This is a genomic window from Caenimonas sedimenti, assembly GCF_007833165.1.
In the GTDB taxonomy this organism is placed as follows: domain Bacteria; phylum Pseudomonadota; class Gammaproteobacteria; order Burkholderiales; family Burkholderiaceae_C; genus Ramlibacter; species Ramlibacter sedimenti.
The window spans coordinates 1-55,073 of sequence record NZ_VOBQ01000027.1 but is presented as its reverse complement, the minus strand read 5'-3'; the positions used below and the strand labels follow the sequence as shown (position 1 = coordinate 55,073).

General features: G+C 67.1%; 57 protein-coding genes (1 of these 57 running past the window's edge). 22 read left to right on the top strand and 35 right to left on the bottom strand.

The genetic code is table 11. The annotated features are described in order from the left end of the window. Positions 1-1,250, bottom strand: the 5' portion of a protein-coding gene (locus tag FN976_RS27140; protein ID WP_222432894.1) for an MFS transporter. Its footprint begins 55 nt before the window's first position; 1,250 of the gene's 1,305 nt are visible here — the first part of the coding sequence; it begins with the start codon at positions 1,248-1,250; the stop codon falls past the left edge of the window. 94 nt (positions 1,251-1,344) lie between these two features. On the opposite strand from FN976_RS27140, the gene FN976_RS27135 reads away from it, so the two are divergent. Then, positions 1,345-3,390 carry a hypothetical protein gene (locus FN976_RS27135; protein WP_145896927.1) on the top strand — a complete coding sequence of 682 codons (2,046 nt, stop codon included), beginning with the start codon at positions 1,345-1,347 and terminating at the stop codon, positions 3,388-3,390. Here FN976_RS27135 and FN976_RS27130 read toward each other — a convergent pair. The 11 genes from FN976_RS27130 to FN976_RS27080 form a co-directional block, all read right to left on the bottom strand. Continuing rightward, entirely contained in the window at positions 3,359-4,561 is a 1,203-nt protein-coding gene (locus FN976_RS27130) for a hypothetical protein (RefSeq protein ID WP_145896925.1), read from the bottom strand. The genes FN976_RS27135 and FN976_RS27130 overlap by 32 nt on opposite strands. Before the next feature lies 1 nt (position 4,562). Beyond that, on the bottom strand, positions 4,563-5,141 hold the full coding sequence (locus tag FN976_RS27125; RefSeq protein WP_145896923.1) for a hypothetical protein: 579 nt from the start codon (positions 5,139-5,141) through the stop codon (positions 4,563-4,565). 58 nt (positions 5,142-5,199) lie between these two features. Next, positions 5,200-6,036 carry a serine hydrolase gene (locus tag FN976_RS27120; RefSeq protein ID WP_145896921.1) on the bottom strand — a complete coding sequence of 279 codons (837 nt, stop codon included), beginning with the start codon at positions 6,034-6,036 and terminating at the stop codon, positions 5,200-5,202. Between the two features lie 124 nt (positions 6,037-6,160). Beyond that, positions 6,161-6,589 carry a GNAT family N-acetyltransferase gene (locus tag FN976_RS27115; protein ID WP_145896919.1) on the bottom strand — a complete coding sequence of 143 codons (429 nt, stop codon included), beginning with the start codon at positions 6,587-6,589 and terminating at the stop codon, positions 6,161-6,163. Between the two features lie 65 nt (positions 6,590-6,654). After that, on the bottom strand, positions 6,655-7,680 hold the full coding sequence (locus FN976_RS27110) for an amidohydrolase family protein (RefSeq protein ID WP_145896917.1): 1,026 nt from the start codon (positions 7,678-7,680) through the stop codon (positions 6,655-6,657). An 86-nt stretch (positions 7,681-7,766) separates the two neighbouring features. Beyond that, on the bottom strand, positions 7,767-8,903 hold the full coding sequence (locus FN976_RS27105) for a mannitol dehydrogenase family protein (protein ID WP_145896915.1): 1,137 nt from the start codon (positions 8,901-8,903) through the stop codon (positions 7,767-7,769). 7 nt (positions 8,904-8,910) lie between these two features. Next, positions 8,911-9,921 carry a zinc-binding alcohol dehydrogenase family protein gene (locus FN976_RS27100; RefSeq protein WP_145896913.1) on the bottom strand — a complete coding sequence of 337 codons (1,011 nt, stop codon included), beginning with the start codon at positions 9,919-9,921 and terminating at the stop codon, positions 8,911-8,913. A 27-nt stretch (positions 9,922-9,948) separates the two neighbouring features. Continuing rightward, positions 9,949-10,713: a transporter substrate-binding domain-containing protein gene (locus FN976_RS27095; RefSeq protein ID WP_145896911.1), complete on the bottom strand. Its 765-nt coding sequence runs from the start codon at positions 10,711-10,713 to the stop codon at positions 9,949-9,951. Positions 10,714-10,755: 42 nt separating this feature from the next. Then, the gene (locus FN976_RS27090) at positions 10,756-11,484 is read right to left on the bottom strand and encodes an amino acid ABC transporter ATP-binding protein (protein WP_145896909.1); all 729 of its coding nucleotides are present in this window, start codon (positions 11,482-11,484) and stop codon (positions 10,756-10,758) included. Then, a complete protein-coding gene (locus FN976_RS27085) occupies positions 11,468-12,118 on the bottom strand; it encodes an amino acid ABC transporter permease (RefSeq protein WP_145896907.1) in 651 nt (216 codons plus the stop codon). Before FN976_RS27085 ends, FN976_RS27090 begins: the two co-directional genes overlap by 17 nt. 10 nt (positions 12,119-12,128) lie before the next feature. Beyond that, the gene (locus tag FN976_RS27080; RefSeq protein WP_145896905.1) at positions 12,129-12,812 is read right to left on the bottom strand and encodes an amino acid ABC transporter permease; all 684 of its coding nucleotides are present in this window, start codon (positions 12,810-12,812) and stop codon (positions 12,129-12,131) included. Positions 12,813-12,929: 117 nt separating this feature from the next. Here FN976_RS27080 and FN976_RS27075 point away from each other — a divergent pair, with 117 nt between their 5' ends. Next, positions 12,930-13,622 (top strand): FadR/GntR family transcriptional regulator, encoded by a 693-nt coding sequence (locus FN976_RS27075; protein ID WP_145896904.1) that lies wholly within the window; start codon positions 12,930-12,932, stop codon positions 13,620-13,622. 33 nt (positions 13,623-13,655) lie between these two features. Here FN976_RS27075 and FN976_RS27070 read toward each other — a convergent pair whose 3' ends face one another. Next, complete coding sequence (locus tag FN976_RS27070) at positions 13,656-14,957, bottom strand: UDP-N-acetylglucosamine 1-carboxyvinyltransferase (protein WP_145896902.1); 1,302 nt, start codon at positions 14,955-14,957, stop codon at positions 13,656-13,658. Between FN976_RS27070 and FN976_RS27065 the strand changes: the two genes are divergently transcribed. Next, positions 14,956-15,372 carry an aspartate/glutamate racemase family protein gene (locus FN976_RS27065; RefSeq protein WP_145896900.1) on the top strand — a complete coding sequence of 139 codons (417 nt, stop codon included), beginning with the start codon at positions 14,956-14,958 and terminating at the stop codon, positions 15,370-15,372. The two genes, FN976_RS27070 and FN976_RS27065, sit on opposite strands and share 2 nt — an antisense overlap. A gap of 34 nt (positions 15,373-15,406) precedes the next feature. Further along, positions 15,407-15,844 (top strand): septal ring lytic transglycosylase RlpA family protein, encoded by a 438-nt coding sequence (locus FN976_RS29825; protein ID WP_145896898.1) that lies wholly within the window; start codon positions 15,407-15,409, stop codon positions 15,842-15,844. A gap of 14 nt (positions 15,845-15,858) precedes the next feature. Here FN976_RS29825 and FN976_RS27055 read toward each other — a convergent pair whose 3' ends face one another. Beyond that, positions 15,859-16,764 carry an alpha/beta fold hydrolase gene (locus FN976_RS27055; RefSeq protein ID WP_145896896.1) on the bottom strand — a complete coding sequence of 302 codons (906 nt, stop codon included), beginning with the start codon at positions 16,762-16,764 and terminating at the stop codon, positions 15,859-15,861. 50 nt (positions 16,765-16,814) lie between these two features. On the opposite strand from FN976_RS27055, the gene FN976_RS27050 reads away from it, so the two are divergent. After that, the gene (locus FN976_RS27050) at positions 16,815-17,267 is read left to right on the top strand and encodes a GNAT family N-acetyltransferase (protein ID WP_186511230.1); all 453 of its coding nucleotides are present in this window, start codon (positions 16,815-16,817) and stop codon (positions 17,265-17,267) included. 10 nt (positions 17,268-17,277) lie between these two features. Here the strand turns inward: FN976_RS27050 and FN976_RS27045 are convergent, their stop codons facing one another. Genes FN976_RS27045 through FN976_RS27035 form a run of 3 tightly spaced genes read right to left on the bottom strand, consistent with a single transcriptional unit; the run spans position 17,278 to position 20,881 of the window. Continuing rightward, positions 17,278-19,107 carry an IlvD/Edd family dehydratase gene (locus FN976_RS27045; RefSeq protein WP_145896891.1) on the bottom strand — a complete coding sequence of 610 codons (1,830 nt, stop codon included), beginning with the start codon at positions 19,105-19,107 and terminating at the stop codon, positions 17,278-17,280. After that, the gene (denD, locus tag FN976_RS27040) at positions 19,104-20,120 is read right to left on the bottom strand and encodes a D-erythronate dehydrogenase (RefSeq protein ID WP_145896889.1); all 1,017 of its coding nucleotides are present in this window, start codon (positions 20,118-20,120) and stop codon (positions 19,104-19,106) included. Before denD ends, FN976_RS27045 begins: the two co-directional genes overlap by 4 nt. Continuing rightward, positions 20,117-20,881: a FadR/GntR family transcriptional regulator gene (locus FN976_RS27035; protein ID WP_145896887.1), complete on the bottom strand. Its 765-nt coding sequence runs from the start codon at positions 20,879-20,881 to the stop codon at positions 20,117-20,119. Before FN976_RS27035 ends, denD begins: the two co-directional genes overlap by 4 nt. Before the next feature lie 143 nt (positions 20,882-21,024). Here FN976_RS27035 and FN976_RS27030 point away from each other — a divergent pair, with 143 nt between their 5' ends. The 4 genes from FN976_RS27030 (at position 21,025) to FN976_RS27015 (ending at position 25,315) form a co-directional block, all read left to right on the top strand. Then, on the top strand, positions 21,025-22,098 hold the full coding sequence (locus tag FN976_RS27030; protein WP_145896885.1) for an ABC transporter ATP-binding protein: 1,074 nt from the start codon (positions 21,025-21,027) through the stop codon (positions 22,096-22,098). 45 nt (positions 22,099-22,143) lie between these two features. Further along, positions 22,144-23,472 carry an ABC transporter substrate-binding protein gene (locus FN976_RS27025; protein WP_145896883.1) on the top strand — a complete coding sequence of 443 codons (1,329 nt, stop codon included), beginning with the start codon at positions 22,144-22,146 and terminating at the stop codon, positions 23,470-23,472. Between the two features lie 116 nt (positions 23,473-23,588). Further along, positions 23,589-24,440, top strand: a complete 852-nt coding sequence (locus tag FN976_RS27020; protein WP_222432895.1) for a carbohydrate ABC transporter permease — start codon at positions 23,589-23,591, stop codon at positions 24,438-24,440. Next, the gene (locus FN976_RS27015; RefSeq protein ID WP_145896879.1) at positions 24,437-25,315 is read left to right on the top strand and encodes a carbohydrate ABC transporter permease; all 879 of its coding nucleotides are present in this window, start codon (positions 24,437-24,439) and stop codon (positions 25,313-25,315) included. The genes FN976_RS27020 and FN976_RS27015 overlap by 4 nt, the downstream gene beginning before the upstream one ends. 13 nt (positions 25,316-25,328) lie before the next feature. On the opposite strand, the gene FN976_RS27010 is transcribed toward FN976_RS27015, so the two are convergent. Both FN976_RS27010 and FN976_RS27005 read right to left on the bottom strand, forming a co-directional pair. Then, positions 25,329-25,709: a VOC family protein gene (locus FN976_RS27010; RefSeq protein ID WP_145896877.1), complete on the bottom strand. Its 381-nt coding sequence runs from the start codon at positions 25,707-25,709 to the stop codon at positions 25,329-25,331. Positions 25,710-25,764: 55 nt separating this feature from the next. Beyond that, complete coding sequence (locus tag FN976_RS27005; RefSeq protein WP_145896875.1) at positions 25,765-26,760, bottom strand: GlxA family transcriptional regulator; 996 nt, start codon at positions 26,758-26,760, stop codon at positions 25,765-25,767. A gap of 109 nt (positions 26,761-26,869) precedes the next feature. Here FN976_RS27005 and FN976_RS27000 point away from each other — a divergent pair, with 109 nt between their 5' ends. Together FN976_RS27000 and FN976_RS26995 are read left to right on the top strand one after the other, a co-directional pair. Continuing rightward, positions 26,870-27,532 (top strand): DJ-1/PfpI family protein, encoded by a 663-nt coding sequence (locus tag FN976_RS27000; protein WP_145896873.1) that lies wholly within the window; start codon positions 26,870-26,872, stop codon positions 27,530-27,532. Beyond that, complete coding sequence (locus tag FN976_RS26995) at positions 27,532-28,164, top strand: glutathione binding-like protein (RefSeq protein ID WP_145896871.1); 633 nt, start codon at positions 27,532-27,534, stop codon at positions 28,162-28,164. Before FN976_RS27000 ends, FN976_RS26995 begins: the two co-directional genes overlap by 1 nt. A gap of 54 nt (positions 28,165-28,218) precedes the next feature. Here the strand turns inward: FN976_RS26995 and FN976_RS26990 are convergent, their stop codons facing one another. Further along, positions 28,219-28,593, bottom strand: coding sequence for a hypothetical protein (locus tag FN976_RS26990; protein WP_145896869.1), 375 nt, complete (start codon positions 28,591-28,593; stop codon positions 28,219-28,221). Between the two features lie 93 nt (positions 28,594-28,686). Beyond that, entirely contained in the window at positions 28,687-29,628 is a 942-nt protein-coding gene (locus FN976_RS26985; RefSeq protein WP_145896867.1) for a LysR family transcriptional regulator, read from the bottom strand. A gap of 68 nt (positions 29,629-29,696) precedes the next feature. Between FN976_RS26985 and FN976_RS26980 the strand changes: the two genes are divergently transcribed. The 3 genes from FN976_RS26980 (at position 29,697) to FN976_RS26970 (ending at position 33,200) form a co-directional block, all read left to right on the top strand. Next, entirely contained in the window at positions 29,697-30,899 is a 1,203-nt protein-coding gene (locus FN976_RS26980; protein ID WP_145896865.1) for a pyridoxal-phosphate dependent enzyme, read from the top strand. Further along, positions 30,896-31,864 (top strand): Bug family tripartite tricarboxylate transporter substrate binding protein, encoded by a 969-nt coding sequence (locus tag FN976_RS26975; protein WP_145896863.1) that lies wholly within the window; start codon positions 30,896-30,898, stop codon positions 31,862-31,864. The genes FN976_RS26980 and FN976_RS26975 overlap by 4 nt, the downstream gene beginning before the upstream one ends. A 61-nt stretch (positions 31,865-31,925) precedes the next feature. After that, positions 31,926-33,200, top strand: coding sequence for an alpha/beta hydrolase family protein (locus FN976_RS26970; protein WP_145896861.1), 1,275 nt, complete (start codon positions 31,926-31,928; stop codon positions 33,198-33,200). Positions 33,201-33,209: 9 nt separating this feature from the next. Here FN976_RS26970 and FN976_RS26965 read toward each other — a convergent pair whose 3' ends face one another. Further along, a complete protein-coding gene (locus tag FN976_RS26965) occupies positions 33,210-34,880 on the bottom strand; it encodes an AMP-binding protein (RefSeq protein WP_145896859.1) in 1,671 nt (556 codons plus the stop codon). 180 nt (positions 34,881-35,060) lie between these two features. Between FN976_RS26965 and FN976_RS26960 the strand changes: the two genes are divergently transcribed. Continuing rightward, positions 35,061-36,140, top strand: coding sequence for an esterase/lipase family protein (locus FN976_RS26960; protein ID WP_145896857.1), 1,080 nt, complete (start codon positions 35,061-35,063; stop codon positions 36,138-36,140). Beyond that, on the top strand, positions 36,137-37,789 hold the full coding sequence (locus FN976_RS26955) for a serine protease (RefSeq protein WP_145896855.1): 1,653 nt from the start codon (positions 36,137-36,139) through the stop codon (positions 37,787-37,789). The genes FN976_RS26960 and FN976_RS26955 overlap by 4 nt, the downstream gene beginning before the upstream one ends. 10 nt (positions 37,790-37,799) lie before the next feature. On the opposite strand, the gene FN976_RS26950 is transcribed toward FN976_RS26955, so the two are convergent. Beyond that, positions 37,800-39,167, bottom strand: a complete 1,368-nt coding sequence (locus FN976_RS26950) for an MmgE/PrpD family protein (protein WP_255440872.1) — start codon at positions 39,165-39,167, stop codon at positions 37,800-37,802. Between the two features lie 66 nt (positions 39,168-39,233). Next, positions 39,234-39,593, bottom strand: coding sequence for a hypothetical protein (locus FN976_RS26945; RefSeq protein WP_145896853.1), 360 nt, complete (start codon positions 39,591-39,593; stop codon positions 39,234-39,236). A 56-nt stretch (positions 39,594-39,649) separates the two neighbouring features. On the opposite strand from FN976_RS26945, the gene arsC reads away from it, so the two are divergent. Then, positions 39,650-40,081, top strand: a complete 432-nt coding sequence (gene arsC, locus FN976_RS26940) for an arsenate reductase (glutaredoxin) (RefSeq protein WP_145896851.1) — start codon at positions 39,650-39,652, stop codon at positions 40,079-40,081. Positions 40,082-40,097: 16 nt separating this feature from the next. After that, positions 40,098-40,439, top strand: coding sequence for an antibiotic biosynthesis monooxygenase family protein (locus tag FN976_RS26935; RefSeq protein ID WP_145896931.1), 342 nt, complete (start codon positions 40,098-40,100; stop codon positions 40,437-40,439). A 27-nt stretch (positions 40,440-40,466) separates the two neighbouring features. On the opposite strand, the gene FN976_RS26930 is transcribed toward FN976_RS26935, so the two are convergent. The 6 genes from FN976_RS26930 to FN976_RS26905 all read right to left on the bottom strand — a co-directional run bounded on the left by FN976_RS26930 (position 40,467) and on the right by FN976_RS26905 (position 46,872). After that, complete coding sequence (locus tag FN976_RS26930) at positions 40,467-40,727, bottom strand: UBP-type zinc finger domain-containing protein (protein ID WP_145896849.1); 261 nt, start codon at positions 40,725-40,727, stop codon at positions 40,467-40,469. Then, the gene (locus tag FN976_RS26925) at positions 40,724-42,388 is read right to left on the bottom strand and encodes an FAD-dependent oxidoreductase (protein ID WP_145896847.1); all 1,665 of its coding nucleotides are present in this window, start codon (positions 42,386-42,388) and stop codon (positions 40,724-40,726) included. Before FN976_RS26925 ends, FN976_RS26930 begins: the two co-directional genes overlap by 4 nt. A 297-nt stretch (positions 42,389-42,685) precedes the next feature. Then, positions 42,686-43,156 (bottom strand): hypothetical protein, encoded by a 471-nt coding sequence (locus tag FN976_RS26920; RefSeq protein ID WP_145896845.1) that lies wholly within the window; start codon positions 43,154-43,156, stop codon positions 42,686-42,688. A 371-nt stretch (positions 43,157-43,527) separates the two neighbouring features. Further along, positions 43,528-44,481, bottom strand: coding sequence for a hypothetical protein (locus FN976_RS26915; RefSeq protein ID WP_145896842.1), 954 nt, complete (start codon positions 44,479-44,481; stop codon positions 43,528-43,530). Between the two features lie 302 nt (positions 44,482-44,783). Further along, positions 44,784-45,143, bottom strand: coding sequence for a hypothetical protein (locus FN976_RS26910; RefSeq protein ID WP_145896840.1), 360 nt, complete (start codon positions 45,141-45,143; stop codon positions 44,784-44,786). A gap of 196 nt (positions 45,144-45,339) precedes the next feature. Continuing rightward, positions 45,340-46,872: a restriction endonuclease gene (locus tag FN976_RS26905; RefSeq protein WP_145896838.1), complete on the bottom strand. Its 1,533-nt coding sequence runs from the start codon at positions 46,870-46,872 to the stop codon at positions 45,340-45,342. 368 nt (positions 46,873-47,240) lie between these two features. Between FN976_RS26905 and FN976_RS26900 the strand changes: the two genes are divergently transcribed. Both FN976_RS26900 and FN976_RS26895 read left to right on the top strand, forming a co-directional pair. Then, positions 47,241-48,227 (top strand): Bug family tripartite tricarboxylate transporter substrate binding protein, encoded by a 987-nt coding sequence (locus tag FN976_RS26900; protein WP_145896836.1) that lies wholly within the window; start codon positions 47,241-47,243, stop codon positions 48,225-48,227. Between the two features lie 55 nt (positions 48,228-48,282). Then, complete coding sequence (locus FN976_RS26895; protein WP_145896833.1) at positions 48,283-49,218, top strand: polysaccharide deacetylase family protein; 936 nt, start codon at positions 48,283-48,285, stop codon at positions 49,216-49,218. Positions 49,219-49,278: 60 nt separating this feature from the next. Here FN976_RS26895 and FN976_RS26890 read toward each other — a convergent pair whose 3' ends face one another. Beyond that, positions 49,279-49,983: a hypothetical protein gene (locus tag FN976_RS26890; protein WP_145896831.1), complete on the bottom strand. Its 705-nt coding sequence runs from the start codon at positions 49,981-49,983 to the stop codon at positions 49,279-49,281. Between the two features lie 81 nt (positions 49,984-50,064). Further along, a complete protein-coding gene (locus tag FN976_RS26885) occupies positions 50,065-50,772 on the bottom strand; it encodes an RNA polymerase sigma factor (RefSeq protein WP_145896829.1) in 708 nt (235 codons plus the stop codon). A gap of 132 nt (positions 50,773-50,904) precedes the next feature. On the opposite strand from FN976_RS26885, the gene FN976_RS26880 reads away from it, so the two are divergent. Further along, the gene (locus FN976_RS26880) at positions 50,905-51,267 is read left to right on the top strand and encodes a hypothetical protein (RefSeq protein WP_145896827.1); all 363 of its coding nucleotides are present in this window, start codon (positions 50,905-50,907) and stop codon (positions 51,265-51,267) included. A gap of 13 nt (positions 51,268-51,280) precedes the next feature. Here the strand turns inward: FN976_RS26880 and FN976_RS26875 are convergent, their stop codons facing one another. The 3 genes from FN976_RS26875 to FN976_RS26865 form a co-directional block, all read right to left on the bottom strand. Next, complete coding sequence (locus tag FN976_RS26875; protein WP_145896825.1) at positions 51,281-51,898, bottom strand: LysE family translocator; 618 nt, start codon at positions 51,896-51,898, stop codon at positions 51,281-51,283. A gap of 18 nt (positions 51,899-51,916) precedes the next feature. Continuing rightward, positions 51,917-52,471, bottom strand: a complete 555-nt coding sequence (locus FN976_RS26870) for a chlorite dismutase family protein (RefSeq protein ID WP_145896823.1) — start codon at positions 52,469-52,471, stop codon at positions 51,917-51,919. Positions 52,472-52,577: 106 nt separating this feature from the next. Beyond that, positions 52,578-53,738: an acyl-CoA dehydrogenase family protein gene (locus FN976_RS26865; RefSeq protein WP_145896820.1), complete on the bottom strand. Its 1,161-nt coding sequence runs from the start codon at positions 53,736-53,738 to the stop codon at positions 52,578-52,580. A 96-nt stretch (positions 53,739-53,834) separates the two neighbouring features. Between FN976_RS26865 and FN976_RS26860 the strand changes: the two genes are divergently transcribed. Beyond that, positions 53,835-55,040 (top strand): acetyl-CoA C-acetyltransferase, encoded by a 1,206-nt coding sequence (locus FN976_RS26860; RefSeq protein ID WP_145896818.1) that lies wholly within the window; start codon positions 53,835-53,837, stop codon positions 55,038-55,040. Positions 55,041-55,073 lie beyond the last annotated feature (33 nt).

The window sequence follows — 55,073 nt, the reverse complement described above, 5'->3', positions numbered from 1 at the left end:
GCCCGCCAGATGGCGAACGCCGAGAGAAGCGAGCAGCCGATCGCGACGCCGAATGCCACCGTGTAGCTGCCCGTGCGATCGTGCACGAAGCCCATGAACCACGGACCCACGGCGCCGCCCGCCAGCGCGCTGAGCATCAATGTCCCGAAGATGGGCCCGTAGTGCTTGCCCTCGAAGATCTCCGCGGGGATGGCCCCGATGACCGACGTGAGGCCGTAGCCGAGGGCTCCCTGGGCAATCACCATCGTGTACAGCAGCGCGACGCTCGGGTACGCCTGCAACGCAAGCAGCGCGGCATAGGCGAGGCAGAAGCCCAGGCTGCCGATCGCCCAGACGATCTCGCGGCCGACGCGATCGGACAGCCAGCCGAGCGCGATCTGTCCGGGCACGCCCGCGAGGCTCACGGCACCAAGCGCCCAGGCCGCCTCCGTCGCGCCGAAGCCGGTCTCCATGAGGTACTTGGTCTGGTGCACTTGCACCGCGTACCAGGAAAAGAGCGCGCCGAAATAGCCCAGCGCGATCCACCAGAACCGTGCGGTGCGCATGGCGCGCGCAAGCGTCCAGTCGACCGCGGCCCACGCGGGGTCGACCACGTTGGTCCGCCGGGCCTGCGCCGCGGCCGGTGTGTCGGCGTCGCCGTCGGGCGCCAGGCCGATGTCCTCGGGGAGCCGCCGCAGCAGCAGGTTCAACGGCACCAGCACGACCAGTGCCAGCACGCCTAGCAACGTGCAGGCGGCACGCCAGCCGTTCCGCTCCACGAACACCTGCAGGGCCGGGAGCATCACGATCGAGCCGAACCCCACGCCGGCAAAGGCGATGCTCATCGCCAACGCCCGGCGCCGCACGAACCAGTTCGGCAGGAACAAGGCCTGGCCGGTGTAGCCGGTGAACGTCGTCCCCGCGCCCACCAGCAGGCCGAGCGTGATGTAGACATGCCAGGGCTCGCCGGCGAAGGTGGCGAGGAGCAGGCCCGCGGCCGTCGCGCCGACGCCGATCTCCATCACGAGGCGCGGCCCATGCCGGTCCATGAGCCGTCCGAGCAAGGGGCTCAGCACGGCGGAGACCAGGAAGCCGAACGAGAACGCCCCGGCGGTCACGCCGCGCTCCCATCCGAACTCGTCCAGGATCGGCGGAAAGAGCAGCGAGAACGCCGTGCGTGCGTTGACGCAGATGGCCATCGTCACGAAGACGACGGCGACGACGATCCAGCCGTAGAAGAACGGCAGGCGCCGTGCGAGCTTTTCGATCAAGGGATGCCTCCTGTTCCGCATTCTGCCGATGGCAAGTCCAGGTTACCCGGCCTTCCCGCTCGGACCGGCATCCCATTCGCTACAGTAGCGCCCGATGCATCGAATCCCGGCCGCCCTGTTGATCGCGCTCGTGCTGGGTCTGCCCGCCCAGGCGCAACCGCAAGACCGTCCGCCGCTGCCGGAGCTGCTGCAGCGGGCAGGCGCCGGCACCAGCCGCGGCGCGCCCGACCTGGCCGGGCTCGACGCTTCTCCGGCACGCGCCCAGCAGCTGCCGTTCTTCCGCGCGGTGATGGCCGCGCCGCTCGACGCGCCGTACCGTGCCGGCGTGTTGGGCGACGACCTCCGGGACGCGGCCGGATCCCCGCGTGACCTGATCGGCTGGGCCGGGGCACTCCTGGGCGTGCGATTGCAGCGCCCGGCCGCCTGGGGCACGGCTGGGGTCGAAGCGCAACTGCGCACCGCCCAGGATCCGCTCGCGGCGAGCCTGGCGTGGATGGCGTCGACCCAAGAGGGCGCCGGCTGGGTGCCGGTGCTGCCCGATCAGGCGCAACTGCCCAACCCCTTGCGCCATGAGGTGGCGCGGGTGCTCGCCGCCATGTCGCGCTCGCACCGCTTCCTGCAACGCGCCTTCGAGCGCTTTCCCCCCGGCGTCACGCCGCAGCTGCTGCGCCGGCAAGGGCTCGACGACCTGCTCACCCAGTTCGAGACACCGGACTTCCGGCAGCTGCTGCCGCTGGTCGAGCGTGAAGCCATCCTTGCAGGCATGCTCGACCTGGTCGGGGCCGTCGAGCGGCTGCAGGGGTTCGTGAAGAACGAAGCAACACTGCCGCCCGTCGCCTGGTCGCTGCAGACGCCGTTCGGCTGGATCGTCGTCGACACCACCGGCGGCAACAACCGCCATCAGCTAAAGGATCCCTTGCTGGTGCTGGATGTCGGCGGCGACGACGACTACGAGTTCCTGGCGCCGGGCGAGACGCACAGGATCAGCGTGCTCCTGGACCATCGTGGCAACGACCGCTATGCCGCGACGGCCCCAGGCGCCGACCCTTCGAGCGCGACGCTCGGCTACGGCATCCTCTGGGACACCGAAGGTGACGACCGCTACGAAGGCACCCAGCAGGCACAGGCGTCCGCCCTCTTCGGCGCAGCGCTGCTCGTCGATGGCGGGGGCAGCAACCGCTTCGTGGCGAGCAGCCGGGCGCAGGCGCACGCGATCGGCGGCGTCGCGGTGCTGGTCAGTGCCGGCGGCGACGACGAGTTCACGGCGCAAACCTACTCGCAGGCCACGGGGGGCCCAGGAGGTGTCGCGCTGCTGGTCGATACCGGCGGCAACGATCGCTACCGCCTGACCGCCTTGCCGCTGGTACGGCCTTCGCCCCAGCTGCCGGACCGGAATACGTCCATGGGACAAGGCGCGGGCTACGGAATGCGCGGGGACTTCTTCGACGGGCGCTCCATTGCCGGGGGCATCGGCATGTTGCTGGACCTGGCGGGGAACGATCACTACGAGGCGCAGGTCTTCGCGCAGGGCGCGGGCTACTACGAGGGCCTGGGCATCCTGCTGGACGACGGCGGCAACGACCGCTTCGAAGCAGCCTGGTACGTCATGGGTGCATCGGCGCACTACGCCGCGGGGATCCTTCTCAAGCGCGGCATCGGGAACGACGTCTACCGTTCGACGCACGAGATCGCGCTGGGCGCCGCGAACGACCTCTCGGTCGGCGTGTTTGTCGATGAGGGGGGCGACGACGATTACACCGTCGGCTTTCTGAGCCTGGGCGCCGCGTACGCGAACAGCACGGGCATCTTTGCGGACGGCGCCGGCAACGATCGCTACGCCGTCGGATCCCCGACCTGCGGCTCGCTCGGGGCCGCGCACCAGCACGCGTGGGGCAACTCGCGCGAGACCTTGCCGAACCTGGGTCTCTTCATGGATCTCGGTGGTGCCGATTCCTACCCGGCGCATTGCGCGCTGGCGGCGAACGACAAGCTGTGGGCTGGCGCGCGCGTCTGGCCGCGGCTCCATCTGCGCAGCGAGGCAGCGGCAGGAATCGACGGCGAATGGGCGCTGCCCTTCCCGCTGCGCCTGCTGACCCGGCCGGCGGCGGCTACCGCTCCCAGTCGTCCAGGTGGGCAATGAGGTCGTCGATCGCGATGACCTCGCGGCGGTCGTCGTCGCCCCGGAACACGATCGCCGACCAGCCGCTCATGCCGATCGGCCGCAGGCGGTGGCCATCGATGCGCAGCTGCTGCCCGGCGACGGCCCGCATCACCACGCGCTCGTAGCGCGAGCGGGCCAGCTGCGCGGACGGCGCCAGCATGTCCCAGGTGCAGAGCTTCCCGACGTCCTCGTACTCCGCCGGCCGGTCCTCCAGATCCAGCAACGACGGACTGCGCCCGCTCAAGACGGCGCCGAGCAGCCGGAAGGTGAAAGGGTCGCACATTCGCCGGATGGGGCGCAGGAACCGGCGGACGATGCGCTCCGCCAGTGCGCGCAGGCTGAGCCCGCCATGCCGCTGCGTCCGCCACAGATCGCTGTCGATGTCGCACGTGAACGGATTCCGGGGGTAGCAGGTGTAGCGGGCCAGCCACCCCTTGCGCGATGTATGGGGCACCGGTTCGAACCCGCTGATCACGGGAATGTTGTGCGCGGCGAGCTGGTCCAGCCCATAGCTGGGCCAGGTCATGACCTCGCGCACGACGCCGGCGATCAGCGCCGCGGTGGCGATCATGAGCGAAGGGTTGGGCGTGAAATCGGACGTGATCTCGATCCGGTCGCCGCGCGGCCGCACGCCGACGCCGGTGGAGCGCCGGTTGGTCGCCAGCAGCATCACCGGCACGGGCAGGACGTAGGTGAGCAGCAGCGCCAGCTGCTCGATGGTGCGCCCGTTCGCCGGCTCCCCCGCCGGCAGCTCGAACGAGACGTTGTAGTGCGCGCTGAAACCCACGAGCCGCGTCACGTGGCCGTTGCGTGCGTCCCAGTCGTCGAGTTCGCCGCGAATGAACTGGAGCGCTTCCCACAACGAGCGCCCCGCTCGCGCCGCGCAGCCGCGTTCGATCTCGACCACCGGCGTCGCCACCTCGATGACTCCGGTGTCGAAGTAGACCGCGCCGCCGGTGGGCAGGTGATACGACGTGCCCTGGCGATGCATCAGGTCGCCACGGATGAAATCGCGTGGACTGCCGAACAGGTCTTCGGGCCGCGTCGGCTGGTCGTCCAGCATCAGGGAGCACTCGGCCTCCAGTCCCATCGCGGCCAGGCGCAGCCGGCCCGGTCCGGTGGCCTGCTCCAGCTTCTTACCGTTCTCCATGTCAGCCCACCGGGTCGAACACCGTGTAGCCGATGTCCAGGTGCAGATGGTCGTCGGCCTCGCCATCCCCCTGGCCGAAGGGACGGATCCACACGCCGGGAATGACGCGCCGCGCGATGGCCGCGTATTGCTCGATCTGTTCGCGGCCGTCGAGCAACGTGTCGCCCACGCGGTAGATGTTGGCCGCGGTGCCCCAGCAGTGCCGCGACGCATGCCGGCTCAGGGCGTGCCCCGGGGAGCGGTAGCCACCGTTCGCGGCGACATGCACGTAAGTCCCCGTCTCCAGGCGGAACAACTCGAGGGCGGCCGCCAGCAGGACCAGCGCACACGGGACGTGGCGCGGAAACCTGCGCGCTTCGGGTGCCTCTCGCACATCGACGCCGATCAGTTCCCACACCTTGAAGTGCGGCGTGAGTGGCGTTTCCATGGCCTGGGCCCAGGACTCCACCCGCAGGAACGACGATGGAAGGACACGCGCAATGTCCGAACGGTCGTGCAGCGCCTCGCCAGGACGGAGGATGCGGCGCAAATCGGCCGGCAGGTCGGCGCCGAGGACAAGAGGCAACGGCAGCGCGCTCATTGGTCTACCCTCCGCGCTACGCGCTGCGGGGCTATGAGCCTTGGGGCGGCCCGGCGGCTCACGCAACGCCCTCCGTCATGGACTCGTACACGGCGCGCGAAATGCGCGCGATCGTTTCCTGCCGGCCATTCACTTCCGGCGCCCACTCGGTGAGGATGACGACGACGTAAGCATCACGGCCGTCGAGGTACACGATGCCAGCGTCGTGGGCCACGGTCGAGATCTCGCCGGTCTTGTGCGCGACGCGCGCATCCTCCGGCAACCCGGCCGGGATGCCGGTGCGGAAGCGCTGCTGGTGCAGGATGTCGAGCATCGCCTTGCAGGCGTCCTTCGAGATGGCCTGGCCCTCGTCGATCATGCGCAGCGCGGCGCACAGGCCAGCCGCCGTGACCCGGTTGTTGAGGCCCGCCTCCCACGCCAGCTCGTCCTCCACACCACGCAGCAGGTCGATGCCCCCCAGCCGCAGGCGGGCGAGCGAGGCCCGAGCGGCCTCGATCCCGACGAGATCGAGCAGCAGGTTCGTGGCGAGGTTGCTGCTGGTCACGATCATGTGTTCGGCCAGCTCATGCACCGTCAGCATGCGGCCGATGGCGGCGTGCACTTCCGCGTTGGCGTCGCGCTCGTCCGCCACGCGAAAGGGGCGTCCGTCGACGACGCTCAGGAAACGGTTGCGCACGTGCACGCGCGAGTGCGGCTCGAACCGGCCTTGCTCGATTGCGTCATACACCGCCACGAGCACCGGCACCTTGATGGTGCTGGCCGCATGGAACCAGCGCTCCGGGTTGAGCGACCAGGCGGTGTGATGCATGAAGTCGTAGGTCGCGACCGCGATCGCGGACGCGTTGGCGTCTTCGCCGATCCGCAGGATGGTGTCGCGCAACGGGGCCTGGGTCATTTTCGGGAACAGTGGGTCTGCCAGGATGGTGGGGCCAGCGGGGAGCCATCCGCGTCAGACTGAATGCCAAAGTGCCCGGCGCCCAGCGCCGAATGTCTCTGCTGAGCTGCGCGGCCGCGCGGGCCTATGGCGCCAACGCCTTCTTCATGTAGGCGGAGTAGAAGCCACTGATGTAGTCGTCGATGCGGCCGAACTCTTCATAGCCCTGCCGGATGTAGAAATCGCGGGCCTGCCATTCGAAGGTGTTCAGCGTGGCGTTGCGCGCCCCCAGGTCGCGGGCCTTCTGTTCCGCCGCTTCCAGCAGCCTGCGCCCGACCCCCTGGTGCCGCGCGGATTCGTCCACGAACAGCAGTTCCACGTTCAGCCACGACAGGAACACGAATCCGCGCAAGCCGCCGACCAGCCCAGCGCCTTCGTCCTTCGCGCTGACCCAGACGGGTTGCACCTGGCCGTACTCGCCGACGAACCGGTAGTTGAACTGCCGCATGCGGCGGCCCAATTCGCCGGAGTGGACCTCTTCCGGCGTGGGCGTGTAGATCTCGAAATCGCTCATGAGTGGCAGTCCACCGGTGGCCGCGGGCCGCCGATGGTACCGCCGCTGCGCGCGAGAAACCGGCGCTACTTCTTGACCCGGCGATAGAACGCGAGCGCGTTCTTGAACATCACCTTGTCGCGCACGCCGGCGCCCATCGGGGCGAGATAAGCCTCGGCGATGGCGATCTGGGCCGCAAATGTCCCGTGCAGCTCGATCACCGGCCAGTTGCTGCCCCAGATCAGGCGGTCCGCTCCGAACGCGGACATCAGCACGTCGAAGTGCGGCTTGTAGGAAGCGAGGTCGGTCGGCGATGCGAAGACCACGTCACCGGGCGCGTACATGTCGTAGAACGACGAGAACTTCATGTACATGTTCGGGCAGGCACTGGCGAGGCGGCGGATGTCGGCTTCCCAGGTGGCGTTGACGGCCTGCCCGCTGGCGCCGCCCAGGTGGTCGATGATGATGCGCAGGTTCGGCACCGCGGTGCACAGCGCCTGCACCTGGCTCTTCGGGTTCTTGGTCCCCCGGCTGATCAGGTCCAGGGTCATGCCGCGGTCCGCCAGGTCGCGCAGGTTGGTGAGCTGCGCCGTGGTGAGCGTGATGCCTTCGGCCGGGCCGGTGAGGTAGCCGCGGATGCCCACGAAGCGCGGGTCGGCCGCGAAACGCGCCAGGTCGGCCGTGAAGGTCGGCGAGCCGATCTCCAGGTTGCCGACGAAGAACGAGTAGAACGGATCGTTCTTCACCAGGTCGAGGATCCACTGGTTGTCGGCGACGATGCCGCTCGCCTCCACGATGCCGGCGGCCACGACCCCCTGCGACTTGGCGAACGCGCTGTATTCCGGCGGCAGCACGTCGCGGAAGATCGGTCCTTCCGCTGCCGTGGGCCACGGCACACCGCCGGGCCGCGACGTCTGCCAGAAGTGGATGTGGGTCTCGACGATCGGCCGCTTGCCAGCGGGCGCCGCGCGTTCCGCCGCCTCGATGGCCGCCTGCAGCGCTGGGTCGTCGTTGTTGTCGCTGCCCCCGCAGGCCGTGGTGATCCATGCCATGCCCAGCAGCGCCGCCGCCGCGGCGCAGAACCTCAGGCCCTTGCTCACTGTCTCCTTCATTCGTGTCTCCTTGTCAGATTGATGGTGTCGTCCGGGTAGCACGGAATCATGGTAAGGCCAATTGTCGATCAAAGTCAATATTGGTCTTACCAGTCACTTGCCAGCGCGGCGTGGATCCGCGGCTGGGCGATCCCGCACCGCAGCTCGGCCGCCAGCGCCACCACCGGCGCCAGTCGCCGCTGCTTCTTCTGGTCATGGTTCTGGGCGATGTCGGCGAGCCGGTGATCCAGGAACGGGTTGAGCAGCCGCTCCCGCACCTGCGCGAGGTAGCTCTCGGCTTGCGCCCGCTGGCCGAGGGCATCGAACACCGGCAACACCTCCTGGGCCCACAGGGACTCCAGCTCACCGCGCGCCGCAGGGTCGTTCATCGCCTCCAGCACGGTCTCGCCCGGCTCGCGCCGGCCGGCCAGCCAGCGCTCGGCCAGGTAGGTGTGGCCCGCGTTCAGCAGGAACAGCTTCAGCCGCTCGTGGCGGGTGAGGTCGTCGGTCAGCTGGATGTCCTCGTGCACGCAAGGCAGCAGCAGACCGGGCTGGCGTTCGATGGCCCACAGCGCGTAGGGCTCGGCCACGGCGCCCACAGGACGCAATGCCTGGGACACGATGCGGTCGACCAGGGAGTTGGCCCACACGCAGTGGTCGCCCAGCCAGGCGATGAAATCCGGCTCCAGCTCCCACCGGGCCGCCAGGCCGCGCACGAGGTCGCGCAGGACGTCGCCATTGCGCTCGATGAGCTCGCAGGGAAAGATCGACAGGTCTTCGGCGGGCAGCTCCCGCCAGCGATGGTGCAGCAGCACCAGGAGCTTGGCCGGGAAACCGCGCGGCGCATTCGCCGCGTCGTGCAGCAACGCCGGGCCGTCCGCATCCACCAGCTGGTAGCCGCGGTCGCCCGTGTTCGAAACGATCACGCGGACATCGGTCGCCATGGCCTCGCGCAACGCGTGCCAGGCGGCATCCGCCTGCCAGGCTCGCACGACGGCGCGGCAGGTCACGTCCTCTTCGACGCGTTGCCCATTCCGCAGCCCGCGGATGCGCACCGGGTAGCCGCCGCCGGCTGCCAGCGCCGCCACGCGCTCCGCGCTTTCCGGGTTGCTGGTCGTCTGAACGACCGCGATGCCGCCGAGCGCTTGGCCCACCGCACCGCGAGCCAGCGCCTGCGAGACGAACAGATCCACATGCGCCTGCAGGAACCGGCTGGTGCCGAACTGGAGGATGGGCGGGCTCATCGGCCTCTCAGCATTCCACGATGGCCTTCACCACGCCGCGTGCGGGATCCAGCAGGTCCTTGAAGCCGTCGGGCACCTCGGCCAGCCGGAGCCGGTGGGTGTTGAGCGCCGCGTCGGGAATGTGGCCGGCCCGCATGGCGGCCAGCACGGTCTCGAAGTCTTCGGTCGTGGCGTTGCGGCTTCCCAGCAAGGTCGTTTCCCGCTTGTGGAACTCCGGGTCGGCAAAGCTGATGGTTCCACCGACGACCGAGATCAGGACATAGGTGCCCCCGTGGGCAACGAACTTGAAGCCGCGTTCCATCGCCTTCGGATTGCCGGTCGCGTCGAACACGATGTCGAAGAATTCGCCATCGGTCAGTGCGGCCAGCCGCTGCTCGTCGTCGTGTCCGACCTCCACGCAGGCCGCCGTTCGCAGATGGGCTGCGCAGAAGTCGAGCCGGTCGCGGCGGGTGTCGAGCGCCGTCACTCGCGCGCCGCGCAGCCCGCAGAAGATCATCGCCGCCATCCCGATGGGTCCCGCGCCCACCACCAGCACGCGCTGGTCCGCGCGCACCCCCGCGCGCCGGGCCGCGTGCGCGCCGATCGCCAGGAACTCCACCATGGCGGCCTGGTCCAGCGAGACGCCCTCCACCTTGTGCACGAAGCCCTGCGGGACACAAAGGTATTCGGTGAATGCGCCGTCGCGGTGGACGCCCAGCACCTGGATGTTGACGCAGCAGTTCGTCTTGCCCTGGCGGCACGCCACGCATCGCCCGCACGACAGGTACGGCATCACATACACCATATCGCCTGGCGCGAGCGAGCTGTCCGCCGGGACCTCCTCGACGATGCCGGACAGCTCATGCCCCATCACGCGCGGGTAGCTGAGGTAGGGCTGGTTGCCCGTGAAAATGTGCAGGTCGGTGCCGCAAACCCCGACGCGCTTGACGCGCAGCAGGACCTCGTCCTCCGCCCGCGTGGGCTTGGGGCGGTCCTGGGCGCGCAAGAGGCCGGGCGTCTCGCAGATCACTGTCAGCATGGCGGGTCCTCTTCAGGTGGATGGCGGTCAGCCATGGAAGCGCCTGTAGATCTCGGTGAGCCGGCCGTTCTCGAGATTCTTCGCGACCCACTGGTTGATCCAGGCCTGCAGCTTGGGCTCGCCCTTGCGCATGCCGATGCCGAGCGGGAAACCCTGCATCACGAACTTGGTCTCCAGGCCGAGGGCGGGCGCCTTCTCCGCCATCACCTTCACGAGCGACGGCGCGGTGGCGACGATGTCCACCTGCCCGCTGGCGATGGCGGTGACGAGCGTGCTGTCGTCGTCGAAGCGGACGATCTGGGCGCCCTTCGCACCTTCGGTGGCGAGGCGGTCATTGGTGGTCCCGCGCGCCGTCGCCACGCGCTTGCCGGCGAGGTCGCCAAAGCCCTTGATGGCCAGCGTCTTCGGCCCGGCGACCACCGCCTGGATCTGCGCGTACGGCTGCGAGAAGTCGATGACCTTCTCGCGCTCCGCGGTGACCGAGAGCGACGAGATCACGACGTCCGCCTTGCCGGTCTGCAGGAAAGGGATGCGATTCGCGCCGGTGGTCTGCACGATCTCCAGTTCGACGCCGAGGTCCCGGGCCAGCAGGCGCGCGGTCTCCACGTCGGAGCCCGTCGGGTTCATCGACGCGTCGGTGGTGCCGAACGGGGGCGCACCGAGGTCGATGGCGATGCGGATCTTCTTCGCGGCCCGGATATCGTCGAGCGTGTCAGCCTGGGCGGCGCCTGCGCCGGCCAGGATGGCGATGCCAGCACAGAGGCCGCGGAGGAACGTGGAACGTTGGATCATGGGGGTCTCTCTTTCGTTGGAGGGGAGCGGATGTGATCGGCCTCAGAGGCTGCTGCCGACGAAGTTGTGCAATTCCTCGGTCACCGGGGCGTCGAGCATCGCCGCGGGGCCGTGCTCCCACACCTTGCCGCGGTGCATGAAGACGACCTCATCGGCGACCTTGCGGGCGAATGCCATCTCGTGGGTGACCAGGATCATGGTCATGCCGTCGGCGGCCAGTTTCTCCATCACGCGCAGCACTTCGCCCGTCAGCTCCGGGTCGAGCGCGGACGTGACCTCGTCGAACAGCATCAGCTTGGGCGACATCGCCAGCGAACGGGCGATGGCGACGCGCTGCTGCTGGCCGCCCGACAGCTGCGACGGGTAGGCACCCGCCTTGTCGGCCAACCCGACCTGCGCGAGGGCCGCGTCGGCCCCGTGGCGCAGTTCCGCGCGATTGCGCTTCAGCACGAGCCGCGGCGCCAGCATGACGTTCTGTTCCACGGTCATGTGCGGGAACAGGTTGTAGCTCTGGAACACGATGCCGACGTCCCGCCGCAGCTGCTGCAGGTTCAGCCCCGGCGCCGTGATGTCGTGTCCGCAGACCTCGATGCGGCCCTGGTCCACCGTCTCGAGCCGGTCGATGCAGCGCAATGCGGTGCTCTTGCCGGAGCCGCTGCGTCCGATGACGGCGACGACCGAGCCCGGCTCCACCTGGAACGACACGTCCTCGAGGACGCGGGTCGGGCCGAAGCTCTTGGAGACCGATTCGACCTTAACGATGGGCGACATTCAGCCTCCGTTCGAGCCGCCGGCTCAGCACCGACAGCGGGTAGCAGATGGCGAAGTACAGCGCCGCGATCAGCACGAAGATCACGAAGGGCTGGAAAGTCGAGTTGTTGATCACCTGCCCGGCGCGCGCCAGTTCGACGAAGCCGACGGCCGAGGCGAGCGAGGTGTTCTTGACGATCTGGACCATGAACCCGACCGTCGGGGGGGTGGCGATCTTCACGGCCTGCGGCAGGATGACGTGGACCAGCCGCTGCCGCCAGGTGAGTGCCAGGCACTCCGCGGCCTCGGCCTGCGCGCGCGGCACCGATTCGAGGCAGCCACGCCAGATCTCCCCCAGGTAGGCCGACACATAGATGCTCAGGCCGATGCCGGCGGCCGTGAGCGGCTGGATGTTGAAGCCGAGGGCGGGCAGGCCGAAGTAGGCCAGCGACAGCAGCACCAGCAAGGGCGTGCCCTGCACCAGCTTGATGTAGAGCATGACGAGGTATTGCGTGGCCTTGGGGCCATCGACGCGGCAGATCGCCACCGCGAAGCCCAGCAGCCCGCCGCCGGCGAATGCCAGCAACGACAGGACGACCGTCCATGCCAGCCCGTTCAGCAGGAACTGCAGCTGGGGCACCGTCAAGGCCGTCACGTGTGCCCCATCACAGCGGCGTGCCAAGCCGGCGGCGCCGCGGGAACGCGGCGTAGCTCGCACACGAGAAGACGAGGCGCATGACCATCGACAGCACGAGATAGGCGGCGGCGACGATCAGGTAGGTCTCGACCGAACGGAAGGTTTCGGACTGGATCCGGTTGGCGGCCGCGGTCAGTTCCTCGGCCGAGATCTGCGAAGTGATCGACGATGCGAGCATGAGCAGCACGTACTGGCTGGTGAGCGCGGGGTAGACCCGCTCGATGGCCGGTGGCAGCACCACATGGGTGAGCAGGTGCCGCCGGGAAAGACCCAGGCATTCCGCCGCTTCGATCTGCCCCTTGGGGACGGACTCGATGCCCGCGCGCACGATCTCAGACGTGTAGGCCCCGACGTTGATCACCAGGGCGGCCGTCGCCGCGGCGAAGGCGTCGACTTTCCATCCGATCGAGGCCAGCCCGAAGTAGACGATGAAGATCTGGACCAGCAGGGGCGTGTTGCGGATCGCTTCCACGTAGACCGAACTCAGGCGCGTGAGCCACGGCTTGCGGCCCGTGCGGGCGAGCGCGCAGGAAACCCCCAGCAGGAACCCGAAGACCGTTGCCGCCAGCGACAGGCCGAGCGTGGTTCCCGCGGCGGCCAGGAAGTCCGGCCAGTACGCCAGGGGCGCCCTGAAGTCGAAGTCGTATTTCATCGCGCCGGTTCATTCCCCACTTTGGTCAGGCCAATTATAGTTTTCACCATAATTGGTCTTACCGTAGTTTCCCTAGGCGCTGCCCCGGCGGTATCATCCGCAGCACATGCACACCTCATGAGCGCTCCGAAGCCACCCGACCCGCGCCGCCTCTACCAGCAGATCGCCGACCAGATCAAGGAATTGATCGCCAAGGGGACTTTCCAGGTCGGGGACCGGCTGCCGGCCGAACGCGAACTCGCCCTCTTGCTCGGGGTGTCGCGGCCGTCGCTGCGCGAGGGCCTGATCGCCCTGGATGTCCAGGGCAACATCGAGATCCGCGGCGGCTCAGGCGTCTACGTCTGCCCGCAACCCGAGGCCCGGGCCGCCAAGGCCACCCCCGAACTGGGCGAGAGCCCGCACGAACTGATGCAGGCGCGCTCCGCGGTCGAGAGCGCGGTGATGATCCTCGCGTGCGCACTCGGCACGAAGGAACAGCTCAAGCAGTTGCGCGCCATCGTCACCCGCATGCGGGAGGAGACCGAGCGCAACCGGGCGCCGCTGGAGCTGGACCGGCAGTTCCACATGACCCTGGCGGACATGAGCGGCAATTCCGTGATGGCGCGCATCATCGCGCAGCTGTTCGACGAGCGGCACAGCCCCATCTCCGCGAAGCTGTCGTCCAAGTACGAAACGCCCCGCACCTGGAAGCAGGCGCTGAAGGAGCACGAAGCGATCCTGCGAGCGCTGGAAGCGCGCGACCCGATCGCCGCTCAGGCCGCGATGCTGTCGCACCTGCGCGCTTCCGAATTGCGCTGGGTCGGTGATTGAGCCAACCCGATCCACCGGGCCCCATGGGGCGGATCAGCTCGCCTCCATCCACTCCACCCGCGCGCCCAGCCGCGTGATGTTCTCCGCGAATTGCGGATGGGCCCGGCGCACCGGTGCCGCGTTCCGGATCACGGATCGCCCCGGAACGCTGGCCGCGACCATCAGCAAGGCGATCGCCACCCGGATGATGTAGGGGCTCTCGACCTCGGCCGGCGTCAGGGCCTTGCCGCCGAAGGTCACCACGCGATGCGGATCCGACTGGAAGGCATGGGCGCCGAACTTCGACAGTTCCGACGTCCAGCCCAGCGCGCCGTCGTAGACCTTGTTCCAGAACATCATGCTGCCTTCGGCCCGCACGCCCAGCGCCACGAAGATCGGCAGCAGGTCCACCGGCAGGTACGGCCAAGGCGCCGCCTCCACCTTCTGCAGGATGCTGGGCGTGAAGGGTTCGCGGACCTTCAACCGATCCTCCACGGCGCAGCGCGACCAGCCGTCGGCGTGCGTGACCCGGACGCCGAACTTGGCGAAGGTGCGGTCGATCAGCGGGAAATGGCCGGGTTGCGAATTCTTCACCCGGACGTCCCCGCCGGTGATCGCACCAAGAGCCAGGAAGGTGACGACCTCGTGGAAGTCCTCGGTGAAAGTGAAATCGCAACCGCCAAGGCGGTCCGTTCCGTGCACGACGAGGCGCGAGGTGCCGATGCCCTCGATCTTCGCGCCCAACAGCTCCATGAAGCGGCAGAACTCCTGCACGTGCGGTTCACCCGCGGCGTTCGTCAGCGTCGACACGCCATCGGCCAGGGCCGCGCACAGCACGAAGTTCTCGGTCGTGGTGACCGAGGCGTAGTCGGTCCAGTGGTCGTTGTGGCGCAGGGGGCGGTCCGCCCGCAGCACGACGCTCTGGCCGGTGCGCTCGACGCCGGCCCCGAAGCGCTCGAACACCTCGATGTGCGGGTCGATCTCGCGCGCGCCCAGCGTGCAGCCCTTGACGTCGCCCTCGATCCGGGCGGCGCCGAAGCGCGCCAGCAGCCCCGGCACCAGCAGGATCGAGCTGCGCATGCTCTCGGGCAGGTGGTCGCGCACCGGGTCGAATTGCGTCTCGCTGTGCTGCAGGGACAGCACGCCAGTCTGGAAATCGATGGCGACGTTGCTGCCCAGCCGGCGGAACACGTCCAGGATTTTCCGCACGTCCGTGATGTCGGGGACGCCGCGGAGCCGGACCGGCTCACGCGTCAGCAGCGTCGCGCAGAGGATGGGCAGGACGGCGTTCTTGTTCGCCGAGGGAACGATGTGGCCGTGGAGCGGCGAGCCGCCGTGGATGATGAGATGGGACATGCGCGCATCTTGCGAGAGCGCAGCGCCGCGCGAACGCTGGGCACCGATGCTCCGCCGGCTGGCCGGCAGCCTGGGGTTCGGCGCCTTGCTCCAGCACATCGAAACCGTCGTGCCCACCGGGGCGATGCTGCTCGCCGACGAGGCATTGGCCATGCGGACGCTGGGTGCAGCCTGCCGCGCCGCCGCCGGCACCGGGGCACGCTCCATCATCGTGGGTGGCGCGGGCCTCGCCGGCTATGCCGAACGGCTGCAGCCCGAGGTGCCCCTGCCACTGATCGACAGCGCCCAGGCCGGCCTGGACGTGATGCTGCAGGGGCTGGCGCCGCCCGCGCTGCGCAGTGACGATGGGTTCGTGGCTGATTGGTCCGGCATCGCGCCGGCGATGCAGGGTCTCGCGCCGGATCACGCCCGTTGAAGCTCTGCCGTAGAACTTTCCTACAATCGCGGTCATGAAAGCCGAGAAGCCGCTCCCCGCAGCATGGCGCCTGGCGGGTCTGCTGACCCTGGCCGCGGCGTGCCTCTCGCCCACGCCGCCAACGCATGCCCAGGCGCCGGACGAGTGGAAAGCGGATCCGGTGGAGTTGACGCAATCGCTCAAAGCGGTCCTCGCGCGCGGCAAGGCGTCGTGGTACGGGCCGAGATTTCACGGCAGACGCACGGCCAGCGGCGAACGCTTCGACCAGAACGAACTGACGGCGGCGCATCCGACGCTGCCGTTCGGCACCATGGTTCGGGTACGCAACGTCGCCAACGGGCGCGAGGTGGTCGTGCGGATCAACGACAGGCTGCCCAGCCGCCGCCGCATCATCGACCTGAGCAAGGCCGCGGCCGTTTCGCTCGGGTTCCTGAACGCCGGCCTGGCGCCGGTCGTCCTCATCCAGCACTGAAGCGCGGGGGGCGATCAGCCCCGGCGCACCAGCTCCAGCACGGCTTCGGCGAACAGCGCCGGCTTCTCCTGCGGCAGGTTGTGGCCGGCACCGGGCACCACGCGATGGTCGCGCCCACCGGTGAAGCGCGCCGCATGCGCCGAGGCAGGTGCCGGCGGCCGCACGCCGTCGTCGGCGCCGTCGAAGCTGATCGTCGGCACGGCAATCGCAGGTTGCGCCGCCAGCTGCTGTTCGATCGCCGCATAGGCCGGATCGCCCGGCACCAGGTTGAAGCGGTGCCGGTAGGAATGGATCACCACGTCGGCGAAGTCCGGGTTGTCGAACGCCGGCGCGGTGCGCTCGAAGGTGGCGTCGTCGAACACCCAGGTCGGGGACCAGGTCTCCCAGAGCAGCCGCGCCAGGGCGCGCCGGTTGCGCCGCAGACCTTCGCGCCCGCGCTCGGACTGGAAGTAGTACTGGTACCAGAGCTTCAGCTCGTTCGCGGGCGTGTCGGGCTCCAGCGCCCGCGCGTGGTTGAAGATGTTGTAGTTGTTGTACGAGACCAGGCCGGCGCAGCGCTCGGGCCAGAGGGCCGCCACCACGCAGCAGGCGCGGCCGCCCCAGTCATAACCGGCCAGCACCGCGCGCGGAATGTTCAGCGCGTCCATCAGGGCCAGCAAGTCCGCGCCCAGGGCCGCCTGTTCGCCGGAGCGCGGCGTGGAGGCGTCCAGGAAACGCGTACTTCCGAAGCCGCGCAGGTAGGGAACGACCACGCGGCAGCCGGCTTCCGCCAGCCGAGGGATGACTTCCGCGAAAGCATGGATGTCGTACGGGAAGCCGTGCATGAGGAAAACCGGCGGGCCATCCGCCGGGCCCGCCTCGTGATACGAGATGGCCAGCCGGCCCGCTTCGACCGAACGCAATGGTGTCAGGGCATGCATGGCACCAGCTTGCCACAAGGCCGGCACGGCACGTCGGCGAAAATACCGGGATGGAACTCGTCCCCATCGAACAAGACGGCACGGTGCGCCTGACAGGCATCGAGATGCCGGAGATCTGCGGCGGCATCGTCGAAGCCACCACCGCCCTGTATCGGCGGATCGGCTTCAGCGAACCCTGGATCTGCTACCTGGCCGTGGAGGACCAGGCCGTGGTCGGCACCTGCGGCTTTGCGGCGACAGCTGCCGAGGGCAGCGCCGAGATCGCCTACTTCACGTTCCCGGGCGGCGAGGGCCAGGGGGTCGCCACCCGGATGGCGGCAGCGCTGATCGCCCTCTCGTCCCGGGAGACCGCGAGTGTGGGTGGGCGGTTCATCGCGCACACCCTGCCCGCCGAAGGCGCCTCCACCGCGATCCTCAAGAAGCTGGGCTTCGAGTTCGAGGGCCCCGTGCAGCACCCTGAAGATGGCGAAGTGTGGCGGTGGCGCCGCCCCGCCCTCGCCTAGGAGCCTGGGCCTAGTGGTTGTCGCGCGGCAACCCGAAAGTCGTGTTGATCCGCTGGTACTTCACCGCCGGCTTCAGCACCATGCCTTCCGACAGTTCATCGACGATGCCGCGCTGGATTTCCTGCCACGGAGTCTGGCTGGCGGGGTACTTGTAGCCACCGGCAGCCTCGAAGGCGGCACGGCGCTTCTTCAGTTCCGCATCCGAAACCAGCATGTTCGCGGTGCGCTTCTTCAGGTCGATGCGCACCTTGTCGCCGGTCTTCAGCAGCGCCAACCCGCCGCCAGTTGCCGCCTCTGGCGATGCATTGAGGATCGAGGGTGAGCCGGAGGTCCCGGACTGCCGGCCGTCGCCGATGCAGGCCAGCGCCGTCACGCCCTTCTTCAGCAGGTAGTCCGGCGCGCGCATGTTCACGACTTCGGCCGCACCTGGATAGCCGATCGGCCCGACGCCGCGCATGAAAAGCACGCTGGCCGGCGTGAGTTTCAGCTTGGGATCGTCGATGCGCTTGTGGTAGTCCTCCGGGCCGTCGAACACCACCGCGGTGCCCTCGAAAGCCATCGGGTCCGCCGGATTCTCCAGGTACTGCTTGTGGAACTCCGGCGTGATCACGCTGGTCTTCATGATCGCGGAATCGAACAGGTTGCCGCTGAAGTTGAGGAAGCCCGCGTTCTTCTTCATCGGCTTCGCGTACGGGAAGATCACCTTCCGATCGCTGGTGAACTGGCCTTCGCAATTCTCGATGAGCGTCTTGCCGTTGGCGGTCAGCGCAGGCTGGATCTTGCCCTGCGCGATCAGTTCGGCCACCACGGCGGGCACGCCGCCAGCGCGGTAGTACTCCTCGGCCAGGTATTCGCCCGCCGGCTGCAGGTTCACCAGGAGCGGGATCTTGTAGCCGTGCTTTTCCCAGTCCGCCGTGGTCAGCTTCACGCCGATGTGCTTGGCGATCGCGTTCAGGTGCACCGGCGCATTGGTCGAGCCGCCGATCGCGGAGTTGACCACGATGGCGTTCTCGAACGCGGCCCGCGTCATGATGTCAGAGGGCTTCAGGTCTTCACGCACCATGTCCACGATGCGCTTGCCGGTCAGGTACGCCATCTCCTGGCGGTCGCGGTACGGCGCGGGAATGGCCGCGCTGCCCGGGAGCGTCATCCCGAGCGCCTCGGCCAGCGAATTCATTGTCGACGCGGTGCCCATGGTGTTGCAATGGCCGGTGGACGGCGCCGACGAAGCCACCAGCTTCAGGAACTCCTGGTAGCCGATCTCGCCCGCCGCCATCATTTCGCGCGCGCGCCAGACGATGGTGCCCGAGCCCGTGCGCTCGCCCTGGTACCAGCCATTGAGCATCGGGCCGGAATTCAGCGCGATGGCCGGAATGTCGACGGTGGCCGCGGCCATCAACTGCGCCGGGGTGGTCTTGTCGCACCCGGTGGTGAGCACCACGCCATCGATCGGATAGCCGTAGAGCACTTCGATCAGCGACAGATATTGCAGGTTGCGGTCGAGCGCCGCCGTGGGGCGCTTGCAGGTTTCCTGGATCGGGTGGATCGGGAACTCGAAGGCGATGCCCCCGGCATCCCGGATGCCTTCGCGCACGCGCTGGGCCAGAACCAGGTGGTGGCGGTTGCAGGGGGCGATGTCCGACCCCGTCTGCGCGATGCCGATGATGGGCCGGCCGGACTGCAGTTCGTCGAACCCCAGGCCGAAGTTCATGGTGCGCTCCAGGTAGAGCGCGGTCATGTCGGCGTTGTCGGGATTGTCGAACCAGGCTTGCGAGCGCAGCCGTGGGAGCGCCTTCTTGCCCGGGGCCTTGCGTTCGCGACTGACTTTCTTGTTCTTCATTGAATGGCCTTGAGGGTTTGCGCGGCCGTCGGCAGCGCCTTGCAATCGTCGATGTACTGCTGGACGATCTCAGCGAAATTCTCGTGCGGCTTCAGGCCAAGCCGGGCCGCCCGCTCGGCGGTCGCGCCCCCGGGCCAGTTCGCCACGATGCCGGCGATGCGCTCGTCGCGTTCGAACCGCACCAGCTGGCGCACCTTGCGGCCTGCCACCTGCTCCAGGGCGTCGAGCATGTCGCTGACCTTGACGTTCAGTGCCGGCAGGTTCATGCCCAGGCGCCCCAGGAACTGCTCGCGCGACGCTTCATAGACGGCGATCAGGCCGTCGATCGTCCGCGCCGGCGACGACATGGGATGCGACACGTCCGGTGAGACCGGGCAAATGGACTCGACCCCGGCCAACGGCTCGCGGATGATGCCGCTGAAGAAGGAAGATGCCGCGCCATTCGGCCGGCCCGGCCGGACCGTCACGGTCATGAGGCGCGCCGCGCGGCCGTCGATGAAGCCCTTGCGCGTGTAGTCGGCGATCAGGTGCTCGCAGACGAGCTTCTGCGTGCCATAGGAGGTCTGCGGTGCGGGCAGCGTGTCGTCGGCCACCAGCTTGGGCAGCGGCACGGCCGCGTCCGGCCCGAACACCGCGACCGAGCTGGAGAAGACCAGGCGCGGCACCTTGCCGCCCGCCGCCACGTTGGCGCGCAGGGCGTCGAGCAATGCGCGCGTGCTGTCGAGATTCGAGCGCAGGCCCAGCTCGAAATCGGCCTCGCACTCACCGGACACCGCGGACGCGAGATGGAACACGCCGTCGAAAGTCTCGGTGCGCAACGCATCGGTTTGCGCCAGCAGCGGCCCGGTGCGGGCTTGCACACGGGCGTCGGCCAGCAGGTCCGCCGGTGGGGGCGCGATGTCCGTCAGCACGACCTGCTCGATGCGCCCGCCGGCCAAGGTGCCCCGCGCCAGCAGGGTGCGCGCCAGGCGCGCGCCGACGAAACCACCACCGCCGGTGATCAACAGTTTCATGAAAGTCCCTTCGAAGATTGTTTCCTGCGCCGGCCGGGGATCACGCCGCCCTCCACCAGCCGCTGTTCACCGCGCAGGATGTGCCGGGTGGCATGGTGCCGGGCTGCCTCGGCGTCGCGCGCGGCGATGGCTTCCACCATAGCCCGGTGCTCCTGCTGCACCGACTGCATGAAGTCGCGCCGGCGCGCCTCATTGCCGCGAGTAATGCGCATGGCCTCACGCAGGTACTGTTCCAGGAAGCCGATGAGCAGCCGGAACTGCGGGTTGCCCGCCGATTCGCCGATGACGCGGTGGAACGCCAAGTCTTCGGCCACGCCGTCGCGGCCCTCGGCCACCGCCATGTCGATGGCCTTGAGGGACCGGCGCAACTGCGCGATCTGCGCGCGCGTCGCACGCTCGGCCGCCAGGGCGGCGATCTCGCCTTCCAGCACGCGGCGCACCTCGATGACGTGCACCACCGCCTGCACCGACCCCAGGACGGCCGGGTCGAATTCGAGCGGCTGGTTGACCGGTGTCGGCGCGACGAACACGCCGGAGCCCTGGCGGGCCACCACCAGCGAGCGCGACTTGAGCTGATGCATGGCTTCACGCACGACCGTGCGCGAAACCCCGTGGGCCGCTGCCAGCTGCTGTTCCGTCGGCAGCCGGTCACCGGGCTGCAGGGCGCCGGCCCCGATCTGCGAGATCAGCCGCCCCGCCAGCCGGTCGGACAGCCTTTCGGACACCAGCGGGGTCGAATCGGTGGCGGAAAGGGCTGGCACGGAAAGGGTGGGAGGAAGCTGGGCGAGACGCTTTTATCAGGTCATCATACAAATTTAGTGAGCTTTCTCCCGCAGGGTTTCCCTGATGGCGACGCGCCGGTCCTGTGCCGATACTGCGCGGCATCCCAGGGGACTTCATCGCAATGGCCAGTGTCACGATCCAGGCAGTCAAGAAGAATTTCGGCGAAGTCGCGATCCTGCACGGCGTGGACATCGACATCCAGGACGGCTCTTTCACCGTCCTGGTCGGCCCGTCGGGCTGCGGCAAGTCCACGCTGCTGCGCATGATCGCGGGGCTCGAGCAGATCAACGGCGGCGAAATCCGCATCGGCGACCGCCGCGTCAACGACCTGCCGCCGAAGGAACGCGACATCGCGATGGTGTTCCAGAACTACGCGTTGTATCCGCACATGACCGTGCGCGACAACATGGCCTTCGCCCTGGCGCTGGCCAAAGTCGACAAGGCCACCATCGAGTCCAAGGTCAAGCGCGCGGCCGAGATCCTCGGTCTCCTGCCCCTGCTGGAGCGCTATCCGCGCCAGCTGTCGGGTGGGCAGCGCCAGCGCGTGGCGATGGGGCGCGCCATCGTGCGCGACCCCCAGGTCTTCCTGTTCGACGAGCCACTGTCCAACCTCGACGCCAAGCTGCGCGTGGCGATGCGCAGCGAGATCAAGGAACTCCACCTGCGCCTGAAGACCACCTCGATCTACGTCACGCACGACCAGATCGAGGCCATGACCATGGGCGACAAGATCGTGGTGATGCGCGACGGCCGCATCGAGCAGACCGGCAGTCCGCTGGAGCTCTACGACCAGCCTGCCAACCAGTTCGTGGCTGGCTTCATCGGTTCGCCCGCCATGAACTTCCTGCCCGGCACGCTGCGCCGCGCCGGCGGGGCGGCGCGCGTTGAACTGCAGGATGGCACCCTGCTCGACGCGCCGCTGCAGGCCGGCGGCGAGGATGGCCAGCCGGTGGTCTACGGCACGCGCCCCGAGCACCTGTCGCTGTCGGATGCCGGCGGCATCCCCTCGCAGGTGGTGGTGATGGAGCCCACCGGCATGGATACTTTCGTGGCGTGCCGGCACGGAGGCGCGGACCTGTCCGCCGTGTTCCGGGAGCGGCACGACTTCGCGCCCGGCACCATGATCCGCCTGCAGCCCGACCTGCAGCGGGCCCACCTTTTCGATGCAGGCACCGGCGCAAGGCTGGTGGCGTGACAGGTTCCGTGATCGACCGTTCCACAGACAACACAGGAGACAACCATGAGTGAGTTCAATCGCCGCAAGTTTCTCGAAGGCTCGGCCAGCGTCGCCGCTGCCGCCACGCTGGGCACCGGTGCCACCGTCTTCGCGCCGGCGGTCCATGCGCAAACCCTGGCGCTCAAGCCCGAGAAAGGCGCCAAGCTGCGCGTCCTGCGCTGGAGCCGGTTCGTGCAGGGCGACATCGACGCCTACATGCTCAACGTCAAGAAGTTCACCGAGAAGACGGGGATCGAGGTCCGCGTCGACAACGAAGGCTGGGAAGACGTGCGCCCCAAGGCGGCGGTCGCGGCCAACACCGGCGGCGGGCCGGACATCGTGCTGTCCACCAACGATGACGCCAACCTGTACCCCGAAAAGCTGCTCGACGTGACCGACGTCGCCGAATACCTGGGCAAGAAGTACGGCGGCTGGTACCCGGCGGTGCACCAGTACCTGCGCCCCGACGGCAAGCGGTGGCTGGGCCTCGGCCTCGGCGCCGCCGGTTCGATGATCGTCTACCGCGACAGCATGGTGAAGGCCGCGGGCTTCACCAGCTTCCCGAAGGACACGGCCGGCTTCCTGGCCCTGCACAAGGCCCTGAAGGACAAGGGCACGCCCGGCGGTTACGCCCTGGGCAACGCCACCGGCGACAGCCTCTGGACCAACTGGCTGATGTGGTCGCACGGCGGCCAGCTGGTCGACAAGAACAACAAGGTCGTGATCGACAGCCCCGAGACCATCAAGGCGCTCGAGTACGGCAAGGAGCTGTACGCCACCTTCATCCCGGGCACCCTGTCGTGGCTGGACCCGAACAACAACAAGGCGTTCCTCGACGGCCAGATCAGCGTCACCAACAACGGCATCTCGATCTACTACGCGACCAAGACTTCCACGGACCCCAAGGTGAAGGAGCTGCAGTCCGACATCCAGCACGCTTCGTTCCCCATCGGCCCGGTGGGTGTGCCCACCGAATCGCATCTGTTCTTCAACCAGATGATCTTCAAGTACACCAAGTACCCGCAAGCCGCCAAGGAGTTCCTGCGCTTCATGATGGAACGCGAGCAGTTCGATGCCTGGCTGATCGGCGCCGGTGGCTACATCGCGCATCCGCTCGCCGCCTATGAGTCATGCCCGATCTGGACGTCGGACCCGAAGCACACGGCCTACCGCGACTGCGTGAAGAACATGCGGCCCACGGGCCACGCGGGCCGGCTGGGCTACGCCTCGGCCGGCGCAGGCGCCGACTTCATCGTCGCCAACATGGTGGCGGAAGCCATCAGCGGATCGAAGACCCCCAAGGAAGCCGCCGAACGCGCCCAGAAGCGCGCCGAGCGCTACTACAAGGTCTGACCATGGCGCAACCTGCGGCGCAAGCAACGGTTCCGGCGCCGCAGGTGCGCGCCCACCGGCAGCCTTCGTTCCTGGAGCGCTTCCAGAACAACAGGAACGCCCTGGGCTGGGCGTTCATGTTGCCGACGACGGTGCTGCTGGTGCTTTTCCTCACCTATCCGCTCGGCCTGGGCACCTGGCTCGGCTTCACCGACGCCAAGATCGGCCGCGACGGCGAGTGGATCGGCCTGGAGAATTTCAAGTTCCTGGTCGGCGACAGCGTCACCCGGCTGGCGCTGTTCAACACCCTCTTCTACACGGTGGTGGCCAGCATTCTCAAATTCGGCCTCGGCCTGTACCTGGCCCTGCTGCTGAACAAGCGCCTGCCCTTCCAGAGTTTCTTCCGCGCCGTGGTTCTCCTGCCCTGGATCGTACCCACGGCCTTGTCCGCCATCGCCTTCTGGTGGATCTTCGACGCGCAGTTTTCCATCATCAGCTGGGCGCTGATGAAGATGGGCCTGATCGACAGGTACATCGATTTCCTGGGCGACCCCTGGAACGCCCGCATCTCGACCATCGTCGCCAACGTCTGGCGCGGCATCCCCTTCGTGGCCATCTCGCTGCTGGCCGGGCTGCAAACCATTTCACCCTCGTACTACGAGGCCTCGGCGATCGACGGGGCCACGCCGTGGCAACAGTTCCGGTTCATCACGCTGCCGCTGCTCACGCCCATCATCGCGGTGGTGATGACGTTCTCGGTGCTGTTCACCTTCACCGACTTCCAGCTGATCTATGTGCTGACGCGCGGCGGACCGCTCAACGCGACGCACCTGATGGCGACGCTCGCATTCCAGCGCGCCATTTCCGGGGGCGCCCTGGCGGAAGGCGCGGCCATCGCGACGCTGATGGTGCCTTTCCTGCTGGCGGCCATCGCATTCAGCTACTTCGGCTTGCAGCGCCGTGCCTGGCAACAGGGGGGTGACAAATGAGCAACGCCAAGAACAACGACGCCTCGCAGGGCATGGACTTCCTGCAGTCCATGCCGCGCCGCTGGGTGACGCTGTACATCCCGATCGGCATCTTCGTGTTCGTGCTGCTGTTCCCGTTCTACTGGATGGCGATCACGTCGTTCAAACCGGACAACGAACTGCTGTCGCGCAGCGGCAACCCGTTCTGGATCATGGGCCCCACCCTGGCCCACTTCGAGAAGCTGCTGTTCCGCACGGAATACCCGGCCTGGCTCTGGAACACCGTGATCGTCTCGGTGATCGCCACGGCGATCTCGCTGGTCTTTTCGGTGCTGGCGGCCTACGCGATCGAGCGCCTGCGGTTCCAGGGCAGCAAACCCGCCGGCGGCGCGATTTTCCTGGCCTACCTGGTGCCGCCTTCGATCCTGTTCATCCCGCTGGCCGCCATCGTCGTGAAGCTGGGGCTGTTCGACAGCCGGATGGCGCTGATCCTCACGTACCCGACCTTCCTGATCCCGTTCTCGACCTGGCTGCTGATGGGCTATTTCCGCTCGATCCCCTATGAGCTGGAAGAGTGCGCGCTGATCGACGGCGCGACGCGCTGGCAGATCCTGATCAAGATCGTGCTGCCGCTCGCGGTGCCGGGACTGATCTCGGCGGGCATCTTCGCCTTCACGCTCAGCTGGAACGAGTTCATCTACGCCCTCACCTTCGTGTCTTCCAGCGAGAACAAGACGGTGCCGGTCGGCGTGGTCACCGAGCTGGTGGAAGGCGATGTCTACCACTGGGGGCCGCTGATGGCGGGCGCCTTGCTCGGCTCGCTGCCCGTGGCTTTCGTGTACTCGTTCTTCGTCGAGTACTACGTGTCGGGGATGACGGGCTCGGTGAAGGAGTAGCGGCTAGTACCGCCTACTTCCAGACGGTCGCGTGCGCCTCGAAGTCGGGGCGCTGCGGCCGCACGACACAGAAGCGCTGGCCGGTCGGCGCTTCCATCACCCACCAGGTCTTCACCTGCGAGACGCGTCTGGCGCCCAGCGCCTCCAGCCGTTGCACCTCCGCGTCGACGTCGTCGGTCTCGATGTCGAGGTGCACCCGGCTGGGGTGCTGCACCGCCTGGACCAGCATGGTCACTTCGCCGGGCGGCCCTTGCAGGTTCCGATAGTGCTCCAGGCCCGGTGTTTCGGGCGCCTTGATGCCGCGGCCGAGCGCCGCGGCCCAGAAGCCCGCGGCGGCCTCGAGGTCCTCGGTCTGGCAATCGATGACGACGGTTCCAAGGCGGCTCTTGTGCATGCTCAGGTCTCCATGCAAAGAGCGGATGATGCCTGTTTCTCGCCTGCCGGGGACCTCAGCCGGAACGCCCGGCAGCGGCACTGCGGTGCCGGCGCCGGTAGTGCCCGGGCGTCTGCCCGGTCTCCCGGGAAAAGAGCTTCGAGAAGCTGGCCAAGTCCTGGTAACCGACACTCGCGATCACCTCGATCAAGGGCAGGGAACTGCGCTCCAGCAGTTGCCGCGCCTTGTCGATGCGGGCTTCCTGCAGCCACCTCAGCGGGCTCGAGCCGGTCTCCTGCCGGTACCTTCGCAGCACCGTGCGCTCGGTCAGGTGGAACGCATCGGCCAGCGAGGCCAGCCTGTACGGTTCGCTCAAGCGTGACTTCAGCCACTGGTTGACCTTGGTCGAGAACAGCGCGTGCTCCGGAGGCAGCAGGGTCCGGTCGAAGTATGGCCGCTGGCTCGCTCGGCCGCCGTCGACCATCGACAGCTTGCCGGTTGCCCGGGTCACCGCGGCGCCGAAGTGCTGCTTCACGAGATGGAGCGCGAGGTCGAACGCGCTGCTGACGGCACCCGTTGTCGTCACCGTCCCGTCAGTCACCAGCATGGCGTCCTTGACCATTTCGATCTCGGGGTAACGCGCCTGGAAGTCCCGCGCGAATGGCCACGCCGTGACCGCGCGCCTGCCGACCAGGACGCCGGCTTCGGCCAGCAGGAAGCTGCCCACGCAGACGCTGGCGATGGCAGCACCGGCTGCGTGGCGCCTCCGGATGGCGGCGAGCTCGGGACGCAGCTGGGCCAGGCGGCGCTCCCATTCACCGAACCGCGTGACCTCGAGGCCAGGAACCACCAGCAACCCGTGCTTGCCCCGGAGTTTTCCAGCCGCCAGCGTGACGCCACCAGCCATGCGGACATTTCCTTCGCGCACCGTGACCAGCCGGGTCTGCATCGGTGCGAACTTGCCGGGGAACATGTTCGCCGCCAGGTGATTCGCGACGAGCACGAGATCGGTGAGGGCCAGCACTTCGACGCCCATGCAGCCGGGATAGACCAGGATCGCGATGTCGCTCATGAGGGCCGGGTTGTCTGGAACGGCAAGAATATAGTCGTTCCTGACACTGGCGGCAATCGACGCCGCGCTTCAGGATTGCGCCTTCACAGCAACTCTTGAGGTCGATGGCATGCGCTTGACAATCATCCTGGTGGACGGCTTCACGGCCCTCGACATCGTTGGCGGCTACGAAGTGCTGGCGAATGTCCCGGCGATTCAGGTCGAATTCGCGGCGAAGCAGCGCGGGCCCGTCTGGGCCGACACGAGACGCCTCGCGCTCAGCGCCTTCAAGTCGTTCGAAGAGATCGAAACGACCGACATCCTCTATGTCCCGGGTGGACCTGGCGTCGGCCCTGCACTGGAAGACGACGAGGTCATCGAAACGATCCGCCGCCTGGCCATGACCTCGACATGGACAGTCGGCATCTGCAATGGCGTCGAGTTGCTGGGCAAGGCCGGCTTGCTGGGCGGCAAGGAAGTCACGACGAACTGGGCCGTGCGAGAGAAGGTGGCCACCTACGGCGCCACCGTCAAACACGTGCGGTACGTGCGCGACGGCAAGTTGGTGACGGGCGCCGGCGTTTCGGCCAGCATCGACGCCAGCCTGTACCTGGCCGGGTTGATCGCAGGCAAGGAATTCGCCAAGACCGTGCAGCTCGGCATCGAGTACTACCCGGATCCGCCCTTCGGCAACGGCACGCCCGACGACGCACCGGACTTCGCGAAGAAGATGGTCAGGCAGTTCGAGGCCGAGGGCACGGAACGCATCCGCTCGCTGACGGCCCCGGTCTGATGTCCCAAGCGATGGAATACTACTTTTCCCCGCTGGCCTGTTCGTTCGCGGGACATGTCCTGATCCGGGAGGCCGGCTTGGAGATCGCCATGCGACCGGTGTCGTTGCGCCGCAAGGAGACGGACGATGGACGCGCCTTCGCGGACATCTCCGCCAAGAGCCAGGTGCCGGTCCTCAAGTTCGGCGACGGGCGCATCCTGACCGAGAACTCCGCGGTGCTGCAAGTGCTGGCCGACATGGCGCCGGAACGCCTGTACCTGCCGGACCGCTCCACGCCCGCCGGGCAGTCGACCTTGGAGTGGGTGAACTACGTCGCGACCGAGGTGCACAAGCTGTCGCTTTACCCGGTCTTCTCGGATGGGGTACCGAGTGAAGTGAAGCGCTGGGCGCGCGAGAACCTGGAGAAGAAGCTGGCCTTCGCGACAGCGCGGCTATCCCGATCACGCTACCTGGCCGGCGACACGTTCACCATCGCCGATGCGTATTTCGGCTGGGCGTTGATGCTCACCTTGCGGGCTGGCCTGTGGAAGCCGGCGGACGGCTTGCTCGCCTACTGGAACCGCCTGCTGGAACGGCCGGCGTTCACCGGGGCGATCGAGGTGGAAGAGGAATTGTTCGAAAAGTTTGCCTGACAGCCGGGCGTGCATGGTCCATCCACCTGATGGACCATGACGCCCGCCGCCGTGTCAATAGCGGTAGGGGTTGCGCGGCGCGCGGTCGTAACGGTTGGCCACGCCGTCGCGGTCGGCGTCGCCCCACGGCCGGTCGGCCTGGTTCACGTGCCGCCGGCTGTTGTCCCAGCGGTCGTGGGCGTTGGGGATGCCATCGCCGTCACGGTCGCCCCAGGCGCCGCGGCGCTGGTGGCCGTAGACGGGCTGCGGCTGGACATAGACCGGCGACGGCTGGTAGTAATAGGGCGCAGGCTCGCTGTAGTACACGGGTGCCGGCACGCCGATGGAAATCTGGAAATCGCCGCGGGCATGGCTGGCGGTGGAGGCTGCGAGCGCGGCCAGCCCGAGGGCGGCGGCCACAGCACTGCGGAAGGTGACTGAACGGTTCATGGAAGACTCCTTGGGTTGGTGTGGAAGCCATCTTGCGCCGCGGCCCATGAACGGATCCTGAACGGATCTCGGGGCACATGTAACTCCGCGTAATCATGGCGGTCCGGCCATCCGCTTCGCCGTCTGGGACCGAAGCAAACCGATGAAGGCCTGGCTCGCGCGGCTTGCACGGTAGCCACTGCCGAACGCGAGGCAGGAGCGAAACGGGACCGCGGGTTCGAAGGGCACGCTCGCCAGACCCTGCTGCTGGAACTTGCGCGCCACGACCGGGTTCGTGATCGCGATGCCTGCGCCGGCCAGGGCCAATTCGCACTGCGTCAGGCTGTAGGGTGTCGTGATCGCCGGCTGCCACGCAACGCCTGCTTCCACGAAGCTGCGCTTCATGTGCGCGCACGCAGGGTCCAGCGGTGACAGTCCGATCACGGCTTCATCGGCCAGGTCGACGGGCGCGAGCACGGATCGCCTCGCGAGGCGATGGCTGACCGGCATGGCGCAGACGGCAGTCACCTCGTAGAACATCGAGGTGCTCAGCCCCGCCAGGTCCGCCTCGTCGCTGAGCACGGCGAAGTCCACCTTGCCCGCGACGAGCGCATCGCGGATGCTGCGTGAACTCTCCACCATCAAGGTGAGGCGGATGGTGGGGAAGGTCGCCCTGAATTGCCCCACGGCTTCTGGCAGCACCGCGGTGGCGAGCGCATGGAGGCAGGCCACCTTCAACTCGCCCTTCGCAGGCGACCGCAGCGCGTCCAGGCGGGCCCCGACGCGTTCCATGGCGCCGAACACTTCGTCGATGTCAGCCAGCAGCGAATGCGCGGCGGCCGTGGCCGCCACCCTGCCATGGCGATGGGTGAGGAGTTCCACGCCGCAGCCGCGCTGCAGTTGCGACACGGTCTGCGTCACCGACGGCTGGCTCACGTGCAACGCTTCCGCGGCGCGGCTCAACGACCCGAGCTGCACCACGGCGCGCAGGACTTCCAGCTGGCGCAACGTGGGCGCCCAGGCCGGCTCGGTGGCGGGAGGGGATTGGCGGGGCATCAAGCCGACTTATACAGCCTAGGGCCCGCTGGCTGGCCGCCTGGCCGTGCGATCCCTAGACTGCCCGCATGGCATTCCCTGGCCCCGCAGACGTTGACCCCACACACAGCTCCAGCTGGCACTGGAACCCGGCCCTGGAAGGCCTGCGCTGCCTGGCTTGCGGCAGCCTGTACGAGGTCACGCTCCGCCACGACGGCTGCCCCAAATGCGCCACGGGCGGCCGCTTCGTGAGCCTGGCCGCCTCATACACCAGACCTTCCGAAACCGGCATCTCGCTCCCCATCCTCGGCATCCAGCAGCATTCGCAAGCCCAGGCCCGTGTCCTGCCGGCGCTGGCGGAGGCGCTGGGCGTCGCGCGGGTCACCGTCCAGGATGAAAGCGGCAATCCCACGGGTTCCCACAAAGACCGCATGTCGGCCTTCGGCGTCGCGCATGCGTTGCTGGCCGGGGCCGGCACGGTGGTGCTCGCTTCCAGTGGCAACGCCGCGATCTCCGCGGCCACCTATGCCCGCGCCGCCGGCTTGCGGTGCGAAGTGGCGGCCTATGCCGACATGCCACCAGCCTTTGTCCGCGCGCTGGACGAGCAAGGGGCCACGCGGCTCGCCTTCGCCGACAACCAGGCGCGCTGGGCCCACGTGGCGCACCGCGCCGGCGACTCCGGCGTGCTGCCCCTGACCAACTCCCACCTGCCGGCCTTGGGCAGCGCCCCGCTGGCGATCGAAGGCTACAAGACGATCGCCGCAGAGATGGGCGCCTGGGACAGCTTGCCGGATCACATCCTCGTGCCGACGGCGCGGGGCGATCTCCTTTGGGGAATCTGGCGCGGCCTGTCGGAACTGAAGGCAAGCGGAGGCATCGACACCATGCCGCGCCTGTGGGCCGTCGAGCCGTTTCCCCGTCTCTCGCGGGTGTTGCAAGGCGCGGGCCTGCATGAACTCCATCCTGGCCAGAGCGCCCAGTTCTCGACGGCAGGCGCCACGACCACGTGGCTGCAGCACCAGGCTGTCACTGCTTCGGGTGGCGGCGCGGTCGCGATCGATGACGGCACCGCAAGACGCGCACGCGTGAGCTGGCGATCCGCCGGCATCGAGCCCGAACTCTGCGCCGCCGCCACGCTGGCCGCCGCGCGCCAACTGGTCGCCGAGGGCCGAATCGCACGGTCGGCCCGCGTCTGCCTGGTGCTGACGGCCGGCGCCGCCCGCGACCCGGCATGGCCGGACGCATCCGACACCCCATCGCTGTTCCACCCCATTCACGGAGTCCCCGCATGACCATGAACCTCACGCGACGCCATGCCGTCCTCGGCCTGCTCGCCGCCGGATTGGCCCCGGCCGCCAGCGCCCAGGCCGTCCCCATGAAGATCATCGTGCCCTGGGCGCCGGGTGGCAGCACCGACGCCATCGGGCGCGCGCTGGCCCAGCGCCTTTCCGAAACGACCGGCCGCACCGTGATCGTCGACAACAAGCCTGGCGCCGCCGGCCAGATCGGCACCGACGCCGTCGCCAAGGCGCCGCCGGACGGCAACCACCTGCTGATCGTGGAACTGCCGCATGCCATCGCGCCCGCCGTCACGGCGAAACTGCCCTATGAGTTCCCGCGTGACTTCGCCCCGATCACGTTGCTGGGCACAACACCGCTGATCCTGTTCACCACCGCCGACGCCGGCGCACCGGGGGACTTCGCCAGCTTCATGGCGCGCGCCAAGAGCGGCCCGCCACTGGCGTTGGCGCACAGCGGCGCCGGCACGGTGAGCCACTTGTCATCGGAGCTGCTGGCCGCGCGCAGCGGCGCGAAGTTCACCCTGGTCCCCTACAAGGGTTCGGCGCCGGCCCTCATCGACGTGGCCAGCGGCATCGTGGCGGGGCATTTCTCCTCCCTGGCCGCCGGCTCCTCGCTGCTGAACGCCGGCAAGCTCCGCGCCCTGGCCGTCACCAGCGCGAGCCGGCTGCCCGCGCTGGGGAATGTGCCCACGCTCGACGAACTCGGCGTGCGCGACATGGCCGTCGACCAGTGGTGGGCGCTGGTGGCACCGGCCAGGTCGAACGCCGACATGCTCGAGAAGCTGCGCGAACAGGTGGCTGCCGCGATGGCCTACCCCGCGGTCCGGGACAGGCTGTCGTCGCTTGGCGTCGTGCTGCGGTCCTCGTCGTCCAGGGCCGAGCTGGCGGGCTTCATGCAGAGTGAAGTGCAGCGCTGGGGCGCCGTGGCACGCAACCTGGGGCTGAAGCCGGAGTAAGCGCAGCAACGCCGCGTGGCGACAAGCTGCCGCAAAGGTTTCCTGCGGTACGCTTCACCTCATGACGCGCCTGCTGCTAGCCGCCCTTCTCGCCATGTCACTGTGCTCCGCCGGAGCACAGACGGCGTGGCCGGACTACATCTCGACCTTGCGCCCGGACGTTTCCGACAGTCCGGTGAACGCCGCACTGCCCCCCGACGTGAACGTGGTTCCGCCCGGCAGCGACATGCCACCGGGCCGAGCGCGCTGGAGCGGACTCTGGCAAGGCTGGGCCTGCGCCGGCCAGGCGTGCGACGTCAAGGCGGCGGTGGAGCGCCTGCGAAGCGACGGAGCGACGGTGGCCTATGCCGGTGCCAGCGCCAGCAGCACCAACGTCCACCGTGGCGAGGCCACGTTCGTCGACAACGAACTGCACCTCGTCCTGCACACGGGCAACACGCTGGTGCTGCGGTTGCGCGTCGACGGCGACATGGAGATGTCGATCTGGCAGCCGGACAAGCGGTTGCTCTCGGGCGGGGTCCTCACGCAGCGCCCGCTGGTGCGCCAGCACCGGCGCAGCGTGGAACGCCTGGCGACGCCGTGGGTGGAGGATGGCCGGCCGGTGTCGCTCGCGATGGTGATCTATCGCCCCATGCAAGGCACGGGGCCATGGCCGACGCTGGTGGTGCATCACGGTTCCACCGGCAACGGCGACCGCAAGGAGCTGTTTGCAGGCGTGTACACGTCACTCGACGTCGCCCGGCACTTCACCGCGGAGGGCTGGCAGGTGATCTTTCCGCAGCGGCGCGGCCGCGGTGGATCGGACGGCCTTTATGACGAAGGCTTCCCGCCCAACCGCGCCGCCTACTCTTGCGACCCGCAATATTCGTTGCCGGGCGCCGAGCGCGCCCTGGCCGACGTCCACCACGTGATGCAGCACGTGGCCGCCCGGCCGGACGTCGATCCGAAGAAGGTCCTGATCTCCGGCGTGTCGCGCGGCGGCATCCTCGCATCCGCTTACGCGGGCCAGCACCCAGCCGCAGTGCGTGGCGTGATCAATTTCGTGGGCGGATGGGTGGGCGACCGCTGCCAGAATGCGGAACACATCAACGGAACGTTGTTCCGTGCCGCCGCCGCCTACCCGCGGCCCATCCTGTGGCTGTATGGCGACCGCGATCCCTTCTACAGCCTGCGCCATAGCCGCGGCAACTTCGAGGCGTTCCGTGCCGCCGGCGGCCAGGGCCGCTTCGTCACCTATGACTTTGCAGCAGGACAGAACGGCCACTTCGTGTCGAGCCGCCCGGACTTTTGGCGCGGGGATGTCGATGCTTATGTGAGCGCGGTCATCGCCCAGTGACAGCGGCGCCTAGGCCCAGATCACGGCGTCCGCCTTCCCGTACCACCGCTCCACCTCCTGCGCCACGCCCGCTTCGATCCGCGAGCGCCGGATCTTCATCGTCGCCGTGAGGCAACCGTTCTGGATGGACCAGGGTTCACCGGCCACCACCAGGAAGGCCAGCCGCTGGTGCTGCGCCAGGCTGGCATTGACCTCCTGCAGCAGCTTCTGCAGCGCGCCCTGGACTTGCGCGCGCACCTCGGCGTCGCCCAGCCTGGGCCGCAGGTTCTCGTCCAGCATCAGCACCGCATAAGGCGCCGGTTGGCTCACGCCGGAGACGATGCTCAGCTCCACCATGGGATGCGCGTTCAACTTGCTCTCGATCGGCGCCGGCGCGACGTATTCGCCCTTGGAGGTCTTGAACAGCTCCTTCTTGCGGCCGGTCAGGCGCAGCTCACCGTTCTCGTCGTAGTGGCCGATGTCGCCGGTGCGGAAGAAGCCGTCTTCGGTGAAGGACTCGGCGTCAAGGTCGGGGCGCTTGTAGTAGCCGCGCATCTGCCCGGGCGAGCGGATGAGGATCTCGCCATCATCGGCCAGGCGGACCGCAACGCCGGGATGCGCCTTGCCGACACTGCCTGCCGCGTAGCCGCGCGCGTGCGAATAGGCGAAGTCCTCCGTCATGCCGTAGCCCTCATGCAGGTCCATGCCGAGGTTGAGGTACCACTGCTTCAGGTCGCCCGGCAAGGGCGCCGAGCCGCTGCCCGCGGTGATCACGTCCGCCAGCCCCAGGCCGTCCAGCACCTTCTTGCGCACGGCGGGGGCCATGGCCGGATTGGCCAGCATCGCATCCAGCTGCGCCGGCGGCAGCCCGGCGAACACCGCTTGCTGGAACTTGGTCCACAGGCGCGGCACCGAGATGAAAGCAGTGGGCCGGGCGCGCCGCAGGTCGTCCATGAAACTGGTCAGCGAATCCACGAAGAAGACATGCGTGCGACCACCGGCGAAGGCCTGGCACTCGATGTACGCGCGCTCGAAGCAATGGGCCAGCGGCAGGTACGACAGCATCCGCCATTGCTGGTCCGGACCGTAGCGCGCGGCGCTGTCCTCCTGCAAAGCCTGCGTGACGCGGCTGATGCTGCCGAAGGTCTGCATCACGCCCTTGGGCTGGCCGGTGCTGCCGGAGGTGTAGAGCAGCATGGCCACGTCATCCTCGCCGCGCTGAGGCCGGCCTTGCAGCGGCGCTGTGCGGGCGATGATGTCGTCCCACGCCGGAATACCCTGCTCCGGCGTCACCGGCGCCAGTGGCAGGGCAATGCACGGCAACCCGGCCGGCACGGCCGCGGCCAGCTCACCCCAGGCATCGAGCTTGCCCACGAACAGCAGCTTCGCCTCGCTGTGCTCCAGCACGTAGCGCACGTTCTCGGGCGAATCGGTGGGAAAGATCGCGACGGTGCAACCACCGGCCATCCAGATGGCCAGCTCGGCGAGCATGAAGTGCGCGCTGTTCTTGGCCAGCATGGCGATGTTGCTGCCGCGCGGAATGCCCAGGCCTTGCAGGTGGGCGGCCATGCGGCGCGCTTCGTCCAGCGCTTCGCCCCAGGTGATGTCGCGGACTGCGCCGTTGCCCAGGGGCTGCGTGAACAGCAGCTTGCCGGGTTGCCGCGCTTCGTTGTGGTAGACGCGCTCGAGGATCAGGTTCATGCCGGCGATCATGACAGTGAGCGACCCTCACCGGCAAGAGTGACGGCGCGTTGGCCAGGCGTCACCAAATTAGGGGGCACTTCGCCCGCCCACCGCCCTCCCGCGGATGACAAATTACAGGCACTGCCTTAGTCTAACGACTTGCCTGACGCATTTGTCTTGACGCAAGGAGGAGCACATATGGAGAAGAAGAAGAAGAAGTACGCTGTCGTGTTCGTGCATGGCCTGGCGAAGAAGCCTGAGCCGAAGGAGCTGGAACGCATCTGGCGATGGGGCCTGGAGCGCGACGATCCGCAGCCCGACACCTTTGCCCCGCCGAACCCGGGCATCAACCTGGACACGGAAGGCGCGCCGGCACTCTTCACTTACTGGGCCGACGTGTTCTATGGCGAGGACTACGAGACGGACAACAAGGCGATGTTCGAAAGGAACGCCGAGTCAGCCGTGGTGAGCGAAACACTCGAATCCTTCGAGTCGACGGAATCGGTGACGGTCGAGAGCAGCACGGAACTCGCGGGCAAGACCCAGCCGCCCGACCCGGCGTCCGTCTCGGCGAGGGAGAAGCAGTTTCTCGGCGCCTTCCAGCTGAAGCTCGAGGCGGCACAGGCCGCCTCCGAAGCGCGGCTGCCCAAACGGAAGGCGCGGCCTGGCAAGCGCACTGTCGCCGCCACCGCGCCCGGCCAACTCGAGATCGCGTCGTTCCTGCCGGACTTCATGAAGGAGGCGATCATCAAGAAGGCGGCCATGGAGGCCTACTACTACCTCTTCAACAAGGAGTACGTGAGGCCCGACGGAGCGAAGTACATGGTGCGCGACGAACTCCGCAAGCGCATGATGAATGACCTGGTCGATGCGGCCGGGCAGGCCGAAAAGGTCGTGCTCGTGACGCACAGCATGGGAACGATCATCGGCTACGACGTCTTGCGCAACGTGGCCGGCTGCCCTCAAGTGGACACCTTCATCACGCTCGGGTCCCCGCTGGGCGTGACGGAGGTCCAGGACGAACTGCGTGCGGAGGGGAAAGGGAAAGTTGACTACCCGCTCAAGGCCGGCCGCTGGATCAACATCTACGATCCGCTGGACCCGATCTGCGGCGCCGACCCCAGGTTCGCCAACGACTACGAGCCGGTGGAAGGCAAGTCGGTGGTGGACGTCGAGGAAGGAAACTGGGGGAACTGGCGGCATACCATCACGCACTACTTTGCCGGTAGTCTCTTCCGCAAGCACCTTGCCGAGTCGATCGGGAGATTGTGGCCATGAATCCCCGGATCGCCGAGGATGTCGCCGCACGCTTGAAGGAGGGCCACTACGACGATCCGCCGGAGCACGTGCTGTCGGCGGCGGTGCAGCAGATGGCCGACCAGTTCGCGACGGGCGACAAGCCTACGGATGCGCAGATGCGCGCAGCGATGGGCGCCCTCCGGCGCCACCGGCAATTCTCCTTCATGGAGCGGGTGGGCACCGAGTGGCAGCGCGCGGGCGGCAAAGACCCTTTGGTCCAGCGCCAGTTCGCGCAGGCGCTGGTAGAGATCGGGCGCTTCGACGATGCGGGAAAACTCGTCGACGAGGCGCTCGCACAAGCCGACACCACCGACGACTTGGCGCTGAAGCGCGAACTGGGCGACTACCGCGCCCTGCGTGGGCGCATCTTCAAGCAGAAGTTCGTGCTGCACGAGGACCCGAACGACCTCGCCCGTTCGGTCGAGGCGTACCAGCAGCACTACCGCGTTCGGCAAGACTACTTCAATGGGGTCAACGTCCTGGCGCTGCGGATGCGCCTCGATGTCATGGGCGGCGACACGGACCCCCAGCCGCTGGGGCAGCTTGCGCACAACGTCCTGAAAGAGGCCGAACACGGAGCACTGACTCAGCCCGTCGAGCCGTTCTCTCGCGCGGCGGCTTCGGAGGCATGCCTCGCCCTGGACCTCATCGAGCCGAATGCCGGCTGGTGTGACAAGGCCGAGCTCTGGCTTTGCCGGTTTCTCCAGCACAGTGGCACAGGCCGCTTCGAGGTCGAGTCGTTCTATCGCCAGGTGCGCGAGATCTGGCGGGGCAATCCGCTGGACATCGGCACCTGCGCGGGCCGGTTGGCCGCGATGTTCGAGCGCCACGTGCTGCGAACGGAACACCGCTGGTCCCCGGATGCCAGGCAGATCGCGCGCTTGCAGCGCAATCCGGGCGAACTGGAGAAGAACTTCGGCTTCGAGAAGACCTTCACCGTCCACCATCTGCGCCGCATGCTGGACCTCAGCCCCAACATCGGCTGCGTCACCGACCACGACAAAGTCCGCCACGGCACGGGGTTCCTCATGCCAGGTGCGATCCTGAACTACCCCGAGTACCCGCTGGTGTTCGTGACGAACGCGCACGTGATCAGCGACACCGTGGAGGGCGCCCTGGGGGGCGCGGAAGCGCTCGTGATGTTCGAGATCGAGCACCGGGTGGTGGGCAATACCCAATACCATGGCATCGAGAAGATCCTCTTCACCTCAGACCCTGGCGAAATTGCCTGTGTGCCAGATGCGCCGGACCTGCTGGACGTCACCATCTGCGCCTTGAAGTCGCTCCCAGACGGCCTGCCGGGCCTGCCCGCGGCAGCCAACATCCCCCTCGTCACCGGGAAGACCAAAGCCTTCGTCGTCGGCCATCCGAAGGGCGGCAGCCTGCAATTCTCGTTGCAGGACAGCGTGCTGCTCGACGTCTGCTCCGAACAGCGCCTGATGCACTACCGGACGCCGACCGACCCAGGCAGCTCGGGCAGTCCCGTCTTCAATGAGAACTGGGAAGTGATTGCCCTGCACCACGCCGGAGCGCATGACTGTCCCAGGTTGAGGGGCGGAGGCAGCTACGAGGCGAACGAGGGCATCACGCTGCAGGCCATCCGGCGGGCAAGGGGCGTCGCCGTCTGAGCAGCGGCGGTTACCGCGGCGACAATAGCGGCAGCAACTCCCGCACGTCGCCCAGCGTGTCCAACGCTTCCACCGCCCGCAACAGCCGCTGCCGCTGTTCCACGGATGGCGGCCTGGGCGCATACGCCATGCAATCCTCGAACCGCACCAGATGCTGCGCATCGTCGAGGTCGTTGCCCGGGAAGCCCGGCGGGATGTCCAGCTGGCGCAGCGCCACCTGTCCGTCGCGCGTGGTCAGCCGCAGATCCACGGACGCATGGCCCCGCGCATCGAGCCGCTCGTCCGCGATGACGCGGATACGGCCGGTCATTTCCTGCACCGTCGTGTCGCCGATGTCCACCGGCGCGAAGTGCCGCAGCTTCGACGACCCGCGCACGAGCGCATTGGCCACACAATAGCCCGCGTTGAACTGGGCATCCACGCGCGGATTCGCCCCCACGTGGAAGGCATGGCCCACAAGGCGGTGGGCATAGGGCGGCAACCGCACTTCGGCACTGCGCACGTCGGCGGCACCCAGGCCGGTTTCGGCCATCCACGCCAGGGTGAGCTCGGTCACGCCTTGCGTGACGCCGCAGCTCGGGTACTTCTTGAAGACGACGTTGCGAAGCTTCCAGCGCTCGCCCAGGCCGGCCGTCACCGCGTCCAGGTCCAAGGTGTCGCGTCCATAGAGGTGGCCGAAGCCATAGTGGCCGCCCAGGAAGTTCTGCGGACCGGTGATGCCGCGCTGCGCCATCTGCGCGCAACGCACGCCCGTCTCCGCCATCCAGCCCTGCACCACGCGCACGCCCAGTGAGCCGTCGACGTGGCTCTGGAAGCTGCCGCCGCAGCGGTTGAACGCCAGCGCCAGGGCATGCAGCGTCTGCTGCCGCGTCAGGCCCAGGATGCGCGCGGCGGCAGCCGTGGCGGCGAAGCCGGCGACGATGCCGGTGGGATCGAAGCCGTTGTACTGCGCCTCCGTCAGGTTCAGGCGCGAGCCGACCTCCGCGCCTGCAGCCAGCGCCGCCATGAATTCGCTGCCGGAGCAGCCACCCGCGAGTTCCGCGGCGGCCAGGGCGGCTGGGAACAGCGCGGCGCCGAAGTGCGGGCCGGGCGCCATGGCGTCGCAGAAGTCCAGGGCGCGGCACATGGTGCCGTTGAATTGGGCGGCGGCGTGCGCCGGCAAGCGGTCGCCGTAGACCAGCGTCGTCGCCTGGGCTGTGCCGCCAGATTCGAGCAGCAGCTCGCGCAGCGCCTTCACGCCGTCTTCCGCCGCACCGGCGAAGCCCGTGCCGATGACCGTTTGCACGATGCGCCGGACGATCCGGCGCTCCGCGGCGGGTACGGAGGCCGTGCGGAGGTTGACGATGAAATCCGCGAGGTGCTGCTCTGCTTGGCTCATGGCGATGCGTCCTTCGATGCGCGCTGAGGCAAATTGAACCACGGCGCCGCGGCGTGATGGAACGAATCAGTCCGGATCGGGAAAGGCATCCCGAAAAGCCGCGCCGAAGAGCCGGGACCCCGTCACGGGAAGCGTCAGCGTGACGCGGCCTGGCGCAGCGGCCAGGATCACGCGCGCCCTTGGCACGTCATAGCTGATCGCCAGCGGCACATCACGCTCGTCCGCCGCGTGCAGGTCGAAGTCCCATTCGGCGCCGCCCCCCTCTGCCGACGGCGCGCCGAACTCACGGTGCGCCCACCCCAGCACCGCCTCCACCTCCCCGAGCAAGGGAACAAGCCCCGCCGGAAGCACCGACGCCATCGCGTCGAAGCTGCAGGCCCCGCCCTCCTCGTCGGTGAAGTCGAACAGCAGGTATTGAAGTTCCATCCCTGAAGGATGCCCTACCCTGGGTTGACTTACCATGCCGGCCCTAGGAGCCTGCCATGTCCGTCACCATCTTCCACAACCCTGCCTGCGGCACGAGCCGCAACACGCTGGCATTGATCCGGCACGCCGGCATCGAACCGGCGGTCGTCGAGTACCTGAAGACACCGCCCTCCGTGGAGGAGCTGAGAACGTTGCTCGCCGAAATGGGGATGACGGTGCGCGAGCTGCTGCGCAAGAAGGGCACGCCCTACGAAGAGCTCGGCCTCGATGACCCGAAGTGGTCCGACGAGCAGTTGCTGGAACTGATCCAGCAGCATCCCGTGCTCATGAACCGGCCGGTGGTGCGTACGCCGCTCGGGACGAAGCTTTGCCGGCCCTCCTCCGAGGCCGTGCTGGAGCTGCTGCCCGGGGGGCCCTTGCTGCCTTTCAAGAAAGAGGACGGCGAAGTGATTCGAGACACCGGCGCCCGGCGCGCCTCCGCAGCCTGAAGACGGCAGCACGATGATGTTCACATCCACCTTCACGTTCGCCAAGGGCCAGTACGACGATGAGTTCCACGCCCTCGACCAGGTCATCGCCGAAGTCGCCAAGGGCATTCCCGGCTACCTCGGTGAGGAGGCCTGGGAGAACTCCGCCACGGGGTTGATCTCCAACGTCCACTACTGGGAAAGCATGGAGGCGCTGCAGCAGCTCATGAAGCACCCCGCACACCTGGAAGCCAAGCGGAAGCAGGCGCAGTGGCTGGCGGGGTATCACATCGTGATTGCGGAGGTGAAGGGGAGCTATGGAGATGGGGGGATTGCGCATCCGTTGGCTGGGAGGATGCTGCCCCGCCAGCCCGCCTGACCGAAGGAACTCCGCTGAGAGAAGGCGTCAGCCAACCTGCCGCTCATCCACATAGCACCAGCGCCAATCCTCCCCCGGCTCCGCCGACTGCACCACGGCGTGGCCGGTGCTCTTGAAGTGCCCCGTCGCGTGCTTGTTCTTCGAGCTGTCGCAGCAGCCGACGTGGCCGCAATGCAGACAGGTGCGCAGGTGAACCCACGTGTCGCCCATCGCCAGGCATTCCTGGCAACCTGTGGACGTGGATGCCGCCGGCGCAGCGGGCACATGGGCGCAAGCCTTGATGGTCATGACGTGGCCTCCTTCAGTTGCTGCGCTTCCAGGAACCGGTGCAGCGCCGCGACGACCGCGGCGCCCTCCCCGATCGCGGCGCCGACGCGCTTGGTCGAGCCGGCACGCACATCGCCCACCGCGAACACGCCGGGCAAGCTGGTCTCGAGCTCGCCGCGGTCCGGGCCGCCCGTCAGCACGAAGCCCGCACGGTCCAGGGCCACGCCGCAGCCGGCCAAGAAAGCCGTCTCCGGCGACGCGCCGATGAACAGGAAGAGGTTGCGCGCGGGTCGGCGCGTCACCACCCCGCTGTGCCGGTCCCGCCAGGTCATGTGGTCCAGATGCCCGGTGGCGTCGCCCTCCAGCTCGGCGAGTTCCTGCCCGGGCAGCACGGTGATGTTCGCCGCGGCTTCGATGCGATCGATGAGATAGCGCGACATGGTCGCTGCCAGGCCGGCCCCGCGCACGAGCACGGTCACGCGGGCCGCATGCGCGGCCAGGAACACCGCGGCCTGGCCCGCCGAATTGCCGCCGCCCACCAGCACGACCTCTTCGCCCTTGCACAGGCGCGCTTCGATCGGCGAGGCCCAGTACCAGACGCCGCGGCCCTCGAAGGCCGGCAGGCTGGGCACGCCGGGCCGGTTGTACCGGGCACCGCTGGCTACGACCACGGCACGTGCGCGCAAGCGCCGGCCATCGGCCAGGTGCAGTGCCGCACCGGCGCCGGGCGTGCATTCCAGGGCCGTGACCTGCGCGGGGATCAGCACACGCGCGCCGAACTTCTGCGCCTGCACCAGGGCGCGCCCCGCCAACGCCTGGCCGGAGATGCCGGTGGGGAAGCCCAGGTAGTTCTCGATGCGCGCGCTGGCGCCGGCCTGGCCGCCGTAGGCGCGGCAGTCCAGCGCCGCGACCGCGAGGCCCTCGCTCGCCGCGTAGACGGCCGTGGCCAGCCCCGCCGGCCCGGCGCCCACGATGACGACGTCGAACAGCTGGTGCTGCTCCGCCGGGTCGATCAGGCCGAGGCAGCGCGCGAGTGCCTCTTCATCCGGGTCGACCAGGATGCTGCCGTCGGGGCAGACGGCGATCACCTCGTGCGGCTGGTTCGCGTACTGCGCGGCCAGCGCGCAGGCGGCGGCATCGTCGTGCGCACCCATCACGTGGTACGGCTCGCCGTTGCGGCGCAGGAAGTTTTCGAGGCGCACCAAGTGGGGGGCCTGCGCGTCGCCGATCAGCACGGCGCCGGTCAGGCCCTGCTCGATCAGGGCCACGCGCCGCAGGATCAGCGCGCGCATGATCCGCTCGCCCAGATCGGCCTCGGCGGTGATCAGCGCGCGCAGCCGGTCGGGCGGCACCAGGATGGCTTCGACCGCCTCCTCGGCGATGCCGTCAACGAGCGCGGGCGCGCCCGACAAGGCACCGACTTCGGCCAGGAAGGAGCCGGCGCCTTCACGGACGATGGGAGCGATGTTGCCGAGGCCGTCGCGCTGGCTGATGGTGACCAGGCCGGACAGCAGGAGGAACATGCCGGGGCCGGGTTGGCCGGCGCGGAAGAGGTGGTCGCCGGCGGCGTAGGTGCGGGGGGTGCCGAAGCGGGCGGCGCGGGCGAGGTCGGACTCGCCTAGGACCGGGAACATTTGGTCGCGGCGGGTGGAGAGGGTGTCGGTGAGGGGGGTTGCGGGCATGGAGTCGCCATTGTTCCGCAAACTGTGGGAAGACCGTATGGGAGCGGGTCGCAAGAGCGCGGCCATGGCTATTTGCCAACCGTGCAACGTCCGGTGGGGAGGACCGCTTTGCAGCGGTTGCGGTCGGTCGCCCAAGGCCGCCCAGGTCACGCTCCTGGTCCCATTTCGGTCAGTGCGCCACCCTAACCTGTAGAAGCGCGATCGAGCACAAGGGGTCGAGCGGACGCAATGGAATTCGCCAGTGTGCCCAGCCTATAACCTCAGGGACACCTGCCTCAGTCTGAGTCCGGCGCCAATTCAAACCATCAATCGTGCAACTCTGTTGAACTCCGCTTCGCTGATCTTTGCAGCCCGGAAGCGAGTAAACGGAACCTCACCTGTGTCGAAGCACCCTTCGAGTTCGGTGGTGTAGAACGGCGCGTCGCGCAGCCGCGCGGGGATTAGGTGCTTGCAGACAGCGAACTTGGTGTGCTTGCTGGCCCTGTACCAGTAGTGTGCGTCCCACTCAGCCAAGGTTCTCGGCGGCTCGCCGCCCTGACTCCAGTTCTGCTGGGGATTCCCATTGTCGGCAGGAAGCCCCGTCGTAAGGTGTAGCGGCTTGCAGTCGTTACCTTCGACGATGCAGTTTGATGGGAGCGGCACGTTGCGATCCTGGAACCACCGAGCTGCTTCTTCATGGCTCGCAAAGACATTCACGACTTCGAGTGCCGCCACAAGTCCCCAACCCCGACAGGTGGGGTTCGGATTCTTGACCGTTGCGTACAGCACGCGGCTTCCTACCTCAAATCGCGCGTCGTCCCCAGGACGACACAATTCCGTGAATGTTGGCGGATTGGATTCGAGATCGGGTTCGCGCCGGCAGGAACCATCAATGAAAGATGGCTCCCGGTGGTCCGATACGGCAATGCGCCCTGTCGCAGTTTCGCAAAGTGGATGAAACGTGAGGAAGAAGTGTTCTGGTCGATCTGGCATCACGGGTTTATCTGTCGGAAGGCTTTCGGCGCGACTTTAACTATGAAGCGTCGAAGTCTCAAACTCCGCTTCCGGCCAAGCAACGCCGTGAAATCGCGTTATCACGCGGCCTGGCCCATTGCGGTCAGATGCAGTCCTGCGGCCGCAACGCGTCGTAGGTTGAGCTTCTAGCACACCTGAACAATTGCCAGACCAGTGCTAGAAACCGCCATCACCTCGTGAATACCCTCCAATGCCACGAGCTCTTGGCGAACAATCTCCCGCCTTCCGTGGTTGTCGCGCAAAGCGCGGGCGAACGCGTGAGCGAGATCGTCGGCTACACGAGCGACCCGCGCTGCATCGAAGAAGAGTTGGAGGGCATCGACACTCATGGCCATCGCAAAAGGACGTTGCAACCTCGAAATGATATAGCCACCTTGAACTTCGAAAGCGTTATCACCGCGCAGCCGCTCCAGTACTAGCTGCGCCACGAGCGGTGGCGCAGGTTGCGCCATGAGGGCGTCGTCCAACAGCTGAGCCCAATTCGGGTGTCCGCAGCGCCGAAGCTCCATAATGAGTTGGTTGATCGCGATCACCAGCAACCCTCGCGGACTTCCCTGAAGTTGCTCGGGTGGGCGATTATTGAACCAGCGGGCTGTGAGCGCCGCACCTGGTGCAAAGTACGTGTACGCGAGGACCTGAGCTTGCAGGGCGATCGCCCACCCGTTGACAGACTGCACCTTATGATCGAGGAAAGATTTGGGCTTGCTCCCTATACCGGCCGACGAAACGCCCTTTGACTCCAGCAACATGGTGCTGTACAGGTCGGGGTTGATGGCCAGATAATCAGGACCAAAGTGCCCAGGCCACTGAACGCCGCACACAGGGGCGATTCCAAGCATTGCACAGCGCGCCTCGATCTGCGGCAGAGATCCGTGGAAGCCAAACCCTAGGAATGACGCGACGCTCAGGCAAACTGCCAGTGCAACCGTTTGAGTGACTATTCCCTTCCAGTGCACGGGAACATCCATGAACTCAGGAGCGACGATGAGCGCTCCGCCGTTCATTCTCGTCGTGGATTGCATCCAGCCGTGAGCCGCCTCTGGCGTAAAGAACCACCGCGAGTCGACCATCATCTTCATCGCGAGATCCCACTGCGAGATTGGTAGCAGTTGGACCGCCACATTTGGCGGGAAGGGGATGTAGGCGGTCTCGATTGCCGATCTGGTCTGAGCGTACGTCGGATGCGGCGCGACTGCGACAACAGGTGGAGAGTAGAACGTCAGACTCATTGGGAATGCGGAGTTGAGTTGTGAGGATAGCGCGCCAGCTGGTCGCCTTGTTCGCGACAGCTGCTTGGAGTCGACAGCTGACTCCACCCGGACGCGTGTACCGCCCGTGGGCACCGGAGCTAAGACCTCTCCATGACCACCAGCTAGAGGGACTACGCCTTCTTGCCCATCAGGATGGATTGGTCCTTCAAGACGAGCTTCCGCTTAATCTTCTTGTCTTTGACGATCTCGAGCATCAGCTCGTAGCCTTTCAGCTCACGACTTGCAACTTTGTCTGGGGCAGTCCAGCGCAAGCTATATCCCATCTCTTTCATCTTGTCCTCGAAGCCAGATCCCTTCGCCCAGTCCATGTCGACCAGTTTCGGTTCGCCCTCCTTCACCTCAAGGTAGTCTTTGACGCCCTTGATAGCCTGATACCCGTCCTTCGCAACCTCGAAGTATTCCTTGCCTTCCTTGTACAAGGTATGGGCTTGACCAAGCGCGTAGAGCACGCCAGAGACTTCTAAGATCATCTTGACCTCTCAATGATTTGAATCGTTTGACGTCTGCGGGAGTCGGATTCATCTGCGCCTGCGGCGGGCGTTCATGGGCGAGTGTGAGGCCAAATGCGCCCGGGGTGTCTTGGTGCGAGTCAGTTCGGAAGCATTCATCAACAAGGACACCAACTCTAATGCGAGGTTGCGGTTGGGATCAAGCCGTTGGCTCTAGCTAACTTCTTCCCTTCCTAGGACCGCTTTTCTCCGTCGGGTTTGCGGTCATCCTTTCGAGCATCCACCCGTAGATTCGATCCACCTCGTAGACGGTCAGAACTTCCTGCTGTAGATCCCGTTGCAATTGCCACTCCATGTTTCGCTGCACGCGGAAGTCTGAATGCTCCTTGCGGTAAGTGTCGGCACGCACCTTGTAGATGTTGGTGATCTGCAGATACACGTCCGTCGTCGGTTCGCCCAAGACAACATCGCCGACTTGAAGGTGCGCTAGGCGATTTTCGACGTCGTAAAGGGTATCGATGGCCTCGTACTTCTTCAGGGCCTCGCGCGTATTCGCGTCAAACTGGAGCGGCGCGTCCTTGTAGACCTTGCCCAACCTGCGAGGCGGGAACGCCTTCGGAAAGACCATGAGTCGCTTGAATTCGTCGCCTAGCGTGACTTCCTCACCTCGCACTTGAAGGTGCTGCCAGAAGCCGGCGAACGGCCCGGCTTTTCCAATGAACTCAGCATAGATATGAGGCATGCCGTGCGCTACATCTCCCTTTTCGTCAATCAGGGTCATCGCGTCGTACCGCAGCAGGCCATCGACGACGAAGCGAGCCTGCTTGGCCTGAGGAAGAAACTTCCAGAACCCCTCGACCGACTCACGCTGCCCGTCCTCGTTCCCGTCTTCGGCTTCCGTATCGCGGCCGCCTTGACGGCCAAGGAGATCCAACGCAGGGGTGAAGTCCCACTCCTTTCTTTCCAAATCCACGAAAGCGTAGTGATCGCGAACGTGTATCCTCAGGCCAAGAGGATGGTGACCAAAAGCGATGTACTCTTTCCACCTAGGGCGAGTCTTGAAGTCAGAGTAGGCTTCTCTATCGGGGTAGTGCAGGTCAGCTGTATCTCGAATCAGGAGAGATTGATGAAGCTGATGGCCTTCCCCCCACATCCGAAGCAGCTTGTTCTTGGCCCCAACCGAAGAGCGGAGCTCCGCTACCCTTGAGCGACGCCGCGTGACCAAAGACACGCCGAAAAACGTGAATAGAACCCGGTCGTTCTTCGGGAGGTGCAGCATGTCTTCGAGTTCGGCACTGCCCCACAGATAGAACTCCATCACGCCGCGTTTGCGCAACTCCTCCCTGAAGACGTCATACGTCTTTTTTGAGAAACTCGCGGACGCTGCCAAGATGTAGCCGTACGGAGGCTTCTCACTCGAGACTTCTGCAAGGATCGCCTTCATGCGCGTTGGGCCAATCTGCTTCTCGCGCTTACCCTGAATCATCCAGAGGTTCCCCTCCATGGGGTGCGCGATCTTCGTTTCGGTGTCGGAGTCATCCTCGACGTCGGAACTCTCGAGGCGCACCTTCTCATATGCCCGGATGTCGAAGCCATCGTCGCTTCCTCCGCGCCCAGTCGCCTCAATTGATTGCCACTCCTTGTAGTCGTAAATCAATTCGCGAATCAGGTCCTCGAATCGGTGCGGGTCGAGATCCTCGAAATGAATTGGCCCGAAAGTGCGGGTTACTTGCGGACGTGACTTGACCATAGCGCGAGTGTAGTGAGGCAAGGCATTTCAGCAACCTCACCCAAAAGAGCAGGCATCGCTACAAGTACCTTTTGGGCATAGAGAGCCGATTGTTTCGCTTGGCTGCTCTTGCTCACGTGACCATCGCTTTCTGCCGATCGCGATCGCTCGCCACGCGCATCGGCCAACGTAAGCTATGCGTGACTGCCGTCATCTGGCGGCCAAACCCGACCGAACGGACCCAGTCTAAAGCGGTCACTTCGGCTACCGCTTAGCCGATATCTGGGCCCGAAGGCGCCGAGAGGGTGCATAGCGCCTCCGCCCGCTTGGCACCTTTCCTGCTAATCCCCCGCCGAGGTTGCACTTCCACGCAACCGCCGGGGCCCCCCATGAAACTGAACCGTCGCCAACTCCTAGCCGCCGGCGCCGCCGCGGCCGTCTCACCCGCCTGGGTGCATGCGCAAAGCGCCTGGCCCTCGCGCGCGCCTGTCAAGCTGTACTGCCAGTTCCCGCCCGGCGGCCTGGTGGACACGGTGGCGCGCATGATGGCGCCGCACCTCTCGCAGGCGCTGGGCCAGTCCGTCGTGGTGGACAACAAAGCCGGCGCCGGTGGCCTGATCGGCACCGAATACGTGTCGCGCCAGCCGGCCGATGGCTACTGTTTACTCGTGAGCCACGCCTCGGTGCACATCTACGCCACGGCGACGCGGTCCAAGATGCCGTTCGACCCGATCACCGACTTCACCCACATGGGGATGCTGGTCGAGGCGCCCATGGTGCTGCTGGTGCGCCCGCAGTCCGAATACACCACGTTGGCGCAGTACGTCACGGCCGCCAAGTCCAAGCCGGTGCGCTACGGCACCTCGGGCATCGGGTCGGCCAATCACCTGTTCGGTGAATTGCTCAAGATCGAAGGGTCGGCGCCCAACCACGACCACGTGCCCTACCAGGGCAGTGCCCCCGCCATGCAAGACTTGCTCGGCGGCAGCATCGACGGCCTGTTCGATCCCGTGACCACCAACGTCGCCCAGTTGAAGGGCGGCACCTTGCGCGCGCTCGCCGTTTCCACGCAGAGCCGCCTGCCCGCCCTGCCCAACATCCCCACCTTCGCGGAGCTGGGCTACCCCTCGCTCACGGGCTCCCAGTGGCTGGGGCTGTCGGCGCCCAAGGGCCTGCCCGCGCCCGTGGCCCAGAAGCTCACGGCACTCATCCCCGAAATCCTGGCCAAGCCCGACGTCGCGTCCCGGCTGGAGGAATTGCAAACCCTGCCGCGCAAGACGCCGGTCGTGGGTGACGAGTTCGTGGGCGTGATCAAGTCGCAGATCACGACCTGGACCGCCGTGGCCAAGCGCGCCAAGGTCGAAGTGGTGGTCTGACCAGGCCGGTGCGGGCGCACCTCGCCGGGGCGGGCTCTTGCCGCAGAATGCCGTCATGACAGCACGGTATCTGGGCGCCCTGCCGGGCCACGGCCGTTTCGACTACAGCCCGATCACGCGCCGCGCCGGCTACCGCTGGCCCGGCGGCGCCGGCCTCGCGGTCTATCTGGGTTTCAACCTCGAGCACTTCGCTTTCGCCGAAGGACGCGGCGCGAACATCGGCTTGCCCGTGCCGGCCACGGACGTGCTCAACTGGAGCTGGCGCGAATACGGCAACCGGGTGGGCGCCTGGCGCTGCATCGAGCTGTTCGATCAGCTGGGCCTGCCCACGGGCGCGATCATCAACACCGCGCTGTACGACCATTGCCCCGAACTCGTGGCGGCTCTCGTGGCGCGCGGCGACGAACTGGTGGGACACGGCCACACCAATGCCGAACTGCAGGGCAGCCTGGCCGAAGCGGACGAGCGCGAGTTGCTCCTGCAATGCCGCGGCCTGATGCAGCGCCACAGCGGGCTGGGCGCCGCCGAACCGGGCGGATGGCTGTCGCCCTGGATCAGCGAAAGCCCGGTCACTCCCGACCTCCTCGCGGAAACCGGCTACCGCTACACGCTGAACTGGTGCCACGACGACCAGCCGCATCGCATGCGCACACGCAACGGCGGCAACCTGTGGTCCGTCCCCTATCCGCAAGAGCTGAACGACATCCCCATGATCGTCGGGCGGCTGATGGGCGGACCGGAATTCGCGGCGATGATCGTCGACCACTTCGAGGAGATGCTGCAGCAGGCACGCACCACGCCGCTGGTGATGGGCATCGCGCTGCATCCCTACCTGGTGGGCCAACCCCACAGGCTCAGGCACCTGCGGAGGGCGCTGGAGCGCATCGCCCGCGAACGGGATCTCGGAAACGTCTGGTTCACGACACCCGGCGCGATTTGCGCCCATGTGGAGGGCGCGGAGGGGCAGGCGGCGGGTGGCTCGGCGCTTTGAAGGCCGCACCGCGATCTTGTCCACCGGCCAGCTGGTCGAGGCAGCCGCACCCCGTGTGACTCACCGCACCTTCAACACCTCGAGCGACGTCACGATCCCGTTGTCGAGCGCATTCCCCATGTCCGGCTTCGCGCACAGCTTGGACCGCTGCAAATTCTCCTCCGTCCCCTGGCAAATCAGCAGGCGGGTGGGTCCGTAGCCGGCCGGGGACTCGGTCGGATGGTAGAAGTAGGCCATGCCCCGGTTGATCGGGAGCCGCACCCACTGTTCGACCAGGTCCGGGCGCGCCTTGCCGTCGCTGTACTTGATGATCCAGGCCTTCAACGGCCCGACGGCGGTGTCGATCAGCTTGCCGTCGTGGCCGTAGTTGCCATGCAGGGCCACCGCCGTGCGGTTCAGGGGCTGGTCATCGGTGAAGAAGCGCTCCTTGCCGCCGAGAAAGAAGCGGGAGCATGAAGAGGCGCAGAGGCCCGAGACGCCCGTGTTCAGCCCGCGTTCGCGGATGAACTCGCCCATCATGTAGCCGGTGCGCGCGTCGCCGCCGGGCGAGTTCTTCAGCACCACCGTCGTGATGCCGGGGTTCTCCTCCAGCGCGGCCTTCAGCGCGCGCATCTCGGTGCCGTTGACGGAGCCGGAGAGGATCACATAAGGCACCTTGACCTCGACCTCCATGGCGGCCGCCGTGAGGGGCAGCGCCATGGTCAGCGCAATGCTGGACAGCCATCGCAGCCCCGACCGCGTCGCGCGCGTGATCCCCTTGTGCATGGACGTTCCTCCTTCGTGTTGAATCGCCGTAGCTTAGCGGACGCCGGGCTCGACTTCGTCTGGAGAAATTCGGGCCCCTTCCTATGGCAGCGGACTCTCCCTGCGCCGCAGCAGCTCCGCCACGATCCGGTCGCAGCGCTCGCCGTCGAACGCGAACACGTCGCGCTCCGCCGTGTCGAGCTCCTGCGCGATCGACTCACGCAACATGCTGCGCGCGCGGAAGTGACGCGTGCGCACCGTCGCCTCGGGCACGCCCAGGCTGGCGGCGGTCTCCTCGACGCTCAGCTCCTCGATGGACCGCATCACGAGCACGGTGCGGAAGTCCTCCGGCAGCGCGTCGATCTTGCGTTCGAGGAGCTCGCGCATCTCGCTGCGCAGCAGCGCGCGGTCGGGTGTTTCGGCGTCGATGTGGGAACGTTCGTCGACCATGGCGTCGACCTCCTCGGGGAGTTGCGCCGCCGCCGCGACGATCGGCACGATGTTGTCGCGGCGCGCCTGGCGGCGCAGCCGTGACGTGCATTCATTGACCACGATCCGCGTGAGCCATGTGGCCAGCGATGCCTGCGAGCGGAACTCGTGGATCGAACGGTAGGCGGACAGGTAGGCTTCCTGCAGCGCGTCCTCGGCGTCCGCGTTGTTGCGCAGCATGGCGCGAGCGACGCGGTAGAGGCGCCGGTTGTGCCGGCGCATCAGGGTCTCCAGGGCGCCGCCGTCGCTGGCCCGCAGCCGCTCGACGAGGCCGGCGTCGTCTGGCGGTTCCGGCGCGGCGCGTAGTGGGGCATTGCTCATCGGGACGGTCTCCGGTGCGGGCGCTTCAAGGATGGTCGTGAGGATAGACGTCACGAGTGCCCCGCGCGTTCCCGGGAACGCCGCGGCCGCTGGCGGCGTCTGTGCCCTGACGAATCACACGAAAGGACCGAGATGGACTCCCAGACGATGCTGAAGGTGGCCGTGGTGCTGTTCGCGCTCACCGGGGCGGGCGGGCTGCTCCTGGCGGGCATCCGCTTCAGCAGCAAGCGGCAGCCGCCGGCTTCGCTCGCCATGCTGCACGGCATGCTGGCGGGCAGCGGCATGACCCTGGTCATCTACGCCGGCATCGCGGCCGGCATGCCGAACGGCGCGTGGGCGGGGCTCATCCTGCTGGGCATCGCCGCCGTGGGCGGCGTCGTCCTCAACCTCGCCTACCACTGGCGCAACAAGGAACTGCCGGCGCCGCTGATCCTGATTCACGCACCGGTGGCGGTCATCGGGCTGGTGCTGCTGACGGTGTCGGTGTGGAAGTGAATGCGCCCGGCGGTCAATCGTCGCGCCCTGCCAATGCCAGATAGGCGCCCAGGCCCAACATCGTGACGCCAGACACGCGGGTCATGATCCAGGCACGGCCCGCCCGCAAAGTGTTCGAACGCAGCAGGCGGACCGCGGCGAAGACCGCCAGCACATCGACGAACGTATTCAACGCAACGCAGATGCTGCCAAGCACCACGAGCTGCACCGCCACAGGCTGGTCCGGTGCGACGAACTGGGGCAGGAACGCGAGGAAGAACAGCGCTGTCTTGACGTTCAGCAGTTCGACGAGGACACCTTCGCGGAAGGCCCGTCGAGGTCCCTGCGGCTCGTGCTGCTCCACGGTCAATGGCTCGACCTTGCTGCGAAGCATGCGAATGCCGAGGTAGAGCAGGTAAGCCGCACCGACGTACTTCACGACGTTGAACGCGACTGCCGATTGCGCGATCACGAGCGACAGGCCGAGCGCGGCCGCCAGCACATGCATCATGCCGCCGACGCCTGTGCCGAAGCAGGATGCCAGCCCCTCCGTCCGGCCGCCCGCCACCGTGCGAGCCACCACGTACGCCATGCCCGGGCCGGGTGTGATCGCAAGGAAGATGGCGGCAATTGCGAATGCGACGAGCGACACGGGTGACTCCTGCGACTTTCAATCCCTCGTGAGGCGGATGTCCACCTCGCGATCCACGTACTTCCACTCCGGCGTGCCGCGCAGCGACCTCACCAGGGATTCGAAACGGCCCTCGTCTTCCGGCGCGTACTCGAACCAGGTCAGGAAATCGAAGGGGCCCCCGAGATCGCGGCAATGGTGCAGGCGCCGCGCCACGGCCGGCAGGTATTCCAGGCCCAATGCGATGTGGTGGGATTGCTCTTCCAGGCAGGCCCGCCGCTCGTCCTGGGAGAGATTCCACCACGCCTCGGATTTCCGGATGGGGATCAGGGCGGCACGCGTGGCCTGCCTGCGGCCCAGCCCCTCCTGGATCGCCGTGAGGGCCTGCACTTCCGGCCTGTGCGTGTAGCGCAGGTTGCTCGTCGTTCCGCTGAGACGCCAGGCCTCGCCCTCGCTTGCCGAGGGCGCCTGCGACTCGAACACGGCGAGCCGCCTGGCCGCCGCCATGCCTTCACCGGTCACGGTGTCGACGCGATCGATGCGCCAGGGGCCGGTGTCATTTGCGGCGAAGGTGACGAGAAGCGGTGCTGGCATGGCGCAAAGGCGAAGGCCGCTCTGGAGTTGAAGATGAGTCTGGTTCCAGCAATATCCGTGCCGCTCACCCCTGTTTGAGGCACCGGCAGCGCGAACTGACTTGCTTTCAGCGCCCCAACCCCATCGCCCGCGTGATCACTTCCTTCATGATCTCGTTGGTCCCACCGTAGATCCGCTGCACCCGCGCATCCGCATACGCGCGCGTGATCGGGTACTCCCACATGAACCCGTAGCCGCCGTGCAGCTGGACGCATTCGTCCATCACCTTGCACTGCAGGTCGCTCGTCCAGTACTTCGCCATGCTCGCCGTCGCCGTGTCCAGCTTGTCCTGCACCACCAGCTCCAGGCACTTGTCGACGAACACGCGCGCCACCTGCACCTCGGTCTGCATCTCCGCCAGCTTGTAGCGCGTGTTCTGGAAGGCGGCGACCGGCTGGCCGAACACCTTGCGGTCTTTTACGTAGGCCACCGTCCAGTCGATGGCGGCCTGCGCCGATGACACCGCGGTCACCGCGATCTGCAGACGCTCCCACGGCAGCTGCTCCATCAGGCAGATGAAGCCCCGGTTCTCCTGCGCCGCGCCGCCGAGCACGGCATCCGCCGGCAGCTTCACGTTGTCGAAGAACAGTTCCGACGTGTCCTGTGCTTTCAGGCCCAGCTTCTTCAGGCGCTTTCCCTTTTCGAAGCCCGGCATGCCGCGCTCGACCAGCAGCAGGCTCGTGCCCTTGGCGCCGGCGGCCGGGTTGGTCTTGGCGACCACGATCACCAGGTCGGCGTGCCAGCCGTTGGTGATGAAGGTCTTGCTGCCGTTCAGCACGTAGCTGCCGTCGGCCTGCTGGATGGCGGTGCTCTTGATGCCCTGCAGATCGCTGCCGGCGGCTGGCTCGCTCATGGCGATGGCGCCCACCATCTCGCCGCTGGCCAGCTGGGGCAGGTACTTCTGCTTCTGCTCCTCCGTGCCGTAATGCAGGATGTACGGGGCGACGATCTCGCTGTGCAGCCCGAAGCCGATGCCGGACCAGCCGCCGCGCGCGAGCTCCTCCATCTGGATCACCGAATAGAGCTTGTCCACGGCGGCCCCGCCGTATTCCTCAGGCATGGTCGCGCACAGGTAGCCGTTGGCGCCGGCCTTGCGCCAGACCTCGCGGTCCACATAGCCCTGCTCTTCCCAGGCGTCGTGGTGCGGTGCGATCTCGCCCTCGCAGAACTTGCGGAAGGCATCGCGGAAGGCTTCGTGGTCGCTGGTGAAGAGGGTGCGGTCGATCATGGAGGGCTTTCAGGGGCGGCTCGGCATTTTTGCAGAGCGGGTGCTTGGTGAAATGAATATACTGCAACGCAGCCAATTTCCACCTGGAGAATCATCATGACCGAAGCCTTCGTCTACGACGCCATCCGCACGCCGCGCGGCAAGGGCAAGAAGGACGGCAGCCTGCACGAGGTGAAGCCCGTCAACCTGCTGGCCGGTGTGCTGAGCGAGCTGCAGCGCCGCAACGATTTCGACACCGGGCAGGTGGACGACGTGGTGATGGGCGTGGTCTCGCCGATCGGCGAACAAGGCTCGGTGATCGCCAAGGTCGCTGCGCTGAAAGCGGGGTGGGACTTCCGCTGTTCCGGTGTCCAACTGAACCGCTTCTGCGCCTCGGGCCTGGAGGCCGTGAACATGGCGGCCCAGAAGGTTCGCTCGGGCTGGGAAGACCTGGTGGTGGCCGGGGGCGTCGAGAGCATGAGCCGCGTGCCGATCGGTTCCGACGGCGGGGCCTGGGCGCAGGATCCGGAGACGAATTCGGCGACCGCGTTCGTGCCCCAAGGCATCGGCGCGGACCTGATCGCCACGCTGGAGGGCTTCTCGCGCGACGACGTGGATGCGTTCGCGCTCGAATCGCAGAAGCGTGCCGCCAAGGCGCGCGAGGGTGGCTTTTTCGCCGGTTCCGTGGTGCCGGTGAAGGACTTCCTGGAGCAGACCATCCTGGCGCAGGACGAATTCATCAAGCCGCACACCACGATGGAGGGCCTGGCCTCGCTCAAGGCCGCGTTCGACCAGCTGGGCGCGATGGGCTTCGACCAGGTGGCGATCTCGCGCTACCCGCAGGTGGAGCGCATCAACCACGTCCACCATGCCGGCAATTCGTCGGGCATCGTCGATGGCGCGGCGGCGATCCTGATCGGGAGCGAAGCCGCGGGCAAGACGCATGGCTTCAAGCCGCGCGCTCGCATCGTGGCTGCGGCGCTGTCGGGTGCCGATCCCACGATCATGTTGACCGGGCCGATGCCGGCGGCGCGCAAGGCGCTGGCCAAGGCGGGGATGACGATCGACCAGATCGACCTGTTCGAAGTGAACGAAGCTTTTGCGGCCGTGCCCATGAAGTTCATGAAGGAGATGGGCGTGCCGCACGAGAAGGTGAACGTGAACGGCGGCGCGATCGCGATGGGGCATCCGCTGGGGGCGACGGGGGCGATGATCCTCAATACGCTGATTGACGAACTCCATCGTCGCAACCTGCGGTATGGCCTCGCGACGTTGTGCGTTGGCGGTGGCATGGGCATTGCGACCATCGTCGAAAGAATCTGATTTGACTTCACTCCCTCCCCCTCCGGGGGAGGG

Coding starts and splice junctions, on each gene's coding strand:
- FN976_RS26905 (WP_145896838.1), bottom strand. CDS start 46,872: ATGGTCAAGTCACGTCCGCAAGTAACCCGCACTTTCGGGCCAATTCAT.
- FN976_RS26930 (WP_145896849.1), bottom strand. CDS start 40,727: ATGACCATCAAGGCTTGCGCCCATGTGCCCGCTGCGCCGGCGGCATCC.
- FN976_RS26870 (WP_145896823.1), bottom strand. CDS start 52,471: ATGCCAGCACCGCTTCTCGTCACCTTCGCCGCAAATGACACCGGCCCC.
- FN976_RS27125 (WP_145896923.1), bottom strand. CDS start 5,141: ATGAGCGCGCTGCCGTTGCCTCTTGTCCTCGGCGCCGACCTGCCGGCC.
- FN976_RS26985 (WP_145896867.1), bottom strand. CDS start 29,628: ATGCCCCGCCAATCCCCTCCCGCCACCGAGCCGGCCTGGGCGCCCACG.
- FN976_RS26935 (WP_145896931.1), top strand. CDS start 40,098: ATGTTCACATCCACCTTCACGTTCGCCAAGGGCCAGTACGACGATGAG.
- FN976_RS27095 (WP_145896911.1), bottom strand. CDS start 10,713: ATGATCCAACGTTCCACGTTCCTCCGCGGCCTCTGTGCTGGCATCGCC.
- FN976_RS27090 (WP_145896909.1), bottom strand. CDS start 11,484: ATGTCGCCCATCGTTAAGGTCGAATCGGTCTCCAAGAGCTTCGGCCCG.
- FN976_RS27010 (WP_145896877.1), bottom strand. CDS start 25,709: ATGCACAAGAGCCGCCTTGGAACCGTCGTCATCGATTGCCAGACCGAG.
- FN976_RS26955 (WP_145896855.1), top strand. CDS start 36,137: ATGAATCCCCGGATCGCCGAGGATGTCGCCGCACGCTTGAAGGAGGGC.
- FN976_RS26995 (WP_145896871.1), top strand. CDS start 27,532: ATGTCCCAAGCGATGGAATACTACTTTTCCCCGCTGGCCTGTTCGTTC.
- FN976_RS26965 (WP_145896859.1), bottom strand. CDS start 34,880: ATGAACCTGATCCTCGAGCGCGTCTACCACAACGAAGCGCGGCAACCC.
- FN976_RS26970 (WP_145896861.1), top strand. CDS start 31,926: ATGACGCGCCTGCTGCTAGCCGCCCTTCTCGCCATGTCACTGTGCTCC.
- FN976_RS27080 (WP_145896905.1), bottom strand. CDS start 12,812: ATGAAATACGACTTCGACTTCAGGGCGCCCCTGGCGTACTGGCCGGAC.
- FN976_RS26915 (WP_145896842.1), bottom strand. CDS start 44,481: ATGAAGATGATGGTCGACTCGCGGTGGTTCTTTACGCCAGAGGCGGCT.
- FN976_RS27115 (WP_145896919.1), bottom strand. CDS start 6,589: ATGAGCGATTTCGAGATCTACACGCCCACGCCGGAAGAGGTCCACTCC.
- FN976_RS29825 (WP_145896898.1), top strand. CDS start 15,407: ATGAAAGCCGAGAAGCCGCTCCCCGCAGCATGGCGCCTGGCGGGTCTG.
- FN976_RS26975 (WP_145896863.1), top strand. CDS start 30,896: ATGACCATGAACCTCACGCGACGCCATGCCGTCCTCGGCCTGCTCGCC.
- FN976_RS26950 (WP_255440872.1), bottom strand. CDS start 39,167: ATGAGCCAAGCAGAGCAGCACCTCGCGGATTTCATCGTCAACCTCCGC.
- FN976_RS27045 (WP_145896891.1), bottom strand. CDS start 19,107: ATGAAGAACAAGAAAGTCAGTCGCGAACGCAAGGCCCCGGGCAAGAAG.
- FN976_RS26945 (WP_145896853.1), bottom strand. CDS start 39,593: ATGGAACTTCAATACCTGCTGTTCGACTTCACCGACGAGGAGGGCGGG.
- FN976_RS27050 (WP_186511230.1), top strand. CDS start 16,815: ATGGAACTCGTCCCCATCGAACAAGACGGCACGGTGCGCCTGACAGGC.
- FN976_RS27055 (WP_145896896.1), bottom strand. CDS start 16,764: ATGCATGCCCTGACACCATTGCGTTCGGTCGAAGCGGGCCGGCTGGCC.
- FN976_RS26910 (WP_145896840.1), bottom strand. CDS start 45,143: ATGATCTTAGAAGTCTCTGGCGTGCTCTACGCGCTTGGTCAAGCCCAT.
- FN976_RS27135 (WP_145896927.1), top strand. CDS start 1,345: ATGCATCGAATCCCGGCCGCCCTGTTGATCGCGCTCGTGCTGGGTCTG.
- FN976_RS27110 (WP_145896917.1), bottom strand. CDS start 7,680: ATGAAGGAGACAGTGAGCAAGGGCCTGAGGTTCTGCGCCGCGGCGGCG.
- FN976_RS27105 (WP_145896915.1), bottom strand. CDS start 8,903: ATGAGCCCGCCCATCCTCCAGTTCGGCACCAGCCGGTTCCTGCAGGCG.
- FN976_RS27025 (WP_145896883.1), top strand. CDS start 22,144: ATGAGTGAGTTCAATCGCCGCAAGTTTCTCGAAGGCTCGGCCAGCGTC.
- FN976_RS27020 (WP_222432895.1), top strand. CDS start 23,589: ATGTTGCCGACGACGGTGCTGCTGGTGCTTTTCCTCACCTATCCGCTC.
- FN976_RS26885 (WP_145896829.1), bottom strand. CDS start 50,772: ATGAGCAATGCCCCACTACGCGCCGCGCCGGAACCGCCAGACGACGCC.
- FN976_RS26925 (WP_145896847.1), bottom strand. CDS start 42,388: ATGCCCGCAACCCCCCTCACCGACACCCTCTCCACCCGCCGCGACCAA.
- FN976_RS26990 (WP_145896869.1), bottom strand. CDS start 28,593: ATGAACCGTTCAGTCACCTTCCGCAGTGCTGTGGCCGCCGCCCTCGGG.
- FN976_RS26980 (WP_145896865.1), top strand. CDS start 29,697: ATGGCATTCCCTGGCCCCGCAGACGTTGACCCCACACACAGCTCCAGC.
- FN976_RS27030 (WP_145896885.1), top strand. CDS start 21,025: ATGGCCAGTGTCACGATCCAGGCAGTCAAGAAGAATTTCGGCGAAGTC.
- FN976_RS27065 (WP_145896900.1), top strand. CDS start 14,956: ATGCGCGCATCTTGCGAGAGCGCAGCGCCGCGCGAACGCTGGGCACCG.
- FN976_RS26880 (WP_145896827.1), top strand. CDS start 50,905: ATGGACTCCCAGACGATGCTGAAGGTGGCCGTGGTGCTGTTCGCGCTC.
- FN976_RS26895 (WP_145896833.1), top strand. CDS start 48,283: ATGACAGCACGGTATCTGGGCGCCCTGCCGGGCCACGGCCGTTTCGAC.
- FN976_RS27015 (WP_145896879.1), top strand. CDS start 24,437: ATGAGCAACGCCAAGAACAACGACGCCTCGCAGGGCATGGACTTCCTG.
- FN976_RS27075 (WP_145896904.1), top strand. CDS start 12,930: ATGAGCGCTCCGAAGCCACCCGACCCGCGCCGCCTCTACCAGCAGATC.
- denD (WP_145896889.1), bottom strand. CDS start 20,120: ATGAAACTGTTGATCACCGGCGGTGGTGGTTTCGTCGGCGCGCGCCTG.
- FN976_RS26890 (WP_145896831.1), bottom strand. CDS start 49,983: ATGCACAAGGGGATCACGCGCGCGACGCGGTCGGGGCTGCGATGGCTG.
- FN976_RS27130 (WP_145896925.1), bottom strand. CDS start 4,561: ATGGAGAACGGTAAGAAGCTGGAGCAGGCCACCGGACCGGGCCGGCTG.
- FN976_RS26960 (WP_145896857.1), top strand. CDS start 35,061: ATGGAGAAGAAGAAGAAGAAGTACGCTGTCGTGTTCGTGCATGGCCTG.
- FN976_RS27120 (WP_145896921.1), bottom strand. CDS start 6,036: ATGACCCAGGCCCCGTTGCGCGACACCATCCTGCGGATCGGCGAAGAC.
- FN976_RS27070 (WP_145896902.1), bottom strand. CDS start 14,957: ATGTCCCATCTCATCATCCACGGCGGCTCGCCGCTCCACGGCCACATC.
- FN976_RS26865 (WP_145896820.1), bottom strand. CDS start 53,738: ATGATCGACCGCACCCTCTTCACCAGCGACCACGAAGCCTTCCGCGAT.
- FN976_RS27100 (WP_145896913.1), bottom strand. CDS start 9,921: ATGCTGACAGTGATCTGCGAGACGCCCGGCCTCTTGCGCGCCCAGGAC.
- arsC (WP_145896851.1), top strand. CDS start 39,650: ATGTCCGTCACCATCTTCCACAACCCTGCCTGCGGCACGAGCCGCAAC.
- FN976_RS27000 (WP_145896873.1), top strand. CDS start 26,870: ATGCGCTTGACAATCATCCTGGTGGACGGCTTCACGGCCCTCGACATC.
- FN976_RS26900 (WP_145896836.1), top strand. CDS start 47,241: ATGAAACTGAACCGTCGCCAACTCCTAGCCGCCGGCGCCGCCGCGGCC.
- FN976_RS26860 (WP_145896818.1), top strand. CDS start 53,835: ATGACCGAAGCCTTCGTCTACGACGCCATCCGCACGCCGCGCGGCAAG.
- FN976_RS27005 (WP_145896875.1), bottom strand. CDS start 26,760: ATGAGCGACATCGCGATCCTGGTCTATCCCGGCTGCATGGGCGTCGAA.